This is a genomic window from Mariniflexile sp. AS56, assembly GCF_030552475.1.
Classification (GTDB): domain Bacteria; phylum Bacteroidota; class Bacteroidia; order Flavobacteriales; family Flavobacteriaceae; genus Mariniflexile.
The window spans coordinates 346,028-403,698 of sequence record NZ_JAUPED010000001.1 but is presented as its reverse complement, the minus strand read 5'-3'; the positions used below and the strand labels follow the sequence as shown (position 1 = coordinate 403,698).

The window sequence follows — 57,671 nt, the reverse complement described above, 5'->3', positions numbered from 1 at the left end:
ATAAATTCGGTTTCTTCTTTAAAAGGGATAATGACGCAAAAGATACCGTCTTCCGATAATAATTTTGAAACACTCTCAATTAAATGATCAAAAGGTAAGGCGTCGTTAAATCGGGCTAAATCGCGTTGTTCGTTTTCCGACTTATAATCTTCCGAATAAAATGGCGGATTGGATATAATAAGGTCGTATTGGTCTTCAATTTCTTCAACAAATTCCTCTAAAGCGGCATGGTAACAAAACAGGCGGTCTCCCCAAGGAGATTGTTCAAAATTATCGACACATTGTTCATAAGCAGCATCGTCAATTTCAATGGCGTCAATAATCTCCGCATCGCAGCGTTGTGCTAGCATAAGCGATATAATGCCGGTGCCTGCTCCAATATCTAGAATAGCAAATGGGTGCTGTTCTATGGGGCTCCAAGCACCAAGAAGTACGCCGTCGGTCCCAATTTTCATAGCACATTGGTCTTGGTTTATAGTGAATTGTTTGAAGTTGAAAGGTTTGCTCGACATGTGTTGTGTGTTAATAATTTAAGAGAGTATCTTGAAAAAGGTTGTTAAAAAATCACAATATATCCTAAACAATGTTAAAAAATAATTTGGTATTAGTTGCGTTATTAATATTGTGATGTAGATGTGAAAGCAATACGCATCTTAAAAAAATTTATTGAAAGTGCTAAACTAAAGATTATTTATATGAAGTCTTCAGAAAAAATTTTAAGTAAGCTCAATAATTTGTTAATTATGAATTATGAGATTGAGAAAGTTTATTTAAAGTCTCTTGATTTAGCTACAAATGATAAACTGAAATCATTTTTTAGAGAAAGAGGTTTTGAAAGAAATGAATTTGGTAGGCAATTGAGAGGGGAAATTGTAAAGTTGGATGGCAAACCAGAACAACTAGATGGGGTGAGTAGTAATTTTCGTGGAATTTTAACAAATTTTAGAAACTATATTATATTAAACCTTGAAACGGATTTAATGGAAGAAATTTATCTTTTGAAAAGAGTAAGTATTGAAAAATACAACAGCTTGTTACGAGAAATTAATTTACCATTATCTACGTGTAAAACATTAATGAAACAACGGGATAGTATTTATAGTAATATGAATGCTATGAAACGACAAGAAGAATTTGTGGTGTAATAGACACGCAACAAAAAAACAAGGGCTCATTTATATGAAAATGAGCCCTTGTTTATATATACACTATTGAAAATTACATATACAAATCAATCAACCCTTCAGGGGTTTTAACAAAAATAGTTTTTGCTTTTCTGTCTACTTTTTCAATAAACTCATCATTCATTGGAATAAGAATTTCATTGCCATTATTTTCTATTTCAAATAAAGCTTGTGCGGTAGAGTCGTTAATGCCAACGAGAATGCCAACTTTTCCGTAATTTACATCTTCAATAGTAAACCCAATCACTTCGTGAAAATAGAATTTATCACCTTCTAGTTTAGGAAGGAATTCTAAAGGTAAATACACGTCACTTTTTATTAAAGCATCGGCATCGGCTTCATTTGTAACGTCTTCAAAACGTACACGCAATAAATCTGATTTATGAAGCTGTGAACTTTCAACAAAAAACGGAATTAGGGTGTTACGAACTTCAATAAACATGGCGTCAAGATCTTCGTATAAGTCTGGTTGGTCGGTATCTAACTTAATTAAAAGTTCTCCTTTAAAACTGTATTTCGAAACAATTTTACCTAAGTAAAAACAATCTTCTTTTTTCATCAATTACAATAATTGTCATTTCCGCGAAGGCAGAAATTTTTTGGTTTACATTTAATAAGATACCCTTCTATAAGGGAATATGCAAAAATGAAACTTTTTTGCATAAAAAACTCCGATACAAGTATCGGAGTTTAAAAGTATAAAAAATAATATTTTTATTCTTCTTCTTTTGAAGCTTCAGCTTCTGCAGCAGGAGCTTCCGCTTCTGCAACTTCTTCTTCAACTACAGGAGCAGCAGCAGCAATACGTGCTTCGTTAGCAGCTTTTTCAGCTTCAAACGCTTTCGCTTTTACTTCAGCTTCAGCTTTAGCTAAACCATCAGTTTTAGCGCCAACTTTACCTGTTTTTTCTTCTACCCAAGCAGTAAATTTTGCTTCAGCTTGTTCTTCTGTTAAAGCACCTTTTCTAACACCACCTACTAAGTGATTTTTTAGTAAAGCACCTTTGTAAGACAAAATAGCTTTAGCTGTGTCTGTTGGTTGTGCACCGTTTTGTAACCACTGTACCGCACCGTCAACATTTAAATCAATAGATGCTGGGTTTGTGTTTGGGTTGTAAGTACCTAATTTCTCAAGGTATTTACCATCTCTTTTTGATCGTACATCGGCTGCAACAATCCAGTAAAAAGGTTTCCCTTTTTTACCATGTCTTTGTAATCTAATTTTTACTGGCATAATAATTAATTAATTGAGGTTCTCGACCTCGGTTATTAATGAGGGCGCAAAGATACTCTTTTATTCCTAATTATCAACAGTTTATTTTATTCTGAAATCTTTTTTTTTAGAATAGCAAACATACTGGTCTTGGGGCTTTTACATCGTGTAAAAAAGTAAGTGTTCCTGTAGATGGGTTAATACTGAATACGGCAATATTTTGACTTTTTTGGTTGGCTACAAGCAGGAATTTCCCGCTAGGATCTAGGGTGAAGTTTCGTGGCCAATCACCGTGAACAGGCATGGTTTGAATTTTTTCAATAGTCCCGTCAAATTTATTTCGTTTAAAAACGGCGATGGAATTTTCTCCGCGGTTAGAGCCATATAAATAAAGTTCGTTTTTGGATAAATGAATGTCAGCGCACGAATTTTTTCCTTCAAAGTTATCTTCTAAAGTAGAATCGTAATCTATTTGCTCAAAGTCAGAATCTGTTTTTTTAACAGAGGTAATGGAACTTCCGTATTCATTAATAATGTAAATATATTGGCCGTTTCGGGTTAGTGCAAAATGTCTAGGTCCTGGGTTTTCTGTAGTTTTAAAAATGGAAGGCGTTTCTAATTCGTAGGTATCCTTTTTTAATTTGTATTGGTACACGGCGTTCATGCCTAGATCTGCAATATATAATTCGTCTTTAAAAAATTGAGCAGAATGGGCGTGCGAAACTTTATCGGTTATGTTGTATTCAAAAACTTGTGAGACATCTTCGAATTTTCCGTCTCTGGCAATATTATATATAGAAGCAGTGCCTCCTCCGTAATTTGAAATGACTGCTTTATTTCCTTTTTTGTTTATGGAAATATGGCAAGGTCCTTTGCCGTTACTGCTTACTTTGTTTAGAAATTTTAAAAGTCCGTTTTCTTGAATTTTAAATGAAGATGCAGAGCCGCCAAGGCTTTCGCTTACAGCGTAAATAAATTGTCTGTTTGGTGAGTAGGCGATGAAGGACGGGTTTTCGGTAGCCTTTGCTAGTTGCAGGTTTGTTAAGGCGCCTGTTTCTAGATTAAAGTCGAACTTGTAAATACCTTCACTGTAACCATCGGTGTAGGTGCCAATGTATAAAGGGGTGTTTTGTGCGTGTATCTGTGAAAATGCAAGGATAATGGTGAAGATTAATAATCGATATTTCATTTGAGTGTGATTGAAAGGTCTTAAAAAAATTGAATAATAAATGTAGAGTTTTTTATTATTTCATACTATTTAAATGTGATAAATGTTAAAATAAGGGGTGTTCTGTTAAAAATAATTGGAAGACTCCCAAAGTGTGTTAAAAACTTGGCTTAGGCCTTTATTTGTCTTACATTATCGATGCAGATGTGAAACAATACGCATCTTAAAAGAAGATATTGAAATTTAAAAATGAAAATGATATTATGGAGTTTAAAGAAGAAATTTCAAGTAAGTTGAATGAATTACTAGTTAAAAATATGGATGCTGAGAAGGTGTATTCTAATGCCATTGAGAATGTGCAGGATGATAGATTGAAAATGTTTTTCAAACGAAGAACAACAGACAGAAGTGAGTTTGGCAAAGAATTAAGAACGGAAATTCTGCGTTATGGTCAAATTCCAGAAGATACAGGGAGTTTAAAAGAAACACTTAGCAGAAATTGGACGAGTTTAAAACTCTCGATAAGTTCCAATAAAGAGGAGCTGGTTCTAAATGAGGCCATCAAATTTGAGGAAGGTATTTTGGCTGATTACAACGAGCTTTTAAAAGATAAGACCTTGCCGCCAACAATAGATGATTTATTGTTAAAACATCGCAATGCTGTGCAATCGGCTATTAATACTGAGAAATCGTATAAAGAGTTGGTCGTGTAATTAAAAGAAATAAGGTTAAGTGGAGCGCAACCCATTTGGGTTGCGCTTTTTTTTGTTTAAAACTCTTTGTAACTTTTGCTTTTAAAAGCCATATAATTCTGTATTTTTATCAACCGCGTTTGAAATTTCTAAACGGCTAAACATCAAATAAATAAACTAAAGAATGTACTTAATTTTCGATACAGAAACCACTGGATTGCCGAAACGTTGGGATGCACCCATTACCGATACCGATAATTGGCCTCGATGTATACAAATTGCATGGCAATTACACGATGCCATGGGGAATTGTATCGAGCATCAAGATTATTTGGTACAACCAGAAGGGTTTAATATACCTTATGATGCAGAGAAAATTCATGGTATTTCTACGGAGTTAGCGCAGGAACAGGGAATTCCGTTAGCGGAAGTTTTAGTAAAATTTAATGAAGCTTTAAGTAAAACTAAGTTTGTTGTAGGTCAAAATGTGAAATTCGACCTTAACATTATGGGGGCAGAGTTTGTGCGTGGTGATGTTGAAAACCCCTTGCAGGAATTACCAGTTTTAGATACCTGTACAGAGCATACAGCTAGTTTGTGTCAAATAGCGGGGGGGCGTTATGGTAAATTTAAGCTACCTACACTTACTGAGCTGCATCAGTTTTTATTTAACGCGCCTTTTTCCGAAGCACATAATGCCACTGCCGATGTGGAAGCAACAACCCGTTGTTTTTTAGAGCTGATTCGTTTAGAGGAGTATACCAAAGAACAGTTAGATGTTGAGCCCAATTTCTTTAAAGAATTTAAGGAAGCGAACCCTAAGGAGATTCAGCTTATTGGTTTAAAGCACATCAATCTTAAAAAAGAAAGTGCTAAAATTCTTGAGGGTTTAAAAAATGTTCAAGAAGTTACTATTTCTACTGAAGAAATAAAACAAAATATATCCGATTTAAAGGAAGTTGATTTTGTGCATTTGCATAACCATTCGCAGTTTTCTGTTTTGCAATCAACTATTAGTGTTACCGATTTGGTGGCCTCGGCTGCAGAGTATAATATGCCTGCAGTTGCTTTAACAGACCATGCTAATATGATGGGCGCTTTTCACTTTGTGAAAGCTGTAAGTAGTCATAACAAAGCTGTGAAAACAAAAAATGAAGCGGCGATAGCGGAAGGAAATACGCCTGTAGCAAACGAAATTAAACCAATAATAGGGGTTGAGTTCTTTGTTTGTGAAAACCATTTAGATAAAACAAGAAAAGATAACGGTTATCAAATTGTATTGATGGCTAAGAATAAAAAGGGGTATCACAACCTAGCAAAACTATCATCACATGCCTTCGTAAACGGGTTTTATTATTTACCCCGAATCGATAAAAAACTTATTGAAGAATATAAAGAAGATTTAATTGTACTAACCGGTAACTTATACGGTGAGGTGCCAAGTAAGGTTTTAAATGTAGGTGAAAATCAAGCAGAAGAAGCCTTAATTTGGTGGAAAGAACAGTTTGGTGACGATTTGTATATGGAACTGATGCGTCACAATCAGGAAGATGAAGATCGTGTAAACCCTGTGTTAATTGAACTAGCTAAAAAGCACGATGTTAAATTAATTGCGACCAATAACACATACTATTGCAAAAAGGGTGATGCCAATGCGCACGATATTTTACTTTGTGTGAAAGATGGTGAAAAGCAGGCGACACCTATTGGGCGTGGACGTGGCTATCGCTACGGAATGCCAAATCAGGAGTATTATTTTAAGTCTCCTGAAGAGATGAAATTACTCTTTAAAGATATTCCTGAAGCAATAAGTAACATTCAAGAAGTTGTAGATAAGGTAGAAGCTTATGGTTTAGCAAGAGAGGTTTTATTGCCTGCTTTCGATATTCCAGAGCAGTTTGTAAAAGAAGAAGATGCGACAGATGGTGGTAAGCGTGGTGAAAATGCCTATTTACGCCATTTAACCTATCAAGGAGCCAAAAAACGATATGGTGAAGAACTTTCAGATGTTGTTGTAGAGCGTTTAGATTTTGAGTTGGATGTTATTCAAAATACAGGATATCCAGGTTATTTCTTAATTGTTGAAGATTTTATTCGCGAAGCCCGAAATATGGATGTTTCGGTAGGTCCTGGTCGTGGATCTGCTGCGGGTTCGGTGGTAGCTTATTGTTTATGGATTACCAATATAGACCCGCTTAAGTACGATTTACTTTTTGAGCGTTTCCTAAATCCAGATCGTGTAAGTATGCCCGATATTGATATTGATTTTGATGATGAAGGTCGAAGTCGTGTTATGGATTATGTAATCAATAAATACGGAAGCAGTCAAGTAGCGCAAATTATCACCTATGGAACGATGGCGGCGAAGTCGTCCATTCGTGATACCGCACGTGTTTTAGATTTGCCCTTATTTGATGCGGATAGAATTGCGAAGTTGATTCCGAATATGTCTAAACTGAATAAAATTTTCGGTTTAACTGATAAGGAATTAGGGATCAAATTTCGAGCAGAAGATTTAGAAAAGGTTAATCAACTTATAAGTATTTCTGAAGGAAGCGATTTAGAAGCCGAAACTGTAAATCTGGCAAGAACGCTTGAAGGTTCGGTGCGTAATACAGGTATTCATGCATGTGGGGTTATCATTACTCCAGATGATATTACTAAGTTCGTCCCGGTATCTATTGCTAAAGATTCCGATTTATATGTGACTCAGTTTGATAACTCGGTGGTTGAAGAAGCGGGGTTATTAAAAATGGACTTCTTGGGGTTAAAAACCTTAACCCTAATAAAAGATACTGTTAAAATTGTTAAAGCAAAACATGATATTTTACTGGATCCTGACACTTTTCCTTTAGATGATGTAAAAACATATGAGTTGTTCCAAAGAGGTGAAACAGTTGGTGTATTCCAATATGAATCTCCTGGGATGCAGAAACACCTTAAAGAATTAAAGCCCACGGTTTTCGAAGATTTAATTGCGATGAATGCCTTGTACCGTCCGGGACCTATGGAGTATATTCCAAGTTTTACGCGTCGTAAACATGGTGAAGAGCCTATTGAATACGATTTAGCTGCGATGGAAGAGTATCTAAAAGAAACCTATGGTATTACGGTATATCAAGAGCAGGTGATGTTGCTGTCTCAAAAACTAGCAGGATTTACAAAAGGTGAGGCCGATGTACTTCGTAAGGCGATGGGTAAAAAGCAAATTGCGGTACTTGATAAAATGAAACCTAAGTTTGTTGAGCAGGCAAGTGCAAAAGGGCATGAAGCTAAAATACTTGAGAAAATTTGGAAAGACTGGGAAGCATTTGCGAGTTATGCATTTAATAAATCCCACTCGACGTGTTATGCTTGGATAGCCTATCAAACAGCTTATTTAAAGGCGCATTACCCGGCGGAATATATGGCGGCGGTACTGTCTAACAACATGAACGATATCAAGCAGGTTACCTTCTTTATGGAAGAATGTAAGCGTATGAAGTTGCCTGTTTTAGGTCCTGATGTGAATGAGTCGTTCTATAAGTTTTCAGTAAATAAAGATAATGCGGTGCGTTTCGGAATGGGAGCCATCAAAGGTGTGGGGCATGGCGCCGTTATTACCATTGTAGATAATAGGAAAGAAGAAGGTTATTATAAATCTATTTTCGATTTTGCCAAACGTATCGATTTACGCGCGGCTAATAAAAAAGCATTCGAAAATTTAGCATTGGCAGGTGGTTTTGATGGGTTTGGAACTACGCATCGTGCCCAATATTTTCATGATGAAGGTGATGGTATTACCTTTTTAGAAAAAGCCATTCGCTACGGAAGTAAACATCAGGAAAATGAAAATTCTGCGCAAGTAAGTTTGTTTGGTGCTGCTAGTGATGTGCAAATAGCAGAGCCAGAAGTGCCTCCATGTGAAGAGTGGGGTACTATGGAAAAATTAGCGCGAGAAAAGGAAGTGGTTGGCGTTTATATTTCTGGACATCCGTTGGATGATTTTAGAACTGAAATGACTACGTTTTGTAACGCAAACCTAGCTTTATTTAGAGAATTAGAGACCTATGTGAACAGAGAAATGGTTTTTGGAGGTGTGGTTACCGAGGTTCAGCACCGTGTAAGTAAGCAAGGAAAAGGATGGGCTATGTTTACCATTGAAGATTATACCGATAGTTTTGAGTTTCGGATCTTTGGTGAAGAATACTTGAAATTTAGGCACTTTTTAATGCAGAATAATTTCGTATTCGTGAAGTCATTTATTAGAGAAGGTTGGACGAATAAGGATACAGGTAAAAAGAGTGATCCTCGATTGCAGTTTAATAGTTTTCAATTGTTACACGATGTCATGGAAAATTATGCTAAAAAATTATCCATTCAAATTGATATTAATGATTTAAAAGAATCCAAAATCGAGAAACTACGCGAGTTGTTACATATGCATCCCGGTAGCCAAATGCTTAATTTTGTGGTTTATGATAGTAAGGAAAAAATAAAACTCCAAATGTCTAGCAGAAAGCAAAAGGTAAAAGTGTCTCAAGAGTTACTTACTGAACTGGCGAATGTAGATGTTAGGTATAAGTTGAATTAATTCCTGCGAAGCCAGGAGTCTTTATCTTGATTTTTTTATAAAATTGAACGGCACAACGATTATGTTGTGCCGTTTTTATGTGGTTCATTGTATCTTGTAGAGTCTGTTAGTGGGTGTTTTTTTTAGGATGATTAGATAGTTGAATTCAAATTGATTACAATTCCATAATTTCAATATTTCTGAATTCTATAGGGTGGCTTTCGCTTTGTAATGAAATATAGCCACCAAGTAAGGGTTGACCATCTTTTTCTTGAATCTCTTTGGATGTCGAATCTAAAAATTGACCACCTATTATGGGCTTGGAATACGAAATAACTGGTGTTCCGTTTATGAAATGTGTTATCGAATCTTGATTAACTAATGCCTCAGCTGTAATCCATTCTTCTCCATGATACGTTTTACAGTCCGCTTTAATGCAATGGTCTGTTATTAATTTTTCATTCATTATTACGTGTGTTGCAGGTGTGCACAGGTTTCCTGTTGGTCGCGGCTCCGTTTCGTTAACGCCACCTAATAATTGAAATTCCAATGAAAGTGGGAATCCTTGATTTTTTAACATGCTTTCGGGCGATTGACAATGCAGCATGATGCCACTGTTTTTCTTAGCCCATGCCTCACCACCTTTTACTTGCTGGCCTACAAACCTGTATTGCAATCTAAATCTATAGTTAGTAAACGGTGTTTTGTAAAATATATGTCCAAATTCATTTGTAAAACTGTCATACTGGTCATAAGATACTTTTAGGACTCCATTTTCTGCACGAAAGGTATTGTTGTAATTGGTGTTTAATCCATGGCCATTAATTTTAATCAACCAACCGTCTAAATTTTTCCCATTAAATAATGATGTCCATTTTTCTGTTTTTATTGAAGTGTCCTTATTTGTAATGTTTTTATTTTGCTGAGTTTCTTTGCAGCTAATAAATAGGCTGATAACAACGATGATGCTTATTTTAAAATAATATTTCATTTGGTAGGAGAATAAGATGTTCCATTAGTAAGTTCTTCTAAATCGCCACAGTAATATTGAGCGGGGACAGGATCGTATACCAATACATTTTTCCCTATTTCTTCTGAATTTATATATGCATTAATAGTCATCCACTTTATGTTGTTTAAAAATTCAGACTTCGTTATTTCTAAAGATTCAGGATTGCCTTCTCTTTCCTCGTCAATATCACCTTTAACTAGCATATATGTGTCTAACAAAGATTTGTAGTGGGTCTCCGTTAGTTTTTCAACACCTTCTGTCTCTTTTAAATTCGTTTTTAGAATCGTAACAATGGTGCTAAAAGCTGTTTTTATTTGAGTTTGCCCTTCATCATCAAGAACTTCATTCATAAATGTATCAATAAATTGAGGAATGTTTAATTCTGTTGCCGATGGTAAATTTTCTGTTTTTGGCAGAATGATGTTAACTAAGTTTTTTAAAATAACACCTTGCTCTGTGTTTAGAAATTCTGGCACCCAAGTTTTAACTTCACTGGTACAACTTTGTAATAAGCTAATAACACCCGGAGTTGCAACAAAAAAACCTGTAGCTAGACCTAAGTTTTTTAATACGTCTCTTCTTTTCATATTACAGTTTTTTTAAATGTTATTTTTTTTGAATTGCTCCGCAGCGTGGTTTGCGGCTCTGGCTGTAAATGCCATGTAGGTTAATGATGGGTTTTGACAGCCTGAAGAGGTCATAAAAGCACCATCTGTTACGTATACATTTGTACAAGTGTGTACTTGGTTGAATTCGTTTAAAACTGAAGTTTTTGGGTCTCTTCCCATTCTAGCTGTGCCCATTTCGTGTATACCTAAACCTAAGGCTTTACCTTTAGAATTATCATAACCTTCTACATCTTTATAGCCTGCAGCGGTTAGCATGTTTACCGCTTGTTCTTGCATGTCTTTACGCATAGCAAGTTCGTTTTCGCGTAAATCGGCATCAAAAGTAACTGTTGGTAAACCCCATTGGTCCAGTTTTTCGTAGTCCATGTACATTTTATTATCATGGTTGGGTAATGTTTCTCCAAAAGCAAGTAAATTAACATTCCATTCTCCTGGTTTTAAAATAGCTTCTTTAAGTTCTGGTCCGTATTTTAATTCGGCAACCATTTCCGAGACGTTAGATCTGGAAGCACCGCCTTGGTAGCCATAACCTCTTGTGAACTCTTTTGTGTTGGTGTTGCCTCCTAGATTTCTAAATCTAGGAATGTATAATCCGTTGGCTCTTCTGCCTTTTTCAATTTTATCTTCGAAGCCATCCGCTTTTGCTCTTGCGCCCACGTGAAAGTGATGATCCATGATGTTGCGCCCTAGTTCACCACTATCATTGCCTAATCCATCTGGAAAACGCTCCGATTTTGATTGTAATAAAATAGATGCCGATGCAATGGCGGAAGCGCAAAGAAAAATAATTTTGGCTTTATATATAAAAACCTCTTTCGTTTCAGCATCAGTTACTTTCACTCCTATTGCTTTTTTTGTAATGTCATCATAAATAACCTCGTGAGCAATCGAGTTTGGTCTTAAAGTCATGTTTCCGGTAGCTTCAGCAGCAGGAAGTGTTGAGGTGATACTGCTAAAGTAAGCGGCAAACGGGCAGCCTCGTGAACATCTGTTTCTGTATTGGCACGTGCTTCGTCCTTGACCAGGTTTAGAGCCTTCAGTAATATGGGCTGTTCTTCCTATAGTTAATAGCCTACCGTCATCAAAGCTTTCGGCTAATACACCTTTTAAATGCTTTTCAACACAATTTAAATTCATTGGTTTCAAGAGTTTCTGGTCTGGAAGCTGTTTTAAACCTAGATTTTCACCACTAACGCCAATGTATTCTTCAACTTTATCGTACCAAGGTGCAATGTCTTTGTATCGAATAGGCCAATCTACGGCAATGCCTTCTTTTTTATTGGCTTCAAAATCGATGTCACTTAAACGGTAACTTTGTCTGCCCCAAGTTAATGAGCGTCCACCAACATGATAGCCTCGTATCCAATCAAAGCGTTTGTCTTCATTATAGGGGTGTTTAAGGTCGTCAACAAAAAAATGTTCTGTTTCTTGACGGGTCGCGTAGCCTGTTCTGTGTTGTTTTGGTTTCTGCTTTATTATTTCTCTTGTAGCTACACCCAAGTTCGGGAACTCCCAAGGGTCTTTGTGAGCTGTTGTGTAATCTTCAATATGTTTTATCATTCGGCCTCTTTCAAGAACTAAGGTTTTTAATCCGTTTTCACAAAGTTCTTTTGCTGCCCACCCACCAGAAATGCCTGTGCCTACAACAATAGCGTCGTAAGTCTCTTCAATAGTGTTTATGTTATTAGTATTCATTTATTAGGAATGTTTATTAATGATTCAGTAATTTTAGTTGGTTTTTATTGTGGAAAATTAAATTAGAGGTTTAATTTAGTTAAAGAAATTTAATTTATAAGAAAATGAATCATAAATTTATTGAAACCTAAATCGACAATGGTTTCGAAATAGGATTTAATATTTTTTTAATCACAATGTTTAATTAGATGATTAAAAATTAATACATTTCAGTGATATTATATAAATTAATGAACCTTTTAATTATGATTTTTCTAAAATTTACTCAAAAAGTGGCGCTGTTATGTGTTTTTGGATTCACTCTGTTCTTCACAGCATGTAAGCAAGATAAAAAGGAGGAAACACAAGTATATAAATTAAATAAGGATGTTGCAAATGCACCTTTTTTTAAATTATCGTTAGCACAATGGTCCTTGCATAGAACTTTTAATGAAGATGGGGTAGACCCATTTAAATTTGCGGAAATAGCGAAAGAAGAGGGTTTTGTGGGTTTAGAATATGTGAATCATATTTATAATAAACAGATTGAGGCCTTAGGGTTTGATAAAGTGATTGATTCATTAAAAACAATGAGCGATAAATTTGGTATGCGAAATGTATTGATAATGATTGATGCGGAAGGTGATTTAGCAGACCCTAATGAGAAGCTTAGGAATGAGGCCGTTGAAAATCATAAAAAGTGGGTGGATGCTGCTAAGAAATTAGGTTGCCACTCGATACGTGTTAATACTTTTGGAACGAATGACCCAGTGCTTTGGGTGTCTTCTGTTGTAGATGGTTTAAAAAAACTATCAGCATATGCCGCGACCAAAAATATAAATGTGTTGTGTGAAAATCATGGTTGGTTATCTTCGAATACACCCGTGCTAATGGAAGCTATTTCAGAAGTTAATATGGAAAACTGCGGCACTTTGCCAGATTTTGGAAATTGGTGTGTAAAACGAAAAGCCGGAGCGCAGTGGGGTGAATGTGAAGAAGTGTATCCAGATACGTATAAAGGGATTGAGATGATGTTACCTAAAGCGAAGGCTGTTAGTGCTAAATCATATGATTTTGATGAAAATGGCGATGAAACTACTTTAGATTTTCCTAGAATTATTCAGTTAGTGAAAAATGCGGGCTATTCAAGTTATATAGGTGTCGAGTATGAAGGGAAGCGTTTAAGTGAGATAGAAGGGGTTAGAGCGACTAAAGCGTTGTTATTAAAGTCTTCAAAAACAGTTGAATAATAATATCAAATTAAACTTAATATGAAAAAAACACTAATTTTAGTAATGGCTGTCATGGCGTTTACAGCCTGTAAAGACAAGCAAAAGCAACAGGAGGTAGAGCCAGTTGAGGTGGCTGAAGTTTCAGATTGGGAATATCTTTTTGATGGTACGTCTATGGAGGCGTGGCACATTTATAATAATCCTAATGGTCACAATCCTTGGGTTATTGACAATGGCACCTTGTTTTTCCCAGGAAGAGAAGCAGGTACTTCAACAGAATATAATCTGGTGACCAATAAAGAGTATTCAGATTTTAAACTTTCTCTAGAGTGGAAAATTTCTGAAGCAGGAAATAGTGGTGTTATGTGGGGTGTTATAGAAGATGAAAAATTTGCACACCCATATAATACAGGAGCAGAGATTCAGATATTAGATAATGAGAGACATCCAGATGCTAAGGCAAATCCTAAATTTCATCAAGCGGGCGCGTTGTATGATTTGGTACAGCCTACTCAAGATGTTTGTAAACAAGCAGGCGAATGGAATTTATGTGAAATTGAAATAAATCATAAAACCAACAAAGGCTCCGTAGTTTTAAATGGAATTGAAATAGTTACTTTTCCATTACATGGTGATGCTTGGGAAGCACTTATTGCAAATTCAAAATTTAAAGACTGGGAAGGTTTTGGAGTTAATAAAAAGGGCAAAATTTGTTTGCAAGATCATGAAGATAGAGTTTGGTTTAAAAACATTAAAATAAAGAATTTATAGCTTGAATAGGCTATAATAGTGCAAATCAATGTTAGTATAAAGAAAACAAATTGTTACCTTGTAAGCTTTAGAGAATTTTTTGACTAATTTTGCAGTATTAAAGAAAATACGAATTAAAATATAAATATTATGGCATTAGAAATAACAGATGCAACGTTTGAGGAAACAGTATTAAAAAGTAGTAAACCTGTATTAGTAGACTTTTGGGCAGCTTGGTGTGGACCATGTAGAATGGTTGGACCAATCATTGAACAAATAAGTGAAGAATATGATGGGAAAGCAGTTGTTGGAAAGGTTGATGTAGATGCTAACCAAGAATTTGCAGCAAAATATGGCGTACGTAACATACCTACAGTTTTGGTTTTTCAAAACGGTGAAGTTGTTGGTCGTCAAGTTGGTGTAGCTCCAAAAAATGCTTATACTGAAGCGATTGATGCGCTTTTGTAGTAGATATAAAAAAAGAAAACTAAAAAGGTTTGCCATAATGGTAAACCTTTTTTTATTTTAGATAAAAATTAAATAAAAATGAGTGATAAAATAAAAGTTCAAGATGCTATTGATAGTAAGTTAATAGAGCAACGTAAAGTGTTTTTATGGGGACAGGTGGATGATGATTCAGCAAAACACGTTATAGATAGATTGATGTATTTGGATGCTTTAGGTACTTATGATATTCATTTGTATATAAACAGTCCTGGAGGTTATGTAACTTCTGGTTTTGCGATTTATGACTGTATTAAATCTTTAAACAGTGAGGTTTCTACCATTTGCACTGGTTTCGCGGCTTCTATGGGGTCTATAATCCTTTCAGCAGGGCAAAAAGGAAAACGTTTTATCCAACCGCATGCGCGTGTCATGATTCATCAACCAAGTGGTGGTGCACGTGGACAAGCGAGTGATATTGAAATTACAGCTAAGGAAATTGTGTTAACCAAAGAGTTAAGCGCACAAATATTAGCAGATAACTGTGGACAATCTTTTGATAAAGTTATGAAAGATTTTAATCGTGACCATTGGATGGGTGCTGAAGAGTCTAAAGCCTACGGTATTGTTGATGGTATTTTAGGATAGTATTTACGTGCATATACAAAACGAACTTAATAAAGCAGATGGATTTAAAAACCTCGAATTACTTGCGAAACAAGTAGTCGAGGGTTTTATTTCTGGTATGCATAAAAGTCCGTTTCATGGGTTTTCTGCCGAATTTGCAGAACATAAAATATATAATAAAGGGGAAAGTACGCGCCATATAGATTGGAAGCTGTTCGCAAAAACAGAGAAACTTTATACCAAGCGTTATGACGATGAAACGAATTTACGCTGCCATATTATTCTAGATAATAGTAGTTCGATGCATTATCCAGAAATGGACTCCTTTTCAATAGAAAACCTAAATAAAATAGCCTTTTCAGTTTTGGCGGCCGCTTCCCTCATGCAAATTCTAAAAAAGCAACGGGATGCTGTGGGTTTAAGCGTTTATAGCGATGCCTACGATTACTATGCGCCAGAAAAGGGTAGTGAGCGTCACCATCAAATGTTATTAAGCCATTTGAGCGCTGCTGTGGTTTCAAAACCAAAAAACAAACAGACAGAAACTTATAAGTATTTGCATGAAATAGCAGAGAAGATTCATAAACGTTCTATGATTTTTTTGTTTACAGATATGTTTCAAACAAGTGAAGATGAGGAGCGATTGTTTGAGGCTTTGCGCCATTTAAAATATAATAAGCATGAAGTGGTCTTATTTCATGTGTTTGATAAGGAGAAGGAGCTGCAATTTGATTTTGATAATAAACCCAAGCGTTTTATAGACGTGGAAACTGGTGAGCACATTAATTTGTACGCAGAAAGTATAAAAGAAAACTATTTACATGCAGTAAGTGGTTATTTTGAGGCCTTAAAATTAAAATGTTTGCAGTATAAGATAAAATATGTGGAAGCTGATGTAAATAAAAATTTCGGTAACATATTGACTACCTTTATGGTAGAGCGAAAAAAGTTTGTTTGACGAAAAAAAGTTGAAAAAAAGTTGAAAAAACATTTGACATATTCAAAAAGGCGTGTATCTTTGCAACCGCAATAAAGCAACGGTCTGGTAGTTCAGTTGGTTAGAATGTCGCCCTGTCACGGCGAAGGTCGCGGGTTCGAGTCCCGTCCAGACCGCTAAAATTGCTAAAGAGCTCTGAGAAATTAGGGCTTTTTTTGGCACTTATACGAAGTTGTGTTGTTCCTAGAGGAATCTAGGAAGTAGTTTACCAAAGTGATTTGGTATTCCAATGAGAAGCTTTCCTTTTTTCTTTATAGAAAATCGGGATGCTTTTTTGTTTTAGGGCGGTTCTTTTCTGTTTAATTACCCAGCTAATAATGGGTTTTAAGTTGTTTGTGCTTGCAAAAGTGCTTTTAAGCATGGTATTTCATCTAAAATGATGATAATATTTATTTTTTATTTGCACGCACTTATAATAAAACTTACATTTATAAATAATTAATTTATTAAATATAAAACTCAATAGATCATGGAAGGATACTGCGTTAAATGTAAAGAAAAAAGAGAGATAAAAGATTCTGAAGAAGTTACTATGAAAAATGGTAGAAAAGCAATGAAAGGTAAATGCCCAACTTGTGGTACTGGAATGTTTAGAATTTTAGGTAAATAATTCTCTTTTACTTCAAAAAAAACAAAAACCGGATTAGTTTATTTAACTAATCCGGTTTTGTTTTATAATAGGTTTTCAGCTTCTGTTAAGTGGGCTTGATTTTAATTAAGTATCATAACTTAAGTAGTGATGAGATGCTCAATAATGGATTCTACGCCTTCTTCGGCATTACTTTTAGTTGTATAGCGTGCTATTTTTTTAACATCTGCGTGTGCATTTTCCATAGCATAGCTAAAGTGTGCTAATTCTAGCATTTGCAAATCGTTGTTATAATCGCCAAAAACCATCGTTTCTTCCTTTGTAACGCCTAGTTTTTCTTGCAAAATATTTAAAGCATAGCCTTTGTTCGCGTTCGCATGCGAAATATCTAGCCAGTTTTTACCAGAAACAATAATTTGTGTGTCGCTTTGTAAACTGCCTAAATGCGGTAGTATGTTTTTTTCTGAACACTCAAAATGGTATACTGCTATTTTTAGAAAATCATCATTTGTTACTTTGGTTAAATCATCAACCATTTTATATTCGGAATAGTAATTACTAAATTTCGATATAAAGTCTTGATTATTGGTTTCTATGTAAGCCGATTTTCTTCCGCATAAAACAATAAAAGCGCCCTCAACTTCGCGTAAAATCTCGATAGATTTTTGAATGTTTTCCTGAGTTAGTTTTAATAAAATATGTTCCTTGTTGTCATGTGCCATCATGCCACCGTTTTCAGCAATTATAGAAATATCATCTTTAATACTGTATAGCTTTTCTAGAATGCTTTGGTATTGCCTTCCGCTAGCTGCAGCAAAATGAATATTTCTTTTTTTAAGTTCTTTAAACTGATTGAAAAATCGTTGGCTAACTTCACTCTTAGGGTTTAAAAGGGTGCCATCCATGTCTGTTACTACTAGTTTAACATTCGAAAAATTCATAAAAAATAGATTAAATACAAAAATACTATTCTAGAATTTAATAAATGTGAGTTAATCGTTAATCTATTCCGTTAATTAACGAAAATTGAGTCGTTAAATATTTAAACATTATTTAGATGTGTGTATTTTTGTAAATTGCGTTAAATTAATTCACACGTTTATATATGGTAACTTTAAAACAGCTGGCAAAAGAGTTAAATGTTTCGATATCTACAGTTTCTAAAGCATTGAATAATAGCGAAGAAATTGGGGAAGATACAGTAAAACGTGTAAAAGAACTTGCCGAACTTTATAATTACAAACCTAATAAGGTGGCTTTAAGCCTTAAGCAGAATAAAACAAAAACCATTGGAGTTATTATTCCAGATATTTTAAATCATTTTTTGGCCAAAGTGCTTTTTGGTGTGGAACGTGAGGCTACTAAGTATGGTTACAATATAATCACGTGTATTTCTAATGAATCTTTAGAACAAGAAAAAGAAAGTCTACGGCTGTTGGCAAATGGTAGCGTAGATGGGTTTATTTTATCTTTATCTGAAGAAACTCAAGTTAAAAACGAAATAGAGCACTTTAAGACAACTATTCGTCAAGGGCTGCCTATTGTTATGTTTGATAGAGTTGCGCATGATGTGCTTTGTGATAAGGTGATTGTAGACGATTTTGATGCGACTTATAATGCGACTAAAAGTTTGCTTTTAGAAAAGCGAAAAAATATTGCGTTTATAAGCACGCTTGATGGTATAAGTGTTGGTAAATTGAGAGAGCGTGGTTACGTTAAGGCTATACTGGAGCATAATGTTTTTGAACCTTTAGTTTTAAAAATTAAGAAGAAAGACGACCAACAAAAAAAGATTATGTCTTTTTTTAAGAAGAATAAAACCATTGATGGTGTTGTGGCTGCAGATAGTTCTTCCGGAATAATTGCTATTAACACCGCTGTTAAGTTGGGGTTAAAGGTGCCTAAAAACATTTCGGTAATTGGCTTTGCTAGTAAGTCAGATTCTTTTCATACCATCCCTAAATTAACAACCATAAGACAGCACGCTAAAGAGATTGGTGCAAATGCGGCGCAAATGCTAATTAATAGGCTTCAAAATAAGTCGGAGACCATAGATGTTAAAACAAAAATCGTAAAAACGACGCTTATTAAAAGCAAGTCTACTTTATAGGTTATATCCTTCAAAACTGTAATAAATAAGCTGAAAATTAAATTTCATCGTCAAAATTAAACATTTAATCGATTTTATTTTTTTTATTAAAACTATTTATCTTACATTAGCAGCATCTTAAATAGCTCGTTTATATTCCCTCTGCGATTTAAGATTAATTAATCCACGCTTGACTTTAAGGTCAAAAAAATCCCTCGAAATAGTATATTGTAAATCTGTGCGCTTTTTTGTGTATTCGATTTTAAGTTAATTATCCATTTTTTCCCTCTAATCAAAGATTTTGTGTTTCAAAGTCTAGATTAACACGTATTTTAAAATTTAAAGAAAAAATTAATATAACCTTAAAATCAAATACTTATGAAATCTCTAAAAATTACTTTAATTGTAGCTGTTATTTTTGCATCATTAACTTCTTGTACTCAACAAGACTTAAACGAAGACGATGTATTAACATCACCAGAAACTGAAAACACACTTTTTACTGGAGGAGATATTGATCAATAGAAAATATATTCAATAAAAATAAATAAAAGCTCTTTGTAGAAATACAAGGGGCTTTTTTTATAAGGAAATTATAAATACTTTTGAGGGAATCTGTAATAATCCCTTTTATTGAAATTTAAATTATTTTATATAATAGTTGTTTTATTTTTAAATTATTCATTTAGTCAAGAAAGCTATAATTTAAGAAAAATAGACTCATTAAAACAGGTTGTTTTAAATGGGAAAGAGCAAGATTCTGTTGCTTCCGCAGAAGCTCACTATGTTATTGCAGAATATTATAGAAAGGCAACGCCATTGGCAGACAGTGCTTTTTATTATTACCATAAAGCAGAAAAAATATTTAAGAAGCTAAATGCTCATTACCAATTAGCTTTAACCTTGTATGGTGTTGCTGTAATTCAAAAAAATGAAAAAGATTTTATAGGTAGTGAAGTGTCATCTATTGAAGCACTAGGTTTGTTGGAAACCATGCCTAGCTCCGATGAAGTTTTAAATTTAAGGTCATTTGTGTACAATAATTTAGGGATTGTTTTTAAGGAGCTTGAACAGTATGATGAATCTGTTAAATATCATATAAAAGCAATTGAGCTTAAGGAAAAATTAAAAGGGGATAATAAGAAAACCATAAATATTTCTAGAATAAACCTTGGTAGTACATATAAAAATGCAGAACTATTTGACTTGGCTATAAATTATTATAAACAAATTTTGTCTGATAAAGAGTTTATTAAAGCAGAACCAAGAATATATGCTTTAGTCCTAGATAATTATGCGCATTCCTTGTACTTGTCGAAAAAAGAAAGTCAGCTTCCAGGATTGTATCATAAGGCGCTTAAAATTAGTGATAGCGTTGATTTTAGGGGTTATAACTCTATAGTTATTAACCAGCATCTTGCCGAATTTTATAATGATAAAGGGCATAAAGACTTAGCGAAATATTACGCTTATATGGCAAAGGATATTTCAGAGAAATATCATAACGATGATTTGTTGAAATCCCTCTTATTACTTTCAAAAATTGAAGATGGTGTATTGGCAGTAGAACATTTAAATTCTTATATCCAACTTAATGATAGTTTGCAAAAGAATGAACGTTCCATTAGAAATAAATTTGCTAGAATTCGTTTTGAAACCAACCAAATAGAGCAAGAAAATATTCAAATTTCAAAGGAGCGTATGTGGTTTTTGGTTATTTCAATAGTTGTAATAATTGCATCTTTTCTAGTATACCTTGTGATTGCACAAAGAAATAGAAATAAAGAATTGCAGTTTATTCAAGAACAGCAAGAAACAAACGAAGAAATTTATAACCTGATGCTTTCTCAAAATGAAAAAATTGAAGAAGCGAGAACCTTTGAGAAAACACGAATTTCTGAGGAATTACATGATGGTGTTTTAGGTCGCCTATTTGGTACTCGATTAAGTTTAGATAGCTTGAATATGAGTAGTACTGAGGAAGCTATAAAAACAAGGAGTCAATATATAAGTGAACTTAAAACGATTGAGGAAGATATTAGAAAAGTATCACACGAGTTAAATACCGACTTCGTTTCCGGGTCCGGTTTCGTAGATATTATTAAAACACTGGTTGAAACACAGAGTACTATTTATGATCTATCCTATAAAATTGACCATGATGATATTATAAATTGGGATGGAGTTTCAAATAAAAAGAAGATTCATATTTATCGCATCATTCAAGAATCGTTGCATAATATTTATAAACATGCCAACGCAAGTCACGTTAAAGTTAGTTTTGAATTAAAAAATAATGTAATTTGGCTACAACTTACAGATGATGGTGCTGGTTTTAATGTTGACAAAGCTAAATCGGGTATAGGTTTAAAGAATATGAACTCTAGAATTAAAGAAATAAATGGAATTATAGATATTACGTCGCAAAAAGATTCTGGCACAACCGTTACAATTCAAGTCCCAATAACCTAATTATATTTATGAATCAAAAAATTAGAATTTTAATGATTGATGATCACCCCATGATTATTGAAGGGTATCAGAACACATTATTGTTTACAAAAAAGGAAAATCAGCAATTAGAAATAGATATCGCAAACAATTGTGATGAAGCTGTTTCGCTCATGGATAAAGCCGTTGAAAAGGAAAATCCTTATAACGTTTTATTTGTTGATATTAGTTTACCACCGTCAAAAGATGGTTTAATGACCTCTGGGGAAGATTTAGCTGCATACGCTCGTAAGGTGTTGCCAAAAGCAAAAATTATTATTCTTACGATGTTTAATGAGTCGTTTCGAATACATAATATCATAAAAACAATAGATCCAGAAGGATTTTTAATTAAAAGTGATTTAACATCTAGCGAGTTGGCGAGTGCTTTTCAAGCAGTACTTAATAACCCGCCATTTTACAGTGGTACAGTAAATAGTTTTATAAGAAAGGCTATTACAAGTGATATTGTTATAGATGAAAAAAACAGGAAAATTCTTCATTTGTTATCGCAAGGAGTTAAAACAAAAAATTTAGTGCCACATTTAGACCTTTCTTTAAGCGCTATAGAAAAGCGAAAAAAACAATTAAGAGATATTTTTGATGTACAAGACGGACAAGACGAAACCCTTGTGAATGCTGCAAAAAGCAAAGGATTTATCTGATTTAGAGCCTTGTTTACCAGTTATTGGGATAAAAATAAATTATTTTCAATTATTTTTTACGCTCATTTAGCCTGCTATACTTGAAGATTATAGTTTACCCGTAAATATATTACGGGTTTCCCGTAACTTGGAAAAGAATCTTATTCGTACATTTGTAGTATCAACACTTCAGAAATTAAGTAATCCCTCAATTTTTTTGTTGATAATAGCAATTTACATAAACCCTATGGATGTGAGAGACCCATAGGGTTTTCTTCTTTTATAAGCTGTTTTTCTTAAGCAAAGCGGTACAAAATGTGACTTTGTTTAATTTAAAAACCAAAAAAATCGTACTTTTCACCTTTAGTTTTAACCTATGAAACAAATTTATGTTTTTGTATTCGTTTTAACGCTTACGTCTTGCGAGTATTTTAATGCGAAAAAAACATCTTCAGAAGCTATTTTAAAGGAGGAGTTGCAAACGTTTAATTGGAACGATGTTGATGTGTATCCCACTTTTTCTGTTTGTGATTCTTTGGAAATTAAGAACGAGAAAACCGCTTGTTTTACAGAAGTTTTAACGAGTCATATTTTAGAATATCTTCAAAGTAAACCCATTGTGGTTACACATGATGTGACTGATACCATCCATTTAAAATTTCAAGTATCTGAAACAGGTACGCTGTCGCTTATAAATATAGAAGCAGATAGTTTGATAGTGCAAGAAATACCAAATATTAAAAATTTAATTTATTCTAGTTTAGATTCATTACCTAAAGTGTTTCCAGCCATAAAACGCGGGCAGCAAGTTAAAACCGAGTTTCAATTGCCCATAATTATCCACGCTAATTAAGATTACTTATTAAAAGTACGCCCTTTCCATTTGTAACTAGAAAATATGGAAGCAAAGGCAACATATACACTGAAAAACGGATACACCAAAAACCCAACAATAAAACTTCTTAAAATCCCTTTTTGATTAAAAAACAGGGCCGATTTGTAGATTAAAAAGAAGTCGATATTGAACTTTATAATGGTGATATATAGAAAGACTTTCAAATTAAAAACACCAGCTACTAAAAGGGCTAATAAAGCTATAATAAGCGCATTGTTTAGTAACACGATAAGTCCGGTAAACTTTCCGAACCAATTGTTATACGAGCTGGTTTTCGCAGCCCAACGCATGCGTTGCGCTAGTAAGGTCTTCCAAGTGGGTTGCGCTTGTGTTTTTACAATCGCGTAATCGCATTTTAAATAATGTACTTGTTCAGGGTGTTTTTTAATTGCCTTTTCAAGTAGAAAAATATCGTCACCACTTGCCGTGTTGGTGTTACCGGCGAAACCATTCAATTCTGTGAACAAGCTTTTTTTATAAGCAAAGTTAGCTCCATTGCATAAGAAGGGTTTATTTATGCCGAAACCACCCATAGTAGCGCCTTGTAAACTTAATAAGTCGAGTACCTGGAACCTATTTAAAAAGTTGCCTTGTTCTAGGTAGGTTACGGGTGCTGCAATACAATTAACGGTATTTTTTTGAATGTATTCATCAAAACTATTTAGCCAATATTTAGGCAATCGGCAATCGGCATCGGTGGTAACAATCCACTCGTTTTTAGCTTGTTTAATGGCCGTTGAAATGGCATCTTTTTTTGGTGAATTCGTCGCTCTTTCGTTTTTTATAATTGAAATATTAGTTAGCTCAGAATCGAAATTTTTTACTGCACGCTTTATAATCTCAACGGAATCATCATCAGAATCATCATCAATAAAAATGATTTCAAATAATACCTTTGGGTAATTTAGTGCGTTAATCGATTTTAATAAAGCTGGTAAATGTTCAGCTTCATTCCGAAAAGGAATGACTATCGAAAATGTGGTTTTAGATGGTAAATCGGCTAATTTAAATGTTTTAACCTTATCAAAACCAATGGCGAAGCTTCCAATTAATAGTAGATACAAAATGGTGATAATGAAGCTAATTAGTGTCATAAGTCGTTCTTAGGGAAATTAAAATTCAATACAAAATAGCTTCCTAAAATACTTGGAAACACAAAGTTTAAAACCCACATAAGGGTTACAATACATAAAATGGAAATCGCGTTTATACCGATAAAACTAAATAAATATACGGCAACACTGCCTTTTATTAGTACATCAAAAATAAAAATAGATGGTATAATGGAGGCTAATAAATACATAGAAGTAATGAGCGTCATACTTTCTAAATACGAGTTGTTGACTCCGAATATAGTAAGCAAATAATAAAATTGAAATGAAAAAATAAGATAGCGTAGCAACGATAAACAAAACCCATAGATAAGGAGTTTCTTGGGGTAGTTTAAAAGGAATACTTTCATTTTTTCAAAAGAAAACCCTTTGATGCTGAATCTGGATTTTTGAATAACAAAAAACACGAAGCCAATACAAGCAAGTGTAAATAGAGTGCGTAGCAAAAGTTTATTATAATTTAATGAAATAGCGTATTTCGATATAAAAAAATAAAGTCCAATGCATCCTAAAATACAGGTAACTCCCATTTGTAAAATGTTGCTAAGTAAGTTTGTTAGCAAAATGCGTTTTCTTAAATTTTTAGTGTAATAAATAGCTTTAGCGCCATAGTCCCCAATTCTGTTAGGCGTAAATAAAGATGCAGTTAAGGCTCCTAAACTTTGTTGAGATGCTTTTTGAAATGTTATTTTATTGATTGGTGATACTAGTTTCTGCCATTTCAATATTTCAAAAAACCAGTTAAAACCAGTTAGAATGATTAAAATTAGTATGGTTTTAGCTGAAAAAACATCGTGTTCATTTAAAATGTCAATAAAGTTTGAAAATTCTAACGAACTGTTATAAGCGAGCTTTCGGTATATAAAATAAAAAGCAGCAACAACAATGCTTATTTTAATAAGTACAAAAAAGAATTGTTTAGTTTTGTATGGTAGGGTATAAATCATAAACTCATCTACAAATTAAACCAATATTCCCGTACCAAATCAAATAGAATGTATTAATGAGTAAAGAAAGAATTATTTTAGGTATTGACCCTGGTACAACGATTATGGGTTTCGGACTTATTAAAGTGGTGGGTAAAACCATGTCTTTTTTACAACTTAATGAGCTGGATTTAAAAAAGTACGACGACCATTACTTAAAATTAAAACTCATTTTTGAACGAACTATCGAACTTATAGAAACGCATCACCCCGACGAAATAGCGATTGAAGCTCCCTTTTTCGGGAAAAACGTGCAAAGTATGTTGAAACTTGGTCGTGCGCAAGGTGTCGCTATGGCTGCGGGTTTAAGTAGGGGAGTGCCTATAACAGAGTATTCACCCAAAAAAATAAAAATGGCTATTACGGGCAATGGAAATGCGAGTAAAGAGCAGGTTGCTAAAATGCTTCAAAGTTTATTGGGACTAAAAACCTTGCCCAAAAACCTGGATGCCACCGATGGTTTAGCGGCAGCAGTTTGTCATTTTTATAATGAAGGACGCGTAGAAGTTGGTAAAAGTTATTCCGGTTGGGGTGCATTTGTAAAACAGAATGAAGATAGGGTTAAAAAGTAGTCGATTTTTATATGAAGATACTAGTTTATAAAGTTGAAATAATGGTGGTGGAGTTTCTTTGTAACTGCAAATCACAATTAAATACTGCTTTCTAAATGGCTGGAATATATATACATATACCGTTTTGTAAACAAGCCTGTCATTATTGTGACTTTCATTTTTCGACGTCGTTAAAAAAGAAAGGCGATTTGGTACAAGCGCTAGCGAAGGAAATCGAATTACGAAAAGATGAATTCAAAAATATAACTGTTGAAACCATTTATTTTGGTGGTGGTACACCGTCTTTATTATCTGTTAATGAGCTGCAATTATTAATTGATACGGTTTATAAAAACTACCAAGTTGTAGTGCAACCTGAGATTACTTTGGAAGCCAATCCGGACGATTTATCAAAAAGCGTGATAATCCAGTTGGCAAAAAGCCCTATTAATAGATTAAGCATAGGTATTCAATCTTTTTTTGAAGCCGATTTAAAACTCATGAATCGCGCGCATAATGCAAACGAAGCTAAAACCTGTTTGGAAGAAGCATCGAAGCATTTCAAAAATATTTCAATTGATTTAATTTACGGTATTCCAGGTTTAACCAATGAGAATTGGATAAAAAATATAGACACGGTTTTAAGTTATAATATGCCTCATATTTCGAGTTATGCCTTAACTGTAGAGCCTAAAACCGCTTTAGATACCTTTATTAAAAAAGGACTGGTTAAAAACGTTGATGATGATTTGGCGCAAGAACAGTTTCATATATTAATAGATAAGCTGGAAGCTTCCGGGTTTGTTCATTATGAATTGTCAAATTTTGGGAAGCCCGATTATTTTAGTAAAAATAATTCGGCTTATTGGCAAGGGAAACCGTATTTGGGTATTGGTCCTTCGGCACATTCATTCAACGGAAATGAACGGGGTTGGAATGTGCGAAATAATTCAAAATACATTAAATCCATTGAAGAAAATAAACTTCCTATAGAGACCGAAATATTATCAATAAGCGATAAATATAACGAGTACATAATGACGGGCTTGCGAACCGTTTGGGGTGTTTCCTTAGAAAAAGTAGCCCAAGATTTTGGTAAAACATATGTCGATCATCTTTTAAAAGTATCTGAAAAACATATCAATTTAGGTTTGCTTATCATTTCCAACGAAAGTGAAGATTCAAAGAAATCCATTTTAACAACAACTAAAAAAGGGAAGTTTTTGGCAGATGGTTTAGCTTCCGATTTGTTTATGATTTGATTATATTTGGCTATATGATAGCAACAATTCAATACAATTCAAAAAAACATCAAATAGATTTATCAAAACCTTTAGATATTTCAATCCCTTTAAAGGCCTCAAAAAGTAATGTGAATGCTTGGTATTTGGATGCACCTAAAATCGATCCTGTTATAGATGGCGATTGGGTTGGCAGTGTTCAAGAAGGCGCTTCGGTTAACTTCAATACCATCAATTTCAATCCGCATGCCCACGGTACGCATACGGAATGTGTGGGCCATATTACCAAAGAATGTCATTCTGTAAATAAAAATTTAAAGCAGTTTTTTTTCTTGGCAGAAGTTATAACGGTCGCTCCCGAGGTGATGGACGGCGATTTTGTAATTTCTAAAAAGCAACTTCAAACTGCATTGGGTAATAAAAAGCGCGATGCGGTGGTAATTAGAACGCTTCCTAATACAAAAGATAAAAAATCAAGGCAATACTCGAACACGAACCCAACATACCTGCAGGAAGTCGCTGCCATTTATTTAAAAGAAAAAGGTGTAAAGCATGTGTTAATTGATTTACCAAGTGTAGATAAGGAGAAAGATGAAGGTAAATTACTAGCTCATAACGCATTTTGGAATACGCAAGGCGAATTGCGTTTAGATGCTACGATTACCGAACTTATTTATGTGCCAAATAAAGTGAAGGATGGTGTTTATTTTTTAAACCTTCAAATAGCGCCGTTCGAGAATGATGCAACACCCAGTAAACCCATTTTGTATAAAGTAATGTAATATTTTAAAAATGAACATAGAGCAATTTCACGACTATTGTTTAAAAAAGAAAGGCGTTACCGAAGATTTTCCTTTTGATGAAGATACGCTGGTTTTTAAAGTTTTAGGTAAAATGTTTGCCTTAGTAGGTTTGAAAAGATGGGAATCTGGTAATAAGGCGATTAATCTAAAATGTGATCCAGATTACGCCGAAGAACTCCGTGCAGCATACAGTAATATCCAACCAGGTTATCACATGAGTAAAAAGCACTGGAACACCGTTTCACTGCAAGATGGCAGCTTGCCTCCACAGTTTTTATTCGAGCTTATAGACCACTCATACAACATGGTAGTGAAGGGAATGCCTAAGAAATTGAGAGATACTTTACTGTGAATGTTTTTTATAAGTTGTTGTAATTCAATGTTTTTTTTGTATATTTAGCTAATTCATGTATTCGCTCCCAGAATAAATTAGTCGCATAATCTAGTACGCCCTAAAATCTTAAAGTAGTTTTTAATTAACTAATCATATTAACTTTAATTTTTTAACAGATTATGAAAACAACCAACCAATTTCTTAGAACCATGGCAATAGTAGTGTTGCTATGTATCAGCACACCTAGTTTTGCTCAAGAAGCATCCAATCGTCCAGAGTACGTTGTTCGCACAACTTTACATTGGAATATGGATATGGAAGATTTTGACATGGCAACCTGGAAAGCCGGTGAAAAGGAGTATTTAGAGAAGGTTACAAGAAAGAACGAATATATTATGTCGTCTTCTGTGTATGTCCATCAAATGACGCCCGATAATACCGAATTACTTTCCGTAAGGGCCTTCCGTACATGGGGTGATATTGAAAAAGCATCGGCTAAGGATGCAGAGTTAGAAAAAGCAGCATGGCCAGACGAAACTGCCAGAAAAGCGTTTTTAAAAAAGTTAGCTTCTTATTATTCACATGAGCATGCCGATGAAATATATTCAACCTTACCTACAGCGAAAGCTATTCCAGAAGGAAATACGAAAGACTTGATTCTTTACATACGTACCACCCATTTAGCCTATCCAGAAGATGGGGATAATAATGAACTTAAAGCTTTATGGACTGAAAGTTTCGATAAATTAATAAAAACAAATCCGATAATTAAAGGTTACTACCCAAACAGACATGCTTGGGGTAATGACGGAACCGAAATTGTAGAGGCTATTTTCTTAGAGTCGCTAGCCGATATGGATAAAATGTTTGATAGTTTTGAAGAGCTAAGTAAAAAAGCATGGCCAGATGAAGCAGCTAGAAAAGCACGAGGTAAAAAATATGATAAATATTTTACAGGCGTTCATGGAGATGCGGTGTATAAATTGATTGCCGAACTATCAAAATGATTACATTCAATATGAAAAAAAAAGGTGCCTTCGGGTGCCTTTTTTACTTTATAATAAGTGCCACACCTTGTGGAAGCTTTTATTTAAGCGTATTATTGCAGGGTTAAATAACAAATCATGAGCGTACTACAAACATTACAAGAGCGAAGTAGCAATATCTGCGAACTTTGCACTTCAAATAGCGAACTAAAACAATATACCCTTCCGCCTTCGTTAAACGAGAATGTAGACAATAGTTTATTGGTTTGTGGTAATTGTTTAAGTCAAATCGAAGAAGCTACAGATATGGACACAAACCATTGGCGTTGTTTGAATGACAGTATGTGGAGTGAGTTTGTGGCGGTTCAAATTATGGCTTGGAGAATGCTACAAAGGTTGCGTAATGAAGGTTGGCCAAAAGATTTGTTAGATATGATGTATCTAGACGATGAGGCTTTGGCTTTAGCAAGAGCAACAGGCGAGCATGAAGACGAGTCTAGTAAAATAATTCATCGCGATGTTAATGGCGTCATTCTAGAAGCAGGAGATTCTGTCGTTTTAATAAAAGATTTGAAAGTAAAAGGCTCTAGCATTGTTGCAAAGCAAGGTACAGCTGTTAGGAATATTCGTTTAGACCATGAAAATGCCGAATACATTGAAGGCAAAGTAGATAGTCAACAAGTCGTAATTATTACTAAGTTCGTTAAGAAGTTATAATATTTGGGCGTTACCACAAGGGTCGGGCTTTTCGCTATATCTTTTTAAAACATCAAGACGAGGAGGCAGGACGAAGCAGTCTGTAAATGTTCAGTTCTTGTTTTAAATTTGTTTTACCAATGTTTTAAAAAGGATGCCGCTTCAATCCCTAACGCACTGTAGAGGTTCAAACAAGTTTGGAGTTCTTATTAGCAGGAAGTATCGGCTATCACTTTCCATTCACCATCAATTCGCTTAAAAACAAGCATAAAAATACCATCTGCATTTCCAACTTCACGTTTTAAATGGTATTCACCCAAAACAAAATAAGCATCATCACTTATTTTCGAAATATCATTTATTTTAAAACTTAGTTTCCCTGTGTGGTCTTCGGTAGGGTATGCAGTTTGGTAACGTTCTAGCGTGTTTTCCCAGCCATAAGTGATACCGTTTTTACCATAAAATTTTAGGGAGTCACTTTTCCAGTAGCCTTCCATGTATTCTTCAATATTGTTTTTAGACCAAGCAATTCTTTGTGCTTTTAAAACCTTCATAATAGCGTCCTTATCATCCGCCTCTGTGGTTTGTGAAAAGGCACTAAGCGTACACGAAATAAAAAGAAGCAGGAATAATTTATTCATAATAAAAGGTTGTTTTTTAAAACGTTGCTATTGTAAATGGAGGTAAAAATAATGAAAACTTAGTATTAAAAAGTGTTACTCATCGATTAATTTGACACGTAAGATTTGTTTGTCGAAAGTTAAAATCTACATGTCGATTAAATGCGGAAACCAGGTTTTAAGTTCTTTATATTTACTTCAGTATTAACTTATTGATAGCCCAGGTTTATTGTTTAATTAAATTAAAAAAAACTTATTATGGATTTAAAAATTACAAACTGCAACAATTTTTTTAAAATTAAAGGAACTCTTAATAAAAGCAATCTAGAGGTGTTTAATGCTGAATTTAAAAACATTTTTGAAAGCGTACAGTCGCTAACAATTAGTATAGAAGAAGTTGAAAGCATGGACCGTTTTGGTGTTAATGCATTATCTGATCTTCATAAAAAGGCTGTTGAGCAAAACAAAAACTTATCAATTATTGGTTTTGGATGTAAAGATTTATACAACCATTTCAAAACTGAAATGGCTGCATAGTCTATAAAATATTTTTTTGTTGTTTATAAAAGGCATCTGCCTGAAGCTGCATAAGTTCCCTCGCTTTTGTTCGCTTGTAAGCGTAAAGTTCGTCTTCTTGTTCTAAATCTTTATAAATACGATCGTTAAGGGCGAAATCTGTTTTTAACATGGCTTCCCTTTGGTGTTTGTTTTGCGATACATTCGTTTTTAAGGCGGTTTCTTCGTCTTCTAACTTATAATCATAAGCACCTTTTGGTGATAATAGTTTTGCGAAAATAGGTGAGGTTTCAATAGCTAAAAACAGTAAGAAAATAAAGAATGATGGCAACCAAGGTAATTTGTTTAAAGCGTTCACACGTGCCATTAAGCCATCAAAATTATTAATAATAGGTTGTGTACTTGTAACCTGTGTTTTATAATCGTTTTCTAGCGTTTGTATTTGCAATTCTATCGCTGTAATTTTCGAGTTGTTTGCCTCTTTAAGCTGCTGCAATTCTAGTAGTAAAGCATCGTGTTTGTCGCGTTTCTCTGTGTAAACAGGACCTTTGCCTAATAATTTCGTGCCAGCAGTTCCTTCTGCTTCGGCAATATATGTATCGTAAAGTGCGTTAACTTCTGCTTCTTTAGTAGCAATTTGTTGTTGTAAAGAGGTGATGTCTTTATTTAAGTTCTCAATATTTGGATTGAATTGTTCTGCAATCTGATTTTTATTAGCAAGGGTGAGTTCGTTTTTCTGTTCTAATAATACCTGGTTAATTTCTTTTTCAAAAATTTTAAGTTCTAATGGTTTAGATATAACGATGGCAATAATAACTGCTAGTATAATTCTGGGAGAGGCTTGTATAATTTCAGCGACAACATGTCCTGTTTTTTTTATGGTTGAAACAATATAGCGGTCTAAATTAAAAATAAGAAGTCCCCAGATCAACCCGAAAAATATAGAGGTGTATAGATTGTCGAAAACGGTGTAAAGCGCAAAACTAGCTGCTATAAATGCCATGAGTGCCGTGAAGAACACCGTGGCTCCAATACCTGCGTATTTGTTTTGTTCCCCTTTGGAACATTGGTTTAAAATATCGGTATCCGATCCGGAGCAGATAATGAAGAATTGCTTTAACATGTTGATTGATTTTGATTGATGATTGACTATTAGAACGTTAAAGTGGTTGGTTTGTTACAAAATTGTATAAAAAAAGCCCTCACAGGTTTTTAAAACCTGTGAGGGCTGAGAAAATAAAATGATGTTTTCTATCGATCCCTAGACCGCACACTTTCAATGACAACGGTGGCAAGAATGAGTGATCCGCCTAAAAAAGTATTTATAGTTGGTGTTTCATTTAAAAATAAAAAAGCGAGGATGATGCCGAAAATTGGTTGTGTACTGCTAATAATACTGGCTGTACTTACTGTAAAATGCTTAAAGCTACTCACCAACATGGTATGGCCAATGGCGGTTGTTATTAAAGCTAGTGCAACTATATATGGAAATTGAATAGAAATGTTGGATGTATCCATGTAAAAAAAAGCGGGCAATAATATAACACTAAGTATAGCGAGTTGATAAAACATAATACTCATACCTGTGTAACGACTTATTAGTTTCTTAGAAATAATGTTCCGTAATGAATAAAGAAGTGCAGATATGATTCCAAATAGAATCGCTTCAAAATAGGAGTTGTTAGAGTCGAATTCTGGTGTCAATATATAAAGGCCTAATAAAACCATAATACTTAAAACGATGTACAGAGGGTCGAACTTCACTTTAATGAAAAGGGGTTCTATAAGTGCCGTAATCATGGGGTAGGTGAATAATGATAGCATACCAATGGCAACGTTCGATAATTTGAGCGCGTAGAAATAGGTAATCCAATGCGCTCCAAAAAAGAGCGCACTCACCAAAATGGTTGCGAAATCTCTTTTGGAATTAATTTTAAGATTCACTTTCTTAAAGTAGCAAAACGCATACAAGAAAAGGCCACCTAAAATGCAACGACACCAAATAATAACTGGAGGGGGCAAATCTATAAATTTACCTAAAGGCCCAGAGGTGCTGCCAAAAAGCGTGGCAAATAAAAGGAAAATAAGATTTTTGGTGTGTTGGTTTTTCATTAATAGGGTGTGTCGAAACGTTCTAATTACTTAGAAAGTTCGGTGAAATATTTATAAAATAAAGGAATGGTTTCGATGCCTTTTAAATAGTTAAAAACACCAAAATGCTCGTTTGGAGAGTGAATAGCGTCGCTATCTAGACCAAAGCCCATTAAAATGGTTTTGCTTTTTAATTCTTGTTCAAATAAAGAGACTATAGGAATGCTTCCACCGCTTCGTTGTGGTATTGGTTTTGTTCCAAATGTATCTTGATAAGCGTTTGATGCAGCTTGGTAGCCAATGCTGTCAATAGGGGTTACGTAACCTTGTCCGCCGTGGTGCGGACTAACTTTTACAGTAACGCCTTTTGGGGCAATACTTTCAAAATGGGTTTTAAATAGTTCTGTAATCTCTTCCCAATCTTGATGTGGTACTAAACGCATCGATATTTTAGCATAAGCTTTACTCGCGATAACAGTTTTAGCACCTTCGCCAGTATAGCCTCCCCAAATACCATTCACATCTAAAGTTGGGCGAATGGAATTACGTTCGTTGGTGGTGTAATCGGCTTCTCCATAAACAGCGTCTATATTTAAAGCTTTTTTATAAGCGTCTAAGCTGAAAGGGGCTTTTGCCATTTCTGCACGTTCTATAGCAGATAGTTCTTCAACCTTATCGTAAAAACCGGGTACGGTAATATGATTGTTTTCGTCGTGTAAAGATGCAATCATTTTAGCCATGACGTTAATGGGGTTTGCCACAGCGCCACCATATAAACCTGAATGTAAATCGCGGTTGGGTCCTGTAACTTCTACTTCAACATAACTTAGTCCGCGTAATCCCGTAGTAATGGATGGGACATTGTTGGCAATCATGCCAGTGTCAGAAATAAGAATCACGTCGTTTTTAAGTTTGTCGTGATTGGCTTTAACGAAGGTTGCCAAATTAGCGCTGCCAATTTCTTCTTCACCTTCAATCATGAATTTTACGTTGCATGGTAGTTGGTTTGTAGCGGTCATAAACTCCATGGCTTTCACATGCATGTACATTTGCCCTTTATCATCGCAAGCGCCTCGTGCAAAAATAGCACCTTCAGGGTGTATATCTGTTTTTTTAATTACAGGTTCAAAAGGCGGTGAGTCCCATAAATTGATAGGATCTGGTGGTTGTACATCGTAATGACCATAAACTAATATGGTTGGAAGGTTTTTGTCAATTATTTTTTCGCCATACACAATGGGGTGGCCTTGGGTTGGGCAAATTTCAACGGTATCACAACCTGCTTGTTCTAAACGAACCTTAACCGCTTGTGCAGTTGTTAAAACATCGTTTTTGTATGCAGAATCTGCACTTACAGAAGGAATTTTAAGTAATTCTATAAGTTCGTTTATAAATCGGTCTTTGTGTTCTTTAATGTAAGATTGTATGTTTTGCATAGTAAATTTTGTGTAAATGTTTCAAAAGTATAAAAAAAGAATGTTTTTTTCAGTTATAAGTTTGCAATTTAAAAATCTTGTTTATATTTGCACTCCTTTAGCGGGCGTGGTGGAATTGGTAGACACGCCAGACTTAGGATCTGGTGCCGCGAGGTGTGGGAGTTCGAGTCTCCCCGCCCGCACTGATAAAGGAAAAGCCGAATCGAAAGATTCGGCTTTTTTGTTTTCTATAATTATCTCATAAATAGATAGTCTTCAATTAAAAGGGGTGATTCCATGATAGTACAGGATGGTACTCGTTATATTTTAGTTTAATTTCCCGCGGCAATTTACAGTAGGTTTAAAAATTTATAAAGTTGATTTTAAGTGGCTTTTCTAAGTCCAATTAAATTTTAACTTTGTAGTTTTTGTCAATTTCTAGCGGCTTTAGTGTATAACATTTATGCGCTATTTTGTTAAATATGGGGATTAAATGAAAATTAAATCTGTATTTATTGGTATTTTGGCTGTCTGTGGTAAACCTTCTAACGAAGATTAATATTAAAAATATAAAATGAGCACAAATTTTATTCACGATAATTTTTTATTAGATAATAAATACGCTGAAGAATTATATCATAATTATTCAAAAAACCAACCTATAATAGATTATCATAATCACTTATCGCCACAACAAATGGCAGAAGATACGACCTTTGATAATATGAATTCGGTTTGGATACATGGCGACCATTACAAGTGGCGTGCCATGCGTACTTTGGGTATTGAAGAGAAATTTGTGACGGGAAACGGGACTGATAAAGATAAATTTTTGAGTTGGGCAAAAACGGTTCCGTACACCATGCGTAACCCACTGTATCATTGGACACATTTAGAATTGGCTAGATATTTTGATATTAACGAGTTGTTAAATGAAAAATCTGCCGAAAGAATTTGGGAACAAACGCAAGCTAAATTAAACTCTGGAGATTTTAGCTGTAGACAGTTACTTCAAAAAGTAAATGCAGAATTTGTTTGTACTACTGAAGATCCAATAGATAATTTACAGTACCACCAGCAATTGGCTAAAAGCGATTTCAATGTAAAAGTAAGTACTGCTTTTAGACCTGATAAAGCTATTTTAATTGATGCGGTAGACTATAATAAATATATAGATACGCTTGGAGATGTAGCAGGTGTTTCTGTTAATTCTTATAGCGATTTATTAGATGCTTTAAGAAATCGTATTGAGTTTTTTAACGCCAATGGATGTAGAATTTGTGACCATGGGTTAGCTCAAATTTCTTTTGAAAATTATACGGAAAGTGAAATAAAATCCATTTTTTCTAAAAGAAGAGAAGGGAGAACAATTTCAAACGAAGAAACGCTAAAATTCCAAAGTGCCATTTTATTGTTTTTATGTGAAACGTATCATGAGTTTGGTTGGGTTCAACAATTCCATTTAGGTGCTTTAAGAAATAATAATGCACGTATGCATCGCATTTTAGGCCCTGATACGGGTTGGGATTCTATTGGCGATTATCCGCAAGCACAAAAACTATCTGCATTCTTAAATGCGTTAGATAGTAAAGATAAATTATCAAAAACCATTATATACAACTTGAACCCTGCCGATAATGAAGTTATGGCTACCATGATAGGTAATTTTAACGATGGTAGTGTAAAAGGTAAAGTACAATTTGGTTCTGGTTGGTGGTTTTTAGACCAAAAAGACGGCATGATAAAACAATTAAATGCGCTTTCTAATATGGGGCTTATTAGTTGTTTTGTTGGTATGTTAACAGATTCTAGAAGTTTCTTGTCGTTTCCTCGTCATGAGTATTTCAGAAGGATCCTTTGTAACTTATTAGGAGATGAAATGCAAAGAGGTGAATTACCTAATGATATGGAATGGATAGGGAAAATGGTTGCAGATATTAGTTATTTTAACGCAAAGGAGTATTTTAAATTATAAAATAGTTAGATTTGCTTCAAGCAGTGTCTTCAAAAGCTGTAAGAACATTAAAGTAAAGGCTTACATAATAGTAACAACAGGAAAATGCAAAAAATAAAATTTATTACACTTTTACTTGCTATCGTTTTGGTAGGATGTAGCGAAGCAAATAAAACCAAAACCATCAAAATTGCTCATGGTTTAGATGTTAATCATTCGGTACACAAAGCGATGGTTGAGATGGGTAAAGATTTAGAGAAAAGATCTGGAGGAAAAATGAAACTCCAAATTTATCCAAGTCAGCAATTAGGTAGTGAGCGTGAATGTTTAGAGCTCTTACAAATTGGAAGTTTAGATATGACTAAAGTGTCTGTAGGTGTTATGGAAAATTTTGCACCCAAAATGAAGGTTTTTGGAGTGCCTTTTTTGTTTCGTGACAGACAGCATTCTTTTGACGTGTTGGATGGCCCTACGGGGAAAGAGATTCTTGATGATGGTGAACAATATTGGTTAAAAGGCTTGGGGTATTATGATGCTGGAAGCAGAAGTTTTTATACTAAAGATACACCTATAAATACGCCTAGCGATTTAAAAGGCTTGAAAGTACGTGTTATGGAAAGCGTTACAGCTATGGAAATGGTGAAAGCTTTAGGAGGATCGGCCACTCCAATTTCTTGGGGTGAATTGTATACCTCTTTACAACAAGGTGTTGTTGATGGTGCCGAGAATAACCCTCCAAGTTTTTATTTATCACGTCATTATGAAGTATGTAAATATTATTCGTTAGATGAGCATACCGTGTTACCTGATGTTTTAGTTGTTGGAACACAAACATGGAATCAATTAACACCACAAGAACAAACTTGGTTAAAAGAATCTGTTGATAAATCGGTAACCTACCAACGTACTTTGTGGGCAGAAGCTGAAGCGGAAGCATTACATGAAGTAGAAAAAGCAGGTGTCACTATTATTAGACCTGACAAAACATTGTTTCAAGATAAAGTAGCAAGTATTTATGAAGGTTATGAAAGCGACCCGGTAATAAGTAGTTTGATCAAACAAATTATTGCAACAAAATAATAAATTAAGCAAAATCATGCAGGTATAATCAGAAACTCGATTCTTAGAGTTATGGTACATGAATGCGATAGCTAACCACTAAACAAAAGATTAAAAACACATGGAACTCAGAGAGAAAATTGATAAAATTCTAAGTAATGCCCTTATTGTCATTATGGCTGTAATGGTAATTAATGTATTATGGCAAGTATTTACAAGGTTTGTTGTAGGTGTGCCAAGTTCATTTACTGATGAGTTAGCAAGATATTTAATGATTTGGATTGGTATTCTTGGAGCAGCATATGTTTCTGGACGTAATATGCATGTAGCGATAGATGTTATTCCAACAAGAGCAAGCCCTGAAAATCAAAAAAAGATCATGAAGGTGGTTTATGTTATAATCATTTTATTCGCTTTAACAGCCTTGGTTATTGGTGGGTTTAGATTGGTTTATATTAGTTATTTACTAGGTCAAAGTTCTCCTGCACTGCAAATACCATTAGCCTTGGTGTATATGGTAATTCCAATTAGTGGGATGTTGATAATTTATTACAAAGTTTCAGATTTTTTAAAAAAATAGTTATGATGGAATATATTCCAGTTCTAGTATTAGTTTTTAGTTTTTTATTGCTTTTATCCATTGGTACACCAGTAGCTTGGAGTATTGCTATTTCTGCCATGTTAACCATGTTGGTGAGTATTTCTCCAATTGCAGCATTTACAACCGTTTCACAACGTATGGGTACAGGACTCGATAGTTTTGCTTTACTCGCCATACCCTTCTTTGTCCTCTCCGGGCAATTAATGAATAAAGGAGGAATAGCGCACAGGCTTATTGCATTTGCCAAAACATTGGTAGGGGCACTTCCTGGAGGTCTGGCATTAATAAATGTTATTGGAGCCATGTTAATGGGAGCTATAGCAGGTTCTGCAATGGCATCTGCATCTGCTATGGGAAGCATCTTAGGTCCTGAAATGGAAAAGGAAGGCTATTCAAAAGAGTTTGGTGCTGCTGTAAATATTACTTCAGCAACTACAGGTTTAATTATCCCACCAAGTAACGTGCTTATCGTGTATTCATTGGCGAGTGGAGGTGTCTCCATTGCAGCTTTATTTTTAGCAGGTTATATTCCAGGTATTCTAACTGGATTGTTTTTAATGATTGTCGCCATGTTTTGGGCTAAAAAGAAGAAATATAAGTTAGGCGAAAAAAGTTCTCTTAAAGAAGTTTTTAAAACCTTTATTGCCGCTGTACCTAGTTTGTTTTTGTTGGTGGTTGTAATAGGTGGTATCGTAACAGGGATTTTTACAGCGACTGAAGCTTCGGCCATTGCGGTACTATATACCCTGATTCTAGGTTTTGTATATAAAGAAATATCATTCAAATCGCTTCCGGAAATTTTATTAGACTCATCTGCAACAACAGCTATTGTGATGTTGTTAATTGGTGCGTCTATGAGTATGTCTTGGGTGATGTCTTATGAAAATATTCCTCAAAACATCAGTTCTGCTTTATTAGGAATTAGTGATAATAAGGTGGTTATATTATTGATAATCAACTTACTATTACTATTTGTTGGAATTTTTATGGATATGACGCCGGCCGTATTAATATTCACTCCTATATTTTTACCAGTGGTACAAAAACTTGGAATGGATCCAATTCACTTCGGAATTATCATGGTATTAAACTTATGTATCGGGCTCTGTACACCGCCGGTAGGTTCGGTGTTGTTTGTTGGTGTAGGCGTAGCAAATACGACTATTGGCAAAGTAATTAAACCCCTGATGCCGCTATTCTTAGCGATGATATTAGTGTTGTTCTTGGTAACGTATTTCCCAGAATTAAGTTTATGGCTCCCTAGAGTATTTGGGTTGTTAGATTAGAATTTGAATAGAAAAGATAGTAGCATAAAGGTTACTATCTAGTTTTGGTATAAAATAAAAGCAGCATTAGAATTAATTCTAATGCTGCTTTTATTTTATAGATATGATTCCAAAGAAACTATCTGTTGTTTTTTATAGAAAATAAATAGTGATTATTTTAAGCGTTTGGTTAAACGGAATTCCGTTTTATATATTCAAATACGTTTTTAATTTTATCCTTCTTATTATTTAAAACTAATTGGGCAGCAGTTTCTCCCATGCCTTTAAAATGGGTGCTTACTACATTAATACCTAAAAGATCTTTTAAAGGTGTGTCGTTATAAGATATAATACCGATGTCTTTTCCTAAAGTTAGGTTTTTAGCGCGTACCTGTCTTACTAAATTCACCAAATCATTTTCTTCAATAATGATGTACGTATCTTTACTATCCAAATCCATGTCATCATAAATCTCATTCAGAATTTCAAAATCAAAGTTGTGTTTTGAACAAAATTTTCTAAAGCCGTGAACAATTCTTAAAGGGTAAGGGTAAACCGATTTTACAGGGTATACCAAAACTAATTTGTCATATTTTCTAAGTTTCTTTAAGCCTTCTTGAAGCGCAACGTAAATATCTTCTTGAAAATCTTGATAAACCGCCCCGTAATTTTCTTTAATTTTAAGATGGTTGTTGTCTATAATAATTAGTTTATCCTTAGGGATTCTCTCAATCATTTCTTCAACGACATGGGTGGTGCTGGTATGGCCTAAATTGTCTGTTTTAAAATGTGGCATAATCACATAGTAATCATAAGCTCCAAGGTTTTTTTCTAAAGTTCTAGTAAAAATAGACTCTTCGCAGTGATAAATAGAAAGTGTTACATGACCATTAATACCAATACTATTTACAAACGAATTGTAAATCATCATTTTATAAGAGCTAAGTTTATTAATCATAAAGAAAATTTGAATCTTAGAAATCAAATCGGTCTTTGCTGTATAATAACCCTTGCCTTTAACAGATACTATAACTTTTTGTTCTTTAAGTCGCTTGTATGCTTTTTCTACGGTATCTCTCGATAGATAGCAAGATTCACTTAGTTCGTTTATAGATGGAATTTTTTCTCCAATTTTTAGTTTTCCTTTAGAAATATCGTTAATTATAGAATCTACAATTTGTTTGTATTTGGGGATACGAGAAGATTCATTAATTTTTATTTCTATTAATTGCGACATAAACAGATGTTGTGTTTTTGGGTAAATCACTGAAGTGATATGGGTCAAATTTAATATAAAATCATGACAGCATGCTATTCAATTTTATTTAACTAGACGGAACACTGCTTTAAATAGGGTAAATATGGTTGTAATTAGAGGAATCGGACTTTAAAATTCAATTTTTCAGAAAACTGATTCTATAGAATTTACCAAAATTCAAATAACAGTATTACTTTTACAGTAAATCATGGTGTGTTGAAAATTATTCTCTACGCATCTGGTTTCTAACTGTAAATAATTACCAAGTAAAAATTAGATATCTTCCGTGTGAACTATTTGATTTTTAATACTATATAAAAATGAAAGAGTTGTTAAAACGTATTGCTTTATTAAGTGCCCTGTTTTGCATTGTTGCTTCTTGTAATTTCGAAGAAAAGGACATTCGAATAGTTGAAGATTTTAATTTTGATTGGAGTTTTAAACTAGGAAACCATCCAGATGCTATGAGATTGGAATTTCAGAATTCAGACTGGAAGAAACTTGATTTGCCTCACGATTGGAGTATTGAAGGCGCATTTAGTGAAGAGCACCCAGCTAAACCACAAGGTGGTGCTTTACCCGCTGGGACAGGTTGGTACCGAAAAGTGTTTACCATTTCAGAAGCTTGGGTAAGTAAGTCGGTTTCAGTTGAATTCGATGGTGTGTATAAAAATAGTGAGGTTTGGATTAACGGACATTACTTAGGGAAACGCCCAAATGGTTATATCTCTTTTGCTTATGATGTGTCTGAACATCTAAATTATGGAGAACAAGAAAATGTTATTGCAGTGAAAGTTGATAATTCTGAATTGCCAAATTCTAGATGGTATTCAGGGTCTGGAATTTATAGAAGTGTTCGATTGGTGGCTTCGGAAAAATTACATGTGGCCCATTGGGGAACTTATGTAACAACCCCAAAAGTGACTGAAGATAAAGCCTTAGTTAATTACGAGGTCACAATACAAAACGATTCTAGACTTATTAAAAAATTTAAGTTAGAAACCAAGGTTTATGATGCTAATAACAGAATTGTTGGTAAAGCTACAACCTTGGAAAAACTGTTTCCTAAAAAGGAATTAATTAAAAAATCTGGTATTGAGGTTTTAAACCCAAAACTTTGGAGTTTGGACGACCCATATATGTACCGTATTGTAACAAGAATTTATGAAGATTCAGAATTGGTAGATAATTATACTACCGCTATGGGTATTCGGTATTTTAATTTTGATGCTAAAAAAGGATTCTCGCTTAACGGTGTTTCAACAAAGATTTTAGGGGTTAGTTTGCATCATGATAATGGTGCTTTAGGGGCTATTGCCAATAAGGCAGCCATTGAAAGAAAGTTGACTATTTTAAAAGAAATGGGTGTAAATGCCATAAGAACGGCACACAACCCGCCATCTTTAGAGCTGTTAGAACTGTGCGACCAAATGGGGTTTATGGTGCAAAATGAAGCCTTTGATGTTTGGAAAAAGAAAAAAGTAGCACACGATTATAGTATGCATTGGGATAAATGGCATAAAAAAGATTTGGAAGATTTAGTTAAAAGAGACCGTAACCATCCATCCGTTATTATGTGGAGTATCGGGAATGAAATACGTGAGCAATCTGATAAATCAGGAATAGCCATCACGAAAGAACTCGTCGATATTGTAAAAAGTTTAGATAGTATCAGGCCGGTAACCTGTGCGTTGACAGTGAACCAACCGGATAAAAATTTCATTTATCAGGCAGGTACGCTCGACTTATTAGGGTTTAATTATAAACACAATGCTCTTGAGGAATATCCCGAAAGATTTAAAGGCGCAAAAATAATTGCTTCAGAAAGTATGTCGGCCCTAGCAACCAGAGGGCATTATACAATGCCGTCTGATAGTATTCAAAGATGGTCAAGAGTCCAAGAAGTAGATTTTGAAGGGAGTCAAGGTTTAACGGTTTCAGCCTTCGATCAAGTATCGACGCCATGGGGTTCAACACACGAAGAGACTTGGAAAATAATTAAGAAATTGGATTTCGTTTCTGGATTATTTGTTTGGACGGGCTTCGATTATTTAGGCGAGCCTACACCGTATCCATACCCAGCCAGAAGCTCGTACTTCGGTATTGTCGATTTAGCTGGTTTTCCTAAAGATGTGTACTATATGTACCAAAGTGAGTGGACAAAAAAAACTGTTTTACATGTGTTTCCGCATTGGAATTGGGAAGAAGGTCAAGAAGTCGATGTGTGGGCGTATTATAATAATGCCGATGAAGTAGAGCTGTTTTTAAATGGGGAATCTTTAGGTTCAAAATCTAAACAGGGTGATGATTTACATCTTTGTTGGCAGGTTAATTTTCAACCAGGGACTCTTAAAGCTATTTCAAGAAAAAATGGTAAAGTGGTTTTAGAAAAAGAAATTCACACAGCCGGAGAAGTTGCAAAAATTGAATTGCTTGCCGATAAGGAACAGGTTAAAAGAGATCGTTATGATTTGGTTTATGTAACCGTAAGTATGTTAGATTCTGAAAATAATTTTGTGCCTAAAGCAGATAATTTAATTCATTTTGAAGTTGAAGGTGGTGGTAAAATTGTGGGTGTGGATAATGGCTATCAAGCTAATTTAACCTCATTTAAAGCTAAAAAAATAAAAGCATTCAACGGTAAATGTTTGGTTATTATTCAATCAAACGGAAAGAATGATGATATCAAGCTTACGGCTTCAATTGATGGCGGGGTTTTTAAAACCTCCATAGAAATTGAAACAGTCCGGAATTGAACGTTTTCCAAGTGAAAATATTCATTTTATCACATATTTGCGCCCGTTAATACCGAAAAAATATTAGTAATTATATACATGTGTCTTATTAATAGCAGCAAAATATCTACAAGTTAATGTATCTCATCTATTTAATGTATATATATCCTGTATTTGATAAGAGGGTTTAGATAAAAAGTTTTAATTTTGCACATCGATTTTAAAACAAGATTGATTAACTCATATAAAGTTACAGGCGATTAAAATTAACAACAATTAAAATGAACAAAAAATTAGATCAACAAGCGGCAGATAATATTAGAGCATTAGCTGTAGCGATGGTAGAAAAAGCGAATTCAGGACACCCGGGAGGCCCAATGGGCGGTGCAGATTTTATGCACATTTTATATTCCGAGTTCTTTAATTTCGATCCAACTGATATGGAGTGGGCTTTTAGAGACCGCTTTTTTATGGATGCTGGCCATTTGTCTACATTAATGTATGCACAGTATTATCTTCTAGGGAATTATGAAAAGAATGATGTTGCTAATTTTAGACAATGGGGTTCTATTACTCCAGGTCACCCAGAAGTAGATGTTAAAAGAGGTATTGAAAATACGTCTGGTCCACTAGGGCAAGGGCATACTATGGGTGTTGGTGCTGCAATTGGTGCTAAATTTTTACAAGCTCGTTTTGGGAATTGGATGAACCATAAAGTATATGGTTTTATTTCTGATGGAGGAATTCAAGAAGAGATTTCTCAAGGTGCTGGTAGAATTGCAGGTCACTTAGGGTTGAGCAATTTCATTATGTTTTTCGATTCGAATGATATTCAATTATCAACATCTACAGATGAGGTAACCAGTGAAGATACCGCCATGAAATATGAAGCATGGGGATGGAAAGTTGTTACTATCGACGGACATAACCATGACGAAATAAGAAAGGCATTAACCGATGCTAATAACGAAACCGAAAAACCAACTTTAATAATTGGTAAAACCATTATGGGTAAAGGTGCCGTTGCTGCAGATGGAAGTATGTTTGAAGGGTACTGTGAATTACACGGTCAGCCAATTGGAGCATCTGGTGCAGATTACGCTAAAACGTTAATAAATTTAGGAGCAAATACAGAAACTCCGTTTGATATATATCCAGAAGTAGAAGCATTCTATAAAGATATATTAAAAGAAAAAACAACACAAGCAGCTAAAAAGAAAGCAGAAATTGCATCTTGGAGTGCTTCAAATAAGGAACTTTCAGATAAATTAGATTTCTTTTTATCTGGTGAATTACCAGAATTAGATTTTGAATCTATCGAGCATAAAGCTGGTTTAGCATCAAGAGCAGCGTCATCAGCTGTGTTAGGATATTTAGCAGGTAAAGTAGAAAACATGATTGTGTCTTCTGCAGATTTATCAAACTCAGATAAAACAGATGGTTTCTTAAAGAAAACACATGCGCTTAAAAAAGGTGATTTTTCAGGGTCATTTTTACAAGCAGGTGTTGCTGAATTAACCATGGCATGTATCGCAAACGGATTGGCATTACACGGAGGAATTATTCCTGTAGTAGCAACATTCTTTGTGTTTTCAGATTACATGAAACCAGCTATTCGTTTAAGTGGTATTCAAGAATTGGGTGTTAAGTATGTTTGGACGCACGATGCTTTTAGAGTAGGTGAAGATGGACCAACACACCAACCAGTAGAACAAGAAGCTCAAATTCGTTTGTTAGAGAAGTTAAAAAACCATAGCGGAAACCCAAGTTTCTTAGCGTTACGTCCTGCAGATTCTGCTGAAACTAGCGTGGCTTGGAAAATGGCTTTAGAGAATAAAAACACACCAACAGGTTTAATTCTTTCTCGTCAAGGAATTAAGGATATAGCGCCTCAAAGTAATTCAAGATATAATGAAGCTTTAGCTGCCCAAAAAGGTGGGTATTTAGTGAAAGAAGTAGAAAATCCAGATGTGGTTTTAATCGCTAACGGGTCGGAAGTTGCTACTTTATTTGCTGCTGCTGAAATTTTAGAAAAAGAAAACGGATTGAAAGTAAACATTGCTTCTGTAATTTCAGAAGGGGTATTTAGACTTCAGTCTAAAGACTATCAAAACTCGGTGATTCCTAAAAACAAACCATTATTTGGTTTAACAGCAGGTTTACCAGTAAACTTAGAAGGTCTTGTAGGTGATAACGGAACAGTTTTCGGATTAGAACATTTCGGATATTCTGCTCCAGCAAATGTATTAGACGAAAAATTCGGCTTTACAGGAGAGAAAGTAAGCAAACAAGTATTAGAGTATTTAAAAACAGTTTAAACTAAAGGATATGAAACATCTATTGCTAATTTAAGTGCATATTTAAAATAGTAATAGATGTTACATTTGACAATTAAATAACAATAAACAACGAGCAAATGAAATTTTTTATTGATACAGCGAACTTAAGTGATATTGCAGAAGCACAAGCTTTAGGTGTTTTAGATGGCGTTACAACAAACCCGTCTTTAATGGCAAAAGAAGGTATTACAGGTGAGGCTAATATTTTAGCGCACTATCAAAAAATATGTGATCTTGTAGAAGGTGATGTAAGTGCCGAAGTAATCGCTACCGATTTTGAAGGTATGGTGAAAGAAGGAGAAGCTTTAGCGGCTTTACATCCTCAAATTGTAGTGAAATTACCATTAATTGGTGATGGTATTAAAGCATGTAAATACTTTTCAGATAAAGGAATAAGAACTAACGTCACTTTAGTGTTTTCTGCAGGTCAAGCTTTATTGGCAGCAAAAGCAGGTGCTACGTATGTATCTCCATTTATTGGGAGATTAGATGATATCTCTACAGATGGTTTAAATTTAATCTCAGAAATCAGATTAATTTATGATAACTACGGGTTCCAAACTCAAATTTTAGCAGCTTCAGTGCGTCACACCATGCACATTATAGATTGCGCTAAATTAGGAAGTGATGTGATGACAGGTCCTTTATCAGCTATCAAAGGCTTATTAAGACACCCATTAACAGATAGTGGTTTAGCACAGTTTTTATTAGATTACCAAAAAGGTAATAAATAAGAACTTGTCAATGACATAGGCTTTTAATAAGAGCTAAATTTTAATCTATAATTTAAAGGAGTTCGAACAGATCTTTTTTAAATTATAGATTTTTTATTTAATAACCATTTTATAAAGACGCCTTTCGCTAAATTCCTTATATTGATTGTTGCCAGTTTATATAATGTGATAAGTGGTGTTAGTAATCAAAGCGTGTTAGGTTGAAGTGTTAGAAACGACTTAAATAGCATTGAAAAGTATTTTATAATTATTTTAAAAGAAAGGAACCCGTATTATGCTTACTTGGAAAGAAGTTATCAACTTTTCCGTAAAAGGAAATCCAACTCCAGACAAACGTGTTGAAAAAACAGAAAATGAATGGAAATCTCAATTAACGCCAGAACAATTTAGAATTGCTCGTCAAAAGGGCACAGAGCGGCCGCATAGTGGTGCGCTTTGTAGTAGCCATGATGCTGGGAAATATAATTGTGTGTGTTGCGATACGCCGTTATTCGACTCTACCATAAAATTTAGTTCAGGTACAGGTTGGCCAAGTTTTACGCAGCCTATAAAACCCAATGCGATTAAATATGAAAGAGATACAGCTTTTGGAATGGTGCGCGTTGAGGTGATGTGTAATGCCTGCGATGCCCATTTAGGCCATGTATTTCCAGATGGTCCAGAACCTAGCGGGTTGCGCTATTGTGTTAATTCAGAATCGATGGTGTTGGAAGCGGGAGCGGACGCTAAGTAATGTCTCTTGAAAATAGACAAGTCGCCACGTTTGGAGGTGGTTGTTTTTGGTGTGCAGAAGCTGTTTTTAGAGCACTAAAGGGTGTTGAAACTGTAGAGTCTGGTTATTCCGGAGGTAACGTGCCAGGTCACCCAACCTATCGAGAAATTCGGTCGGGATTAACGGGGCATGCAGAGGTGGTTCAAGTTGTCTTCAACTCAGCGTGTATTTCATATAAAGACCTATTAGTTGTGTTCATGACAACTCACAATCCAACAACGTTGAATAAACAGGGTGGTGATGTTGGGACACAATACCGTTCAGTAATATTTTATCAGGATGAAACAGAAAAGAAAATAGCAGAAACTGTTATTGAAGAAATGGGAGGCTATTTCAATGATTCTATTGTTACAGTAATTAGTCCGTTCAAGAAATTTTTTAAAGCGGAAGACTATCACCAAGATTATTACAAGAATAACAAAGCGGAAGCTTATTGTCATGTTGTAATAATGCCTAAATTGGCAAAGTTACGTGAACTGCATGCAAACAAATTAAAGTAAACCTTAGGTGCTTTAGAATCCTATAAGTTTAAATAGTAAATATGAAACTCAATATAAAAGATACCTTTAATAAAGAATTACCAGCAGATCCGATTCCGGAAAAAGGCAGGAGACAGGTTGAAAAAGCTTGTTTTTCCTATGTGACGCCTAAGAAGACGGCAAAGCCAGAGTTGGTACATGTGTCTCCTGAGATGTTGGATGCGTTAGGTATTTCAAAAGAAGAAGCGCAAAGCGACGCTTTTCTAAAGGTCTTTACAGGGAATAATGTGTTGCCAAATACAAAACCGTATGCGATGTGCTATGGAGGACATCAATTCGGAAATTGGGCAGGACAATTGGGTGATGGACGCGCCATAAACCTAACAGAAGTTGAGCACAATAATAAGCATTGGGCACTGCAATTAAAAGGCGCTGGAGAAACGCCATATTCTAGAACTGCCGATGGCCTAGCGGTGTTACGCTCTTCCATTCGTGAATATTTGTGTAGTGAAGCCATGTTTCATTTAGGAGTGCCAACAACCAGGGCCTTGTCCTTATCATTGTCTGGCGACCAAGTGTTGCGCGATGTGTTGTACAACGGGAATCCCGATTATGAAAAAGGAGCTATTGTATGCCGAGTAGCACCTTCCTTTTTACGCTTTGGTAGTTACGAGATTTTTTCCTCTAGACAAGATGTAGGTACGCTAAAAACACTAGTAGATTATACTATTAAACATTTTTTTAGTCATTTAGGAGCGCCTTCGAAAGAAACTTATTTAGGCTTTTTTAAAGAGGTTGCTTCGCGTACTTTAGAAATGATTGTGCATTGGCAACGTGTTGGTTTTGTGCATGGTGTCATGAATACAGATAATATGTCTATTCTTGGTTTAACCATCGATTATGGACCTTATGGTTGGTTGGAAGGCTTCGATTATGGCTGGACACCCAACACAACCGATCGTCAACATAAACGTTATCGTTACGGCAACCAACCAAACGTTGGCTTGTGGAATTTATATAAATTAGCCAATGCGCTGTATCCTTTAATTGAAGAAACCGAAGCGCTTGAACGTGTTTTAGACCAGTATAAAGTTGATTTTGAGTTGAAATCTTTGGCGATGATGCGTTCTAAATTAGGGCTGGAAACTGAAGACGCTTTGGATGCTGATTTAATTCAGAAATTAGAAGATAACTTATTGCTAGCTGAAACGGATATGACTATTTTCTTTCGTAAATTGAGTGATTTCAACAACGAAAAAGCGTCAGAAGGATTTGAAATTATTAAAGAGGCCTTTTATATTTCGACAGAAATTACCGAAGAAATTCAGCGAAAATGGAACACTTGGTTTCAGCGTTACGCAGAACGTTTATTGCAAGAGGAATCAAATTCCAAAGAAAGAAAAGAAATAATGAACAGGGTTAACCCTAAATATGTGCTTCGTAATTATATGGCACAATTGGCCATAGATGATGCGGATAAAGGCGACTATAAATTAATTGACACCTTATTTCAATTACTTAAAAACCCTTATAATGAGCAGCCAGAGCACGAAAAATGGTTTGCAAAACGTCCTGATTGGGCACGACATAAAGTAGGTTGTTCTATGTTATCGTGCAGTTCTTAATATATTTGTAATAAAAGAAATAAATGACTTCAGTATCCGATTTATTAAATCTGTTGATTTTAGATGAAATTAGCGAAACCGAATTTAATGGTGTGAGTAAAACTATTGGTAGCCCCATTGTTTTTGGTGGTCAGGTACTCGCGCAAGCGGTTCACGCGGCAAGCAGAACTATTACTAATGATAGGGTGTTGCATTCTATGCATTCGTATTTTCTAGAAGCAGGGAATTTAGATTTGCCTATTACTTACAATGTGAGTATTGTGAGAGATGGTGGTAGTTTCTCGGTACGTCGTGTTACAGCACACCAGAAGGAACGAACTATTTTTATACTGTCGGCCTCATTTCATAAAGAAGAAGCAGGTTATAACCATCAAATACCTATGAAGTCTGGTTTAAAACAACCAGAAGATTTGTTGAGTTGGACTGATATTCTTCAGCAAATGGGCGATTTCTTACCTAAAGGTCTTAAAGCCTTTTTTGAAATTGAACGGCCGGTTGAATTTAAACCTACTGAAATTGTAAATCCGTTAGATAAGAAAAATTTACCACCATTTAGTGATGTTTGGTTTAAGTTGAAGGGGGATGCTAAAAACCTAGATTTGGCTAAGAAACAGCAAATATTAACCTATATTTCAGACTATAACATTCTTAGTTCGGCACTTTACCCGCACGCCAGTAAGGCGCATTGGGGTAATACACAAACAGCTAGTTTAGACCATTCTATGTGGTATTTTAGAGATTTCGATTTTGATGATTGGTTGCTATATTCTATGGAGTCTCCAAGTGGATCTAATGCCCGAGGTTTTGCTCGAGGTAATATCTTTACTAGAGACGGGAAATTAGTAGCGTCTATAGCGCAAGAAGGCTTAATGCGCCCTATGGACGAATAAAAGGTATGCCGCAGATTGGTAGGTGTAGGTAACAAATCAACGAATGAAAGTTAAAAAGTATATTTTAGGATTTCTAGTTTTAGCGTTGATATTGGTTCTGCGTACCCCGTGTGTGGCACAAATAACAGATTCCATTAAGTTTGATCATGGCTACTTGCATTACCATGAATATGGTTCTAAAAAATTACCAGCAGTTCTTATTTTAACAGGTGGTCCTGGAAACTCATACCGCCAGCTAGAAGGTGTTGCTGAAGCGCTAAGTCCTAAATTTAGAAGTATATTACTAGAGCAAAGAGGTACAGGGAAATCAATGCCTCAGCCCTTAGATGCCACCACAATAACCCTTGAATTTGTAACAAACGATTTGAAAACGGTGTTGGATAGTCTTCATTTAAAAAAGTCTATTATAATGGGGCATTCATGGGGAGGTATGTTGGCTATGAATTTTGCGTCTCAATATCCTGAAAGGGTCGCGCATTTAATTTTAGTAGCTCCTGGGCCTCATAAAAACGCCAAAGAAGGTTTTGAAATATTAGATTCAAACCGGAATCATACCCGAAGTTTTGTAGAAGACCAGCGATTAAAAGTGTTGAATGCTTCTATAAAAGCGAATACAGCCGATTCTTTAGCAATTAATGAAGCGCAGAAGCTGGTGCGGAGAGCTTATATTTATGCAAACCCAATTCCCGAAGCGTTGTTTCAAAAAATCAATGTAGAAAATAATAGTAAAACGGCCTCTTTGCTTCTTGGCGATGTGTTTAGAGATTATAATATGTCGCAATCCTTAAATAATTATACAGGGAAAATAGATGTTATTGTAGGTAGGCAAGATGTTGTTGGTTTTTTTTCACATGAATTAAAACAAGACGTTCCAAAAGTGAAATTACATTGGGTGAATGCCTGCGGTCACTTTCCTATGTACGAACAGCCCAGACAATTTTATAAGATTCTATACAAAACTTTAAATGTCCGATAGTATAACATCGTTCAGAACTTTGTTAGTGTTAACGCGTACGTCTCCTTTTTTGTAGTTGTTTAAAGTGTCTCCAATAAAATTGTAATGTCTTAAAGGTAATTAAGACTAACTTAATTAATTGTATTTTTGCAATTCTTAATTTAAACGCATGGACCAGTACGAGCATCTTGAATCTCCAATGATTTTAAAGGTAAGTTTTAATGAACTTCTTAAAACTTATGATGACTTGGCACATAGCGACGATGAGTTTCTTGCGGCCAAAGCGAAGCGTATTCTAGAAATTCAAAAACCATATCCCGAATTACGTGATGGTTTTACAGATTTATCATTGCTAGAAACTTATAAAAAGCAAATAGCAGTTATTCTTCAAGATTCTTTCAGTCCTCTTTTAACTAATAATGAAATTAAAACGGCTACAGTTCCGTTTCAAAATATTTTTTATAACGCTTCCAATCGTTTTAAGAGTATTATGAAAAATGCGGGAGACGACTTTGTTTTAAAAATTAAAAACATGCCAGAAGACGACACGTATATTGTAACGTGTACCGTTATTTTAAACTTGTGTTATGGTTATAATTTAAATTTAAAGCGTCCGTTTTTTTATGAGATTCCAGATGAAAATGGCATTTTAAAATATTATAAGATTCTATATAACGCCGATTTTTGCGAAATAATCCCCACAGAAAACGCCAAGAGAATTACCCAAGAAGACTATGATGAGTTATTGGATAATTTTGATAATATAGAACTTTGGAAAGAAAAATTCCCACCCAATAGTTATATTTTTAAAGGTTTCGTTATTTCAAATATTTTTGATGTTACAGATGATCAATCTATTTCAAATGTAAAATCGAGCTTAATTTCAAAAAACAAACGTAGTGATGAGAGCTTTATAGCAAGGTTTCAAGGTGTTTTTAGCTCCCTTCTAGGGATTAAAGATATTCGCGTTGGTTTTTCAATTTACAATAAAGAAGAAAATACTTTTGAACCTGTTTATGGAGAAGGTATGCAAAGTTTTTTGTTGGAAAATAGAGGCAGTGGTTTGTGTAAGAGTGTTTTGTGTGGTTGGTCTTATAAGCAATTACTGGAAGAGAAAAAATTCTACACCATTTCAGACGTTGATAAATTCTATGAATTGTCTAAAGGAAAAGCACCTCAAATTGCCGTATTAAAAAGTCAAGGTATTAAGAGTGCTATTTTGGCGCCTATTGCAGATGATAATGAGTTACTGGGTATTTTAGAAATTGTTTCTAACAATGCGAAAGTTTTAAACAGCATCAATGCCAATAAATTAATTGATGTGATGCCGTACATCGTTTCGGCAGTTTTACGTTCAAAAAAGGAAGAAGAAAATCTAATTGAAGCTGTTATTCAGCAAGAATGTACCTCTATACATCCAAGTGTTTCTTGGAAGTTTAAAAAAGAGGCTAAAATTTTTATTGAAGAACAGCAAAAAGGCAATCAAGCGGTATTTAATAAAATTTCATTCGAAGATATTTATCCTTTATATGGTCAAATAGATATTAAAGGGTCTTCGGAAGCTAGAAATTGGGCGACGCAACAAGATTTATCATTACAACTTAAAAGTGTAAGGACTGTTTTGGATGCGGCTGTTAAAGAAGAAGCCTTTCCTATATATGAGCAATTCATATTTCAAATAGATGATTATTTAGAAAATTTAAATGTGCACTTTCAGGTAGATAGTGAGCAGCAAATTTCTGAGTTTTTAAAGAATGATATCAATCCGTTATTTGCGCATTTATCAAAATTTGAAGGCTTACGTACGCATATAGATAGTTATAAGGAAACCATTGACGCTAAAGTGGGTGCTTTTTATAAACACCGAAAAGATTATGATGATACCATTGCGAGCATCAATAAAAAAATGGCGTCACTTCTTGATAAAAAGCAAGTAGAAGCACAGAAAATGTATCCTCATTATTTTGAACGTTTTAAAACGGATGGTGTAGAGCATAATATGTACATAGGTGAAGCCATAACCAAGGAAGAAAGCTTCAACCCTATTTATTTATATAATTTACGGTTGTGGCAATTACAGGTTATGTGCGAAATGGAAAATGCATACTACCAAATGCAGCCAACATTCTCAATTGGGTTGGATGTGGCTTCTATGATCCTCGTGTTTAACCAACCATTATCTATTAGTTTTAGAATGGATGAAAAGCAATTTGATGTTGATGGAACTTACAACGCCCGCTACGAAATTGTGAAAAAACGTGTAGATAAAGCGTTTATAAAAGGAACGAAACAGCGCGTTACTCAAAAAGGAAAAATAAGTATTATTTATTCGCAAAAACAAGACGAATTGGAATACCTACGTTATATTAAATTTTTACAATCGAAAAATTATTTAGATACCGATGTGGAGATTGTAGAGTTGCAAGACTTGCAGGCTGTAACCGGCTTAAAAGCAATTCGTGTGAGTTTATTATACCAAGGCGTTAAAAAAGATAAAGAGTTTTATACCTACGACGACTTAATTAAAGAAATTAAAGGTTAGCCATTGCGTTTAATTTAAATGCAATAGCAAACGAGATAACACTCACAATAATACCGATCATAAACACCGTGTAGGTGAGTCTTAGTATTTTGTATTTTCTATCTAAAACCAATCCTAAAAAGTATAAATCTTTTTTCATGGAGGAATATAGATAATCTCTGTCTAGCATCATTTCGCCCATAGCCCATTCAAAATCTTTTAGGCTCATTTTATGAAAGTTTCCGAAGAATAATAAGTTTACTTTTTTGTCGGCTACATCTTCTTTTGTGAATTTTCCGCTGGTAACATTCGGGCGTGTAGCCAAAATGGAAAGGATGATAGAAGTTACTGTAAACAGCACAAAAATAACCGTTGGAATTATTAGGTATTCATTTGAAGAATTATCCAGTTTAGAAACCAAATTAGACAATACTAATGAAACTATAATGGCATTAACCGATAGCAAAATATTCGCTTTCGTGTCTGCAATATTACTTAAAGTGATGTGGTTTTTTAGGGTAACGCGAAACATGGTTTCAATACCACGTTCTGGTAAATCTACTTTGTTTTTCTTGAAACTTAATTCTGCTTTTTTGTGCTTTATCTTAACAGAATCTTGCTTAGTTTTATTCTGAAGTTTTAATAATCGTGCGATGTTTTTTGATTTTGTGGCTGTCCAATTAGTAGATGCTGCTTCCGAATGAAACCGATGTGTTTTAGTTAGAAAATTAATGTTTTCTTGCAGCCATTCGCCTTCCGTAAAGGTTTTGTCGCAGGCAAGTTCCCATTCTTTTCTAAGCAATTCGGTTACATCGCTAAAATTTTTACTTCCAATATGCGAGCAATCCGCATCACGAATAATTTGTTCACTAATGTTTTGAGGCTCGTACCCCATAGTTGTAGCCAAAATTAACTGACTTACCGTTTTAATAGTCTCTTCAGGAACTTTTTGGTCTGTTAAAAAAGCTTCAGCAATGGCAATACTTTTTACTTCATGATTTTCAATAACTTCAGTGAAGCCTGTGTCGTGAAGCCAAGCGGCTAAAATTAAATGCTCTTTTTCAGAATTATTTAAATTTGATAAATCAGATAATTCTGCTGCCTTTTTAACCACGCGCTGTGTATGCGTTAGGTTGTGATAAATAAACTGGCTTTCTAGTTTTTCATTTAATAAATGAACGACATGTTTTTCAGCTTCTGCAATTAGAGTATTCATGGGAGCTTGTGATTTAGGGTAAAAATACTAAACTTTAACGAATTAAAGCATTCGTGGTATTTTGTCGTAAATTTACAGAATGCTTTCTGTTTTTAGTTTATTTAGTTTTGTAAGGTCGTTCTAATAGTGTCAACTAACTTCTAAATTGGCACTAGTTTTTTAAGAACGAAGGCTTAAAGACAGCAAATTAAGATATATCTTTATTAAATTTGAAAACCAACCAAATGACGCTTCAGTTTAGAATAACAACTCTTTTTTTAACTACTTTGCTTTTTAGTGCGTGTGCTACTTACAGCCCGCAGTATAAAAACCCAAATTGGAAAACCGATTTGCCTAGTAAAGACATAGCACATTCCTTTTACTTGATTGGTGATGCTGGTAATTCCCCTTTGGGAACTTCGTCTAAAGCTTTAATAGCCTTTAAAACGGCATTGTTGAAGGCTTCAAAACACAGTACAGCTGTTTTTTTAGGCGATAATATATACCCAAAAGGGCTGCCGAATAAAGAAGACGAAAATAGGGTGTTGGCAGAACATCAATTAACTATTCAAACAGACGCCGTTAAAAACTTTAAAGGGAAAACCATCTTTATTCCAGGGAATCACGATTGGTATTCTGGCATTAAAGGTTTAAAAAGACAGGAAGATTTTATAGTAGATAAGCTAGGCAAAAATACTTTTTTACCCGAAAATGGCTGTCCTATTGAAAGAGTCACTATTTCAGACGATGTGGTTTTAATTATCATAGATTCGGAATGGTATCTAGCCGATTGGGATAAATACCCAACCATAAACGACGATTGCGATATAAAAACTAGAACCAAGTTTTTTGATGAACTGGAAGGTGAAATTAAAAAGGCACGAGGAAAAACAACCGTAATAGCGGTGCATCACCCTATGTTTACCAATGGGTCTCATGGCGGGCAATATTCATTTTCAAGTCATTTAAAACCATTGCCTATATTGGGCACTCTAAAAAATGGTATTAGAAAAGCCGGAGGTGTTACTACGGTAGATGTTCAAAATAAATTATATAATACCTTTAGAAAACGTGTTATAACCTTGGCGCAAGAAAATGATAAGGTTGTTTTTGTCTCGGGGCACGACCACAATTTGCAGTACATCGTTCAGGACAATTTACCACAAATTGTTAGTGGGTCAGGTTCTAAAACTTCAGCGACTCGAAATGTGGGTGGTGGGCAATTTTCTTATGGAACACCTGGTTATAGTATTTTAGATGTGTATACAGATGGGTCGTCTCAAGTGCGATTTTATTCTGCTGAAGAGAATGCCTTAGTGTTTCAAACAGAAGTACTTTCAAAAGATGTAAAAGCAGCAACTATAAATTATTCTGAAACATTTCCGAAGAAAAAAACAGCATCCATTTATAAAAAAGAAGAAATCAAAAAAGGTGCTATTTATAAAACACTTTGGGGTACTCGTTTTCGAAATTATTATGGTACAGAAGTAGAAGCGCCAACAGTAAATTTAGATACGCTTTTTGGAGGATTAACACCTATTCGTAAAGGTGGTGGGCATCAGTCTAAATCCTTACGATTAAAAGATAGCGAAGGTCGAGAATACGTGATGCGTGCACTCCGAAAAAATGCCATACAGTATTTACAAGCCGTTGCGTTTAAAGATCAATATATTGAAGGACAATTTGAAGATACGTACACCGAAGGATTATTGCAAGATGTTTTTACAGGCTCGCACCCGTATGCGCCTTTTGTAGTTGGTACGTTGGCCGATGCTGTGGGTGTTTATCACACCAATCCCGTGTTGTATTATGTGCCAAAACAAAAAACCATTGCGCCTTTTAATGATGAGTTTGGGGATGAATTGTACATGATTGAAGAACGTACCGATGATGGGCATGGGGATAAAGCGAGTTTTGGTTTTTCGAATACAATGATTAGTACCGACGATTTGTTGGGGAAAATTAATAAAGACGAAGATTTTGTTTTAGATGAAGCCGCTTACATTCGTGCGCGTTTGTTCGATATGCTTATTGGCGATTGGGATAGGCATGAAGACCAATGGCGTTGGGCCGCTTTTGAAGCCAACGGGAAAACAATATACAGGCCAGTGCCTCGAGATAGAGACCAGGTGTTTTCTAAAATGGCCGATGGTGTGTTGCTAGGGTTTGCGACCTCTGTAATGCCTGGCTTGCGATTAATGAAGTCCTATAGTGATGACCTAAAGAATCCAAAGTGGTTTAATACAGAACCCTATCCGTTGGATATGGCATTGATTAATCAGTCCAATCGCCAAGTTTGGAATGCCCAAGTAAAACAGATTACCGACCATTTAACGGATGATGTTATAGACGACGCATTCACTCATTTTCCTAAAGAAGTACGCGACGAAACAATACAAGATATTAAAAGAAAACTTCAAGGACGGAGACGAAATCTTCAAAATATTTCAGATGCGTATTTCAACCATATGAATAAATTCGGGGTTATAAAAGGAACGAATAAAGATGATTGGTTTGAAATTGAACGCCTTCCGAAAGGAGAAACCAAAGTGTCTGTGTATCGTATTAAAAAAGGAGAAAAGGCCGATTTGTTTCACCAAAGAACATATACTTGTGATGAAACAAACGAAATTTGGATATATGGTTTGGATGATGACGATGTTTTTAAAGTTTCAGGAGAAGGTGATAAGCTCATAAAAGTGCGACTCATTGGAGGTCAAAATAATGATGTTTACACTATTTTAAATGGAAGTAAAGTGAAAATCTACGATTATAAATCCAAAGAGAATACGTTTGAAACCAATAAAGGCCGTGTGAAATTGACGGATGATTATGAAACCAATGTGTACGATTATAAAAAGCTAAAAAACAACACCAATCAACTCGTCCCAACTATAGGGGCGAACCCCGATGATGGTTTTAAAATTGGGGTTTTAAACACCTTTACTACCTATGGTTTTGAGCGCAACCCATTTACCTCGCAGCATACCCTGTCGGGTGCCTATTATTTTGCGACACAAGGTTTCGATTTTAATTATGAAGGCGAGTTTGCAAACGT

At 34.8% G+C, this 57,671-nt stretch carries 51 protein-coding genes and 2 tRNA genes (2 of these 53 running past the window's edge); 37 read left to right on the top strand and 16 right to left on the bottom strand.

Translation table 11 applies throughout. The features are described from left to right. Nucleotides 1-512, bottom strand: partial view of a tRNA1(Val) (adenine(37)-N6)-methyltransferase gene (locus tag Q5N74_RS01840; RefSeq protein WP_304386984.1) — the 5' portion only. It extends 205 nt beyond the left edge of the window; 512 of the gene's 717 nt are visible here — the first part of the coding sequence; it begins with the start codon at nt 510-512; its stop codon lies beyond the left edge, outside the window. Between the two features lie 183 nt (nt 513-695). On the opposite strand from Q5N74_RS01840, the gene Q5N74_RS01835 reads away from it, so the two are divergent. Continuing rightward, nucleotides 696-1,145: a DUF2383 domain-containing protein gene (locus tag Q5N74_RS01835; protein WP_304386983.1), complete on the top strand. Its 450-nt coding sequence runs from the start codon at nt 696-698 to the stop codon at nt 1,143-1,145. A 73-nt stretch (nt 1,146-1,218) separates the two neighbouring features. On the opposite strand, the gene rimM is transcribed toward Q5N74_RS01835, so the two are convergent. From rimM to Q5N74_RS01820, 3 genes are all read right to left on the bottom strand, one after another. After that, nucleotides 1,219-1,743 carry a ribosome maturation factor RimM gene (gene rimM / locus Q5N74_RS01830; protein WP_304386982.1) on the bottom strand — a complete coding sequence of 175 codons (525 nt, stop codon included), beginning with the start codon at nt 1,741-1,743 and terminating at the stop codon, nt 1,219-1,221. 155 nt (nt 1,744-1,898) lie between these two features. Next, nucleotides 1,899-2,417 (bottom strand): 30S ribosomal protein S16, encoded by a 519-nt coding sequence (locus Q5N74_RS01825; RefSeq protein WP_304386981.1) that lies wholly within the window; start codon nt 2,415-2,417, stop codon nt 1,899-1,901. Nucleotides 2,418-2,523: 106 nt separating this feature from the next. Beyond that, the gene (locus Q5N74_RS01820) at nt 2,524-3,585 is read right to left on the bottom strand and encodes a lactonase family protein (protein ID WP_304386980.1); all 1,062 of its coding nucleotides are present in this window, start codon (nt 3,583-3,585) and stop codon (nt 2,524-2,526) included. A gap of 215 nt (nt 3,586-3,800) precedes the next feature. On the opposite strand from Q5N74_RS01820, the gene Q5N74_RS01815 reads away from it, so the two are divergent. Beyond that, entirely contained in the window at nt 3,801-4,277 is a 477-nt protein-coding gene (locus Q5N74_RS01815; protein ID WP_304386979.1) for a PA2169 family four-helix-bundle protein, read from the top strand. 163 nt (nt 4,278-4,440) lie between these two features. Further along, nucleotides 4,441-8,829 carry a DNA polymerase III subunit alpha gene (gene dnaE / locus Q5N74_RS01810; RefSeq protein WP_304386978.1) on the top strand — a complete coding sequence of 1,463 codons (4,389 nt, stop codon included), beginning with the start codon at nt 4,441-4,443 and terminating at the stop codon, nt 8,827-8,829. 154 nt (nt 8,830-8,983) lie between these two features. Here dnaE and Q5N74_RS01805 read toward each other — a convergent pair whose 3' ends face one another. From Q5N74_RS01805 to Q5N74_RS01795, 3 genes are read right to left on the bottom strand one after another with little or no spacing between them, the layout of a single operon-like run. After that, entirely contained in the window at nt 8,984-9,799 is an 816-nt protein-coding gene (locus tag Q5N74_RS01805) for a DUF1080 domain-containing protein (protein WP_304386977.1), read from the bottom strand. Beyond that, the gene (locus Q5N74_RS01800; protein WP_304386976.1) at nt 9,796-10,407 is read right to left on the bottom strand and encodes a gluconate 2-dehydrogenase subunit 3 family protein; all 612 of its coding nucleotides are present in this window, start codon (nt 10,405-10,407) and stop codon (nt 9,796-9,798) included. The genes Q5N74_RS01805 and Q5N74_RS01800 overlap by 4 nt, the downstream gene beginning before the upstream one ends. A gap of 12 nt (nt 10,408-10,419) precedes the next feature. Beyond that, a complete protein-coding gene (locus tag Q5N74_RS01795; RefSeq protein WP_304386975.1) occupies nt 10,420-12,144 on the bottom strand; it encodes a GMC oxidoreductase in 1,725 nt (574 codons plus the stop codon). A gap of 245 nt (nt 12,145-12,389) precedes the next feature. On the opposite strand from Q5N74_RS01795, the gene Q5N74_RS01790 reads away from it, so the two are divergent. From Q5N74_RS01790 to Q5N74_RS01760, 7 genes are all read left to right on the top strand, one after another. After that, nucleotides 12,390-13,373 (top strand): sugar phosphate isomerase/epimerase, encoded by a 984-nt coding sequence (locus tag Q5N74_RS01790; RefSeq protein ID WP_304386974.1) that lies wholly within the window; start codon nt 12,390-12,392, stop codon nt 13,371-13,373. 21 nt (nt 13,374-13,394) lie between these two features. Further along, a complete protein-coding gene (locus Q5N74_RS01785; protein ID WP_304386973.1) occupies nt 13,395-14,126 on the top strand; it encodes a DUF1080 domain-containing protein in 732 nt (243 codons plus the stop codon). Nucleotides 14,127-14,255: 129 nt separating this feature from the next. After that, nucleotides 14,256-14,573: a thioredoxin gene (gene trxA, locus Q5N74_RS01780; protein WP_304386972.1), complete on the top strand. Its 318-nt coding sequence runs from the start codon at nt 14,256-14,258 to the stop codon at nt 14,571-14,573. 78 nt (nt 14,574-14,651) lie between these two features. Continuing rightward, nucleotides 14,652-15,197 carry a ClpP family protease gene (locus Q5N74_RS01775; RefSeq protein WP_304386971.1) on the top strand — a complete coding sequence of 182 codons (546 nt, stop codon included), beginning with the start codon at nt 14,652-14,654 and terminating at the stop codon, nt 15,195-15,197. 7 nt (nt 15,198-15,204) lie between these two features. After that, nucleotides 15,205-16,134, top strand: a complete 930-nt coding sequence (locus Q5N74_RS01770; protein WP_304386970.1) for a DUF58 domain-containing protein — start codon at nt 15,205-15,207, stop codon at nt 16,132-16,134. An 81-nt stretch (nt 16,135-16,215) separates the two neighbouring features. Then, nucleotides 16,216-16,289, top strand: a tRNA-Asp gene (locus Q5N74_RS01765). Between the two features lie 353 nt (nt 16,290-16,642). Next, entirely contained in the window at nt 16,643-16,783 is a 141-nt protein-coding gene (locus tag Q5N74_RS01760; RefSeq protein ID WP_304386969.1) for a DUF5679 domain-containing protein, read from the top strand. Between the two features lie 119 nt (nt 16,784-16,902). Here the strand turns inward: Q5N74_RS01760 and Q5N74_RS01755 are convergent, their stop codons facing one another. After that, nucleotides 16,903-17,703, bottom strand: a complete 801-nt coding sequence (locus Q5N74_RS01755) for an HAD family hydrolase (protein WP_304386968.1) — start codon at nt 17,701-17,703, stop codon at nt 16,903-16,905. A 164-nt stretch (nt 17,704-17,867) separates the two neighbouring features. Between Q5N74_RS01755 and Q5N74_RS01750 the strand changes: the two genes are divergently transcribed. From Q5N74_RS01750 to Q5N74_RS01730, 5 genes are all read left to right on the top strand, one after another. Further along, the gene (locus Q5N74_RS01750; protein ID WP_304386967.1) at nt 17,868-18,872 is read left to right on the top strand and encodes a LacI family DNA-binding transcriptional regulator; all 1,005 of its coding nucleotides are present in this window, start codon (nt 17,868-17,870) and stop codon (nt 18,870-18,872) included. A gap of 357 nt (nt 18,873-19,229) precedes the next feature. Continuing rightward, nucleotides 19,230-19,376, top strand: coding sequence for a hypothetical protein (locus Q5N74_RS01745; protein ID WP_304386966.1), 147 nt, complete (start codon nt 19,230-19,232; stop codon nt 19,374-19,376). A gap of 108 nt (nt 19,377-19,484) precedes the next feature. Continuing rightward, the gene (locus tag Q5N74_RS01740; protein WP_304386965.1) at nt 19,485-21,323 is read left to right on the top strand and encodes a sensor histidine kinase; all 1,839 of its coding nucleotides are present in this window, start codon (nt 19,485-19,487) and stop codon (nt 21,321-21,323) included. A gap of 8 nt (nt 21,324-21,331) precedes the next feature. After that, a complete protein-coding gene (locus Q5N74_RS01735) occupies nt 21,332-22,006 on the top strand; it encodes a response regulator (RefSeq protein ID WP_304386964.1) in 675 nt (224 codons plus the stop codon). 355 nt (nt 22,007-22,361) lie between these two features. After that, nucleotides 22,362-22,838, top strand: coding sequence for a hypothetical protein (locus tag Q5N74_RS01730; RefSeq protein WP_304386963.1), 477 nt, complete (start codon nt 22,362-22,364; stop codon nt 22,836-22,838). 2 nt (nt 22,839-22,840) lie between these two features. Here the strand turns inward: Q5N74_RS01730 and Q5N74_RS01725 are convergent, their stop codons facing one another. Further along, a complete protein-coding gene (locus Q5N74_RS01725) occupies nt 22,841-23,974 on the bottom strand; it encodes a glycosyltransferase (protein WP_304386962.1) in 1,134 nt (377 codons plus the stop codon). Next, the gene (locus Q5N74_RS01720) at nt 23,971-24,939 is read right to left on the bottom strand and encodes a lysylphosphatidylglycerol synthase domain-containing protein (protein ID WP_304386961.1); all 969 of its coding nucleotides are present in this window, start codon (nt 24,937-24,939) and stop codon (nt 23,971-23,973) included. Before Q5N74_RS01720 ends, Q5N74_RS01725 begins: the two co-directional genes overlap by 4 nt. A gap of 56 nt (nt 24,940-24,995) precedes the next feature. On the opposite strand from Q5N74_RS01720, the gene ruvC reads away from it, so the two are divergent. The 6 genes from ruvC (at nt 24,996) to Q5N74_RS01690 (ending at nt 29,610) form a co-directional block, all read left to right on the top strand. Continuing rightward, a complete protein-coding gene (gene ruvC, locus Q5N74_RS01715) occupies nt 24,996-25,550 on the top strand; it encodes a crossover junction endodeoxyribonuclease RuvC (RefSeq protein WP_304386960.1) in 555 nt (184 codons plus the stop codon). 95 nt (nt 25,551-25,645) lie between these two features. Continuing rightward, nucleotides 25,646-26,791 carry a radical SAM family heme chaperone HemW gene (gene hemW, locus Q5N74_RS01710; protein WP_304386959.1) on the top strand — a complete coding sequence of 382 codons (1,146 nt, stop codon included), beginning with the start codon at nt 25,646-25,648 and terminating at the stop codon, nt 26,789-26,791. Nucleotides 26,792-26,805: 14 nt separating this feature from the next. Continuing rightward, entirely contained in the window at nt 26,806-27,552 is a 747-nt protein-coding gene (locus Q5N74_RS01705) for a cyclase family protein (protein ID WP_304386958.1), read from the top strand. A 10-nt stretch (nt 27,553-27,562) separates the two neighbouring features. Next, complete coding sequence (locus tag Q5N74_RS01700) at nt 27,563-27,925, top strand: MmcQ/YjbR family DNA-binding protein (RefSeq protein ID WP_304386957.1); 363 nt, start codon at nt 27,563-27,565, stop codon at nt 27,923-27,925. Nucleotides 27,926-28,086: 161 nt separating this feature from the next. Next, nucleotides 28,087-28,914, top strand: a complete 828-nt coding sequence (locus tag Q5N74_RS01695) for a hypothetical protein (protein ID WP_304386956.1) — start codon at nt 28,087-28,089, stop codon at nt 28,912-28,914. Between the two features lie 117 nt (nt 28,915-29,031). Further along, nucleotides 29,032-29,610: an alkylphosphonate utilization protein gene (locus tag Q5N74_RS01690; protein ID WP_304386955.1), complete on the top strand. Its 579-nt coding sequence runs from the start codon at nt 29,032-29,034 to the stop codon at nt 29,608-29,610. Between the two features lie 188 nt (nt 29,611-29,798). Here Q5N74_RS01690 and Q5N74_RS01685 read toward each other — a convergent pair whose 3' ends face one another. After that, complete coding sequence (locus tag Q5N74_RS01685; protein ID WP_304386954.1) at nt 29,799-30,230, bottom strand: nuclear transport factor 2 family protein; 432 nt, start codon at nt 30,228-30,230, stop codon at nt 29,799-29,801. Between the two features lie 237 nt (nt 30,231-30,467). On the opposite strand from Q5N74_RS01685, the gene Q5N74_RS01680 reads away from it, so the two are divergent. Then, nucleotides 30,468-30,746, top strand: a complete 279-nt coding sequence (locus Q5N74_RS01680; protein ID WP_304386953.1) for a hypothetical protein — start codon at nt 30,468-30,470, stop codon at nt 30,744-30,746. A 1-nt stretch (nt 30,747) separates the two neighbouring features. On the opposite strand, the gene Q5N74_RS01675 is transcribed toward Q5N74_RS01680, so the two are convergent. The 3 genes from Q5N74_RS01675 to Q5N74_RS01665 form a co-directional block, all read right to left on the bottom strand. Further along, nucleotides 30,748-31,848, bottom strand: coding sequence for a DUF4407 domain-containing protein (locus tag Q5N74_RS01675; protein WP_304386952.1), 1,101 nt, complete (start codon nt 31,846-31,848; stop codon nt 30,748-30,750). A gap of 128 nt (nt 31,849-31,976) precedes the next feature. Next, nucleotides 31,977-32,837, bottom strand: coding sequence for a DMT family transporter (locus tag Q5N74_RS01670; protein WP_304386951.1), 861 nt, complete (start codon nt 32,835-32,837; stop codon nt 31,977-31,979). Nucleotides 32,838-32,863: 26 nt separating this feature from the next. Then, nucleotides 32,864-34,252: a dipeptidase gene (locus Q5N74_RS01665; protein ID WP_304386950.1), complete on the bottom strand. Its 1,389-nt coding sequence runs from the start codon at nt 34,250-34,252 to the stop codon at nt 32,864-32,866. A 100-nt stretch (nt 34,253-34,352) separates the two neighbouring features. Between Q5N74_RS01665 and Q5N74_RS01660 the strand changes: the two genes are divergently transcribed. The 5 genes from Q5N74_RS01660 (at nt 34,353) to Q5N74_RS01640 (ending at nt 39,131) form a co-directional block, all read left to right on the top strand. Further along, nucleotides 34,353-34,434: transfer RNA gene (locus Q5N74_RS01660), tRNA-Leu, on the top strand. 371 nt (nt 34,435-34,805) lie between these two features. Next, nucleotides 34,806-36,206: a glucuronate isomerase gene (gene uxaC, locus Q5N74_RS01655; RefSeq protein ID WP_304386949.1), complete on the top strand. Its 1,401-nt coding sequence runs from the start codon at nt 34,806-34,808 to the stop codon at nt 36,204-36,206. A gap of 84 nt (nt 36,207-36,290) precedes the next feature. Next, nucleotides 36,291-37,265, top strand: coding sequence for a TRAP transporter substrate-binding protein (locus tag Q5N74_RS01650; RefSeq protein WP_304386948.1), 975 nt, complete (start codon nt 36,291-36,293; stop codon nt 37,263-37,265). 100 nt (nt 37,266-37,365) lie between these two features. Continuing rightward, a complete protein-coding gene (locus tag Q5N74_RS01645; protein WP_304386947.1) occupies nt 37,366-37,824 on the top strand; it encodes a TRAP transporter small permease in 459 nt (152 codons plus the stop codon). A 5-nt stretch (nt 37,825-37,829) separates the two neighbouring features. Then, entirely contained in the window at nt 37,830-39,131 is a 1,302-nt protein-coding gene (locus Q5N74_RS01640) for a TRAP transporter large permease (protein WP_304387170.1), read from the top strand. Nucleotides 39,132-39,300: 169 nt separating this feature from the next. On the opposite strand, the gene Q5N74_RS01635 is transcribed toward Q5N74_RS01640, so the two are convergent. Next, nucleotides 39,301-40,347 (bottom strand): GntR family transcriptional regulator, encoded by a 1,047-nt coding sequence (locus tag Q5N74_RS01635; RefSeq protein ID WP_304386946.1) that lies wholly within the window; start codon nt 40,345-40,347, stop codon nt 39,301-39,303. Nucleotides 40,348-40,688: 341 nt separating this feature from the next. On the opposite strand from Q5N74_RS01635, the gene Q5N74_RS01630 reads away from it, so the two are divergent. From Q5N74_RS01630 to Q5N74_RS01590, 9 genes are all read left to right on the top strand, one after another. Further along, entirely contained in the window at nt 40,689-43,124 is a 2,436-nt protein-coding gene (locus Q5N74_RS01630) for a sugar-binding domain-containing protein (RefSeq protein ID WP_304386945.1), read from the top strand. Nucleotides 43,125-43,384: 260 nt separating this feature from the next. Then, complete coding sequence (locus tag Q5N74_RS01625; protein ID WP_304386943.1) at nt 43,385-45,421, top strand: transketolase; 2,037 nt, start codon at nt 43,385-43,387, stop codon at nt 45,419-45,421. A 98-nt stretch (nt 45,422-45,519) separates the two neighbouring features. After that, entirely contained in the window at nt 45,520-46,176 is a 657-nt protein-coding gene (fsa, locus tag Q5N74_RS01620) for a fructose-6-phosphate aldolase (protein ID WP_304386942.1), read from the top strand. A gap of 274 nt (nt 46,177-46,450) precedes the next feature. Beyond that, the gene (gene msrB / locus Q5N74_RS01615; RefSeq protein WP_304386941.1) at nt 46,451-46,909 is read left to right on the top strand and encodes a peptide-methionine (R)-S-oxide reductase MsrB; all 459 of its coding nucleotides are present in this window, start codon (nt 46,451-46,453) and stop codon (nt 46,907-46,909) included. After that, nucleotides 46,909-47,448 carry a peptide-methionine (S)-S-oxide reductase MsrA gene (gene msrA / locus Q5N74_RS01610; protein ID WP_304386940.1) on the top strand — a complete coding sequence of 180 codons (540 nt, stop codon included), beginning with the start codon at nt 46,909-46,911 and terminating at the stop codon, nt 47,446-47,448. Before msrB ends, msrA begins: the two co-directional genes overlap by 1 nt. Nucleotides 47,449-47,489: 41 nt before the next feature. Next, entirely contained in the window at nt 47,490-49,052 is a 1,563-nt protein-coding gene (locus Q5N74_RS01605) for a YdiU family protein (RefSeq protein WP_304386928.1), read from the top strand. 23 nt (nt 49,053-49,075) lie between these two features. Then, nucleotides 49,076-49,942 carry an acyl-CoA thioesterase II gene (locus Q5N74_RS01600; protein ID WP_304386926.1) on the top strand — a complete coding sequence of 289 codons (867 nt, stop codon included), beginning with the start codon at nt 49,076-49,078 and terminating at the stop codon, nt 49,940-49,942. A gap of 43 nt (nt 49,943-49,985) precedes the next feature. After that, nucleotides 49,986-50,918: an alpha/beta fold hydrolase gene (locus Q5N74_RS01595; RefSeq protein WP_304386925.1), complete on the top strand. Its 933-nt coding sequence runs from the start codon at nt 49,986-49,988 to the stop codon at nt 50,916-50,918. 148 nt (nt 50,919-51,066) lie between these two features. Continuing rightward, nucleotides 51,067-53,439: a GAF domain-containing protein gene (locus Q5N74_RS01590; RefSeq protein WP_304386924.1), complete on the top strand. Its 2,373-nt coding sequence runs from the start codon at nt 51,067-51,069 to the stop codon at nt 53,437-53,439. Here the strand turns inward: Q5N74_RS01590 and Q5N74_RS01585 are convergent. Then, nucleotides 53,429-54,634, bottom strand: a complete 1,206-nt coding sequence (locus Q5N74_RS01585; RefSeq protein WP_304386923.1) for a Pycsar system effector family protein — start codon at nt 54,632-54,634, stop codon at nt 53,429-53,431. The two genes, Q5N74_RS01590 and Q5N74_RS01585, sit on opposite strands and share 11 nt — an antisense overlap. A gap of 209 nt (nt 54,635-54,843) precedes the next feature. On the opposite strand from Q5N74_RS01585, the gene Q5N74_RS01580 reads away from it, so the two are divergent. Next, on the top strand, nt 54,844-57,671 hold the 5' portion of the coding sequence (locus tag Q5N74_RS01580) for a metallophosphoesterase (protein WP_369686013.1). 865 nt of this gene lie beyond the right edge of the window; the window shows 2,828 of its 3,693 coding nt (coding positions 1-2,828); it begins with the start codon at nt 54,844-54,846; its stop codon lies beyond the right edge, outside the window.

Bases quoted from the DNA above. Each gene is read 5' to 3' on its own strand.
- Q5N74_RS01790 (WP_304386974.1), top strand. From the start codon at position 12,390: ATGATTTTTCTAAAATTTACTCAAAAAGTGGCGCTGTTATGTGTTTTT.
- Q5N74_RS01695 (WP_304386956.1), top strand. From the start codon at position 28,087: ATGAAAACAACCAACCAATTTCTTAGAACCATGGCAATAGTAGTGTTG.
- Q5N74_RS01735 (WP_304386964.1), top strand. From the start codon at position 21,332: ATGAATCAAAAAATTAGAATTTTAATGATTGATGATCACCCCATGATT.
- Q5N74_RS01820 (WP_304386980.1), bottom strand. From the start codon at position 3,585: ATGAAATATCGATTATTAATCTTCACCATTATCCTTGCATTTTCACAG.
- msrB (WP_304386941.1), top strand. From the start codon at position 46,451: ATGCTTACTTGGAAAGAAGTTATCAACTTTTCCGTAAAAGGAAATCCA.
- Q5N74_RS01675 (WP_304386952.1), bottom strand. From the start codon at position 31,848: ATGTTAAAGCAATTCTTCATTATCTGCTCCGGATCGGATACCGATATT.
- Q5N74_RS01805 (WP_304386977.1), bottom strand. From the start codon at position 9,799: ATGAAATATTATTTTAAAATAAGCATCATCGTTGTTATCAGCCTATTT.
- Q5N74_RS01595 (WP_304386925.1), top strand. From the start codon at position 49,986: ATGAAAGTTAAAAAGTATATTTTAGGATTTCTAGTTTTAGCGTTGATA.
- Q5N74_RS01650 (WP_304386948.1), top strand. From the start codon at position 36,291: ATGCAAAAAATAAAATTTATTACACTTTTACTTGCTATCGTTTTGGTA.
- Q5N74_RS01745 (WP_304386966.1), top strand. From the start codon at position 19,230: ATGAAATCTCTAAAAATTACTTTAATTGTAGCTGTTATTTTTGCATCA.
- Q5N74_RS01685 (WP_304386954.1), bottom strand. From the start codon at position 30,230: ATGAATAAATTATTCCTGCTTCTTTTTATTTCGTGTACGCTTAGTGCC.
- Q5N74_RS01705 (WP_304386958.1), top strand. From the start codon at position 26,806: ATGATAGCAACAATTCAATACAATTCAAAAAAACATCAAATAGATTTA.
- uxaC (WP_304386949.1), top strand. From the start codon at position 34,806: ATGAGCACAAATTTTATTCACGATAATTTTTTATTAGATAATAAATAC.
- msrA (WP_304386940.1), top strand. From the start codon at position 46,909: ATGTCTCTTGAAAATAGACAAGTCGCCACGTTTGGAGGTGGTTGTTTT.
- Q5N74_RS01680 (WP_304386953.1), top strand. From the start codon at position 30,468: ATGGATTTAAAAATTACAAACTGCAACAATTTTTTTAAAATTAAAGGA.
- Q5N74_RS01750 (WP_304386967.1), top strand. From the start codon at position 17,868: ATGGTAACTTTAAAACAGCTGGCAAAAGAGTTAAATGTTTCGATATCT.
- Q5N74_RS01775 (WP_304386971.1), top strand. From the start codon at position 14,652: ATGAGTGATAAAATAAAAGTTCAAGATGCTATTGATAGTAAGTTAATA.
- dnaE (WP_304386978.1), top strand. From the start codon at position 4,441: ATGTACTTAATTTTCGATACAGAAACCACTGGATTGCCGAAACGTTGG.
- Q5N74_RS01585 (WP_304386923.1), bottom strand. From the start codon at position 54,634: ATGAATACTCTAATTGCAGAAGCTGAAAAACATGTCGTTCATTTATTA.
- Q5N74_RS01665 (WP_304386950.1), bottom strand. From the start codon at position 34,252: ATGCAAAACATACAATCTTACATTAAAGAACACAAAGACCGATTTATA.
- Q5N74_RS01640 (WP_304387170.1), top strand. From the start codon at position 37,830: ATGGAATATATTCCAGTTCTAGTATTAGTTTTTAGTTTTTTATTGCTT.
- Q5N74_RS01690 (WP_304386955.1), top strand. From the start codon at position 29,032: ATGAGCGTACTACAAACATTACAAGAGCGAAGTAGCAATATCTGCGAA.
- Q5N74_RS01725 (WP_304386962.1), bottom strand. From the start codon at position 23,974: ATGACACTAATTAGCTTCATTATCACCATTTTGTATCTACTATTAATT.
- Q5N74_RS01835 (WP_304386983.1), top strand. From the start codon at position 696: ATGAAGTCTTCAGAAAAAATTTTAAGTAAGCTCAATAATTTGTTAATT.
- Q5N74_RS01760 (WP_304386969.1), top strand. From the start codon at position 16,643: ATGGAAGGATACTGCGTTAAATGTAAAGAAAAAAGAGAGATAAAAGAT.
- trxA (WP_304386972.1), top strand. From the start codon at position 14,256: ATGGCATTAGAAATAACAGATGCAACGTTTGAGGAAACAGTATTAAAA.
- Q5N74_RS01635 (WP_304386946.1), bottom strand. From the start codon at position 40,347: ATGTCGCAATTAATAGAAATAAAAATTAATGAATCTTCTCGTATCCCC.
- Q5N74_RS01700 (WP_304386957.1), top strand. From the start codon at position 27,563: ATGAACATAGAGCAATTTCACGACTATTGTTTAAAAAAGAAAGGCGTT.
- Q5N74_RS01645 (WP_304386947.1), top strand. From the start codon at position 37,366: ATGGAACTCAGAGAGAAAATTGATAAAATTCTAAGTAATGCCCTTATT.
- Q5N74_RS01625 (WP_304386943.1), top strand. From the start codon at position 43,385: ATGAACAAAAAATTAGATCAACAAGCGGCAGATAATATTAGAGCATTA.
- Q5N74_RS01730 (WP_304386963.1), top strand. From the start codon at position 22,362: ATGAAACAAATTTATGTTTTTGTATTCGTTTTAACGCTTACGTCTTGC.
- fsa (WP_304386942.1), top strand. From the start codon at position 45,520: ATGAAATTTTTTATTGATACAGCGAACTTAAGTGATATTGCAGAAGCA.
- Q5N74_RS01670 (WP_304386951.1), bottom strand. From the start codon at position 32,837: ATGAAAAACCAACACACCAAAAATCTTATTTTCCTTTTATTTGCCACG.
- Q5N74_RS01590 (WP_304386924.1), top strand. From the start codon at position 51,067: ATGGACCAGTACGAGCATCTTGAATCTCCAATGATTTTAAAGGTAAGT.
- Q5N74_RS01605 (WP_304386928.1), top strand. From the start codon at position 47,490: ATGAAACTCAATATAAAAGATACCTTTAATAAAGAATTACCAGCAGAT.
- rimM (WP_304386982.1), bottom strand. From the start codon at position 1,743: ATGAAAAAAGAAGATTGTTTTTACTTAGGTAAAATTGTTTCGAAATAC.
- Q5N74_RS01600 (WP_304386926.1), top strand. From the start codon at position 49,076: ATGACTTCAGTATCCGATTTATTAAATCTGTTGATTTTAGATGAAATT.
- hemW (WP_304386959.1), top strand. From the start codon at position 25,646: ATGGCTGGAATATATATACATATACCGTTTTGTAAACAAGCCTGTCAT.
- Q5N74_RS01825 (WP_304386981.1), bottom strand. From the start codon at position 2,417: ATGCCAGTAAAAATTAGATTACAAAGACATGGTAAAAAAGGGAAACCT.
- Q5N74_RS01785 (WP_304386973.1), top strand. From the start codon at position 13,395: ATGAAAAAAACACTAATTTTAGTAATGGCTGTCATGGCGTTTACAGCC.
- Q5N74_RS01800 (WP_304386976.1), bottom strand. From the start codon at position 10,407: ATGAAAAGAAGAGACGTATTAAAAAACTTAGGTCTAGCTACAGGTTTT.
- Q5N74_RS01630 (WP_304386945.1), top strand. From the start codon at position 40,689: ATGAAAGAGTTGTTAAAACGTATTGCTTTATTAAGTGCCCTGTTTTGC.
- Q5N74_RS01755 (WP_304386968.1), bottom strand. From the start codon at position 17,703: ATGAATTTTTCGAATGTTAAACTAGTAGTAACAGACATGGATGGCACC.
- Q5N74_RS01720 (WP_304386961.1), bottom strand. From the start codon at position 24,939: ATGATTTATACCCTACCATACAAAACTAAACAATTCTTTTTTGTACTT.
- ruvC (WP_304386960.1), top strand. From the start codon at position 24,996: ATGAGTAAAGAAAGAATTATTTTAGGTATTGACCCTGGTACAACGATT.
- Q5N74_RS01795 (WP_304386975.1), bottom strand. From the start codon at position 12,144: ATGAATACTAATAACATAAACACTATTGAAGAGACTTACGACGCTATT.